We start from the raw sequence: 57671 nt of genomic DNA, 5'->3' as shown, positions 1-57671 counted from the left end.
TGATAACGCGACCAGATATCCGTCTGGATGTATTCCAGCATGTGACCTAAATGAATCGGTCCGTTCGCGTAGGGAAGTGCGCTGGTCACGAGAATTTTACGTTGTGAAGTTGCCATCTTGTCTCAAATATCGTGGTGGGCCAAAAATAATGGTAGAGATACTAACCGATTACAGGATGATTTTCATCAAAACCTGAGTCGATTGGGTTAAATCTGCGCTAATGTTTTTGTCATTATCTGGTACACTTGGGCAAATTTATTGGTGGGGGTAATTCTTTTGTCTTCAACTCAAACTGATTATCGTTTAAGTGACGATCTTCTCGGGCCCGTTCTGGCCATTCTCGATGCATATATCGACCCGTATTTAGCGAAGGGGTTAGTGAGCGCAGGATGCGTGAATAAATTGGCGATTGAAGGTAAGCGTTTGCAGCTTGGCTTAGTCTATCCATACCCTTGTATGACCCAATACCGTGATACTGTTATGGCACTCACCAACAAACTCGCGGTGCTGGATGCCATCGACGAAGTTGAGTGCGAAATCGATTTCCAACCAAAAGTGTATTCGGCGATTGCCTCTATCGCACCGATTGCCAATGTGAAGCAAGTGATTGCCGTCGCATCAGGCAAAGGCGGTGTGGGTAAATCGACCACGGCGGTTAACCTTGCCTTAGCACTGGCAGCAGAAGGTGCCCAGGTCGGGATTTTAGATGCCGATATTTATGGCCCATCAGTCCCATTAATGCTCGGGATCCCTAACTTCAGACCCGTTTCCCTCGATGGTAAACACATGAGCGCCGCCAGTGCCCATGGCATTGCCGCTCAATCGATTGGTTTTATGTTAAGTGGTGATGAAGCCGCAGTATGGCGTGGCCCTATGGCGGCGGGCGCGCTTGCGCAGCTGCTCAATGAAACCCAGTGGCCTGAATTGGATTATTTGGTGGTCGACATGCCGCCGGGGACTGGTGATATTCAATTGACCCTGTCACAAAAAGTGCCAGTAAGTGGCGCTGTGATTGTGACCACCCCTCAGGACATCGCGCTGGCCGATGCCAAGAAAGGCATCACCATGTTCCAGAAGGTGAATATCCCCGTCCTCGGGATTGTTGAGAATATGAGTTTCCATTTATGTCCCGAGTGCGGTCATAAAGAACACCCATTTGGTACGCACGGTGGCAGTAAAATGGCCGAGCGTTATCAAGTTCCACTCTTAGGTGCCTTACCGCTGCACATCAACATCCGTGAAGCCATGGATGTGGGTGCGCCGACGGTTGTGGCCGAGCCTGACAGTGAAGTGGCGGCACTTTATCGGGAAATTGCCCGTAAAGTGGGCGCCGAATTGGCTCTCAAACAGAGTCAAAAAACAGTTTCTATTAGCGTATCAGATGACGAGTAAGGTTTAAGGGTATGAATTCTCAGCAGTGTGTCATTATTGCAATTGCTGGCGCGTCAGCATCGGGCAAGAGTTTAATTGCCAAGACGATTTTTGACGAACTTCGCCGCGATTTAGGCACAGATCAGATTGGGGTAATTAACGAAGACGCGTACTACCGCGATCAGAGTCATTTATCCATGGATGAACGTGTGTTAACCAACTACGACCATCCCAAGGCGTTAGACCATCAGCTGCTATGCACGCACTTGCAGTTGCTAAAGTCTGGCGAAGCTGTTGATATTCCTTGCTATAGCTATACCGAACATACGCGTATGGCCGAAACCGTGAAAATGACACCGAAGAAAGTGATCATTTTAGAAGGCATCCTGCTGTTAACAGACCCTAAATTGCGTGAATTGATGGATGCGAGCGTATTTATGGATACGCCGCTGGACATTTGCTTCCTGCGCCGTTTAACCCGCGACGTGGCAGAGCGTGGTCGTACGATGGAATCGGTGATTTCACAGTACAAGAAGACAGTGCGTCCTATGTTCCTGCAATTTATTGAACCTTCAAAACAATACGCTGATATTATCGTGCCTCGCGGCGGTAAAAACCGTATCGCGACCGATATTTTAAAGACTCGTATTCAACATCTACTGGCAAAATAACGACTAAAACTCAGGGAGTAAAAGGCAAGATGCGCTTAACCGATATCGAAATTGAACAGGCCCTTGATAACGGCTCGATTGTGATTGAACCTCGCCCAAGCAACGATGCGATTTCTGGTGTGAGTGTCGATGTGCGATTAGGGGGGCAATTTCGCGTCTTTAAAGACCATACCGCGCCTTTTATTGACCTGAGTGGTCCGAGTACGGAAGTGCAGGCGGCGCTTGATCGGGTGATGAGCGAAATCATCGAAATCCCTGACGGCGAAGCCTTCTTCCTGCATCCCGGTGAATTGGCGCTCGCCGTGACCTATGAGAGCGTGACGCTGCCTGCCGATATCGTCGGTTGGCTCGATGGCCGCTCTTCACTGGCGCGTTTAGGCCTGATGGTGCACGTCACTGCGCACCGGATTGATCCGGGTTGGCAGGGCAAAATTGTGCTTGAGTTTTATAACAGTGGTAAGTTGCCTTTAGCGCTGCGTCCACGGATGACCATTGGCGCGTTAAACTTTGAACGTTTAAGCGGCCCAGTGGCGCGTCCTTATAACAAACGTAAAAACGCGAAATATAAAGATCAGCAAGATGCGGTCGCCAGCCGTATCAGTCAGGACTAATACCCTTGATTTGGGTTAATGGGGTATCACAGGCAAGCATTGCTCCCATGGACAGAGGGCTTGCCTATGGTGATGGCCTATTTGCCACGATGCGAACTGACGCACATGGCATTTTGTTTTTTGAGCAGCACCAAGCCCGTCTTTCGGCAGGCGCTGCGCGGCTAGGGTTTGACTGGCAAATGAGTCAAGCCCTAAGCCAACAACTCGATACTCTCGCCAAGCAATACCCACAGCACTGTATTAAATTGATGCTCACGCGGGGCGTGGGTGGCCGTGGTTATGCGCCGCCAGAGCAGGTTCAAGTCACTGAAGTGGTCTCAGTTCATCCTATTCCTGCCCAATATGCCTTATGGCAGCAACAGGGCATTCGCCTTGCGACGTCAGCGGTCCAATTAGGTCACCAACCTTTATTGGCGGGAATAAAGCACCTTAATCGCCTCGAGCAAGTGTTGATCAAATCCCAGCCCTTACCACAGGGTTTTGATGATTGGTTGGTGTTGGATTGCACTGGACAGGTGATAGAGTCTTCTATGGCGAATATCTTTTTTGTCAAAGGCAATCAAGTGATTACCCCATCGTTGGCGCGCTGCGGCGTCGCGGGTGTGATGCGCGAGCAAGTTATGTTAGCCTTACTTGCACAGCAGATGAATATCGATTGTTTGCCGTTTGGCGCCGAGCGTTTAGTGGAGTTTGACTCGGCATTTATCACTAACAGCGTCTTAGGTGTAGTGGATGTGCTGGCGATTGATTCGCACACTTTTACTCCTTCTCCTTTGACAGCAGATCTTAGACAAACACTTTCACTCTCACTATGAAGAAAATCATTCTGATCGCAAGTTCTACTTTGTTGACCTTGCTGACCTTAGCTTGTTTGGTTGGTTATTGGGGCTATCGAACGATTATTGATTACAGCCAAACCCCCTTAGTGTTAACCGAAGCCAAAGAATTAACCATTGCCCGTGGCACCAGTGTGCACCAATTAGCGCAGCAGTTAGAAACCGATGGTGTAATCCAAGACAAATGGAAACTCAAATGGTTACTGAAATTGCGCCCAGAGCTGGCGAAGATCCGTACCGGTCTTTACGAGATGTCTCCTTCGCAGTCGATTGCCGACTTACTCAACGATTTAGTTAATGGCAAGGTGAAAACCTTTAGCCTGACCTTAGTCGAAGGCAAAACCATTGCCGAGTGGGAACAACAGCTTGCGAGTGCGCCGCACTTACAGTTGTCCCCTGAGGTCTTTAGTGCGGTATTGATGGAGCAGGGCGACGATTCGGCGCTGCCCGAAGGTAAATTCTTCCCCGATACTTACCATTACACCGCCGATAGCGATGCTAAGACGCTACTGACCCAAAGTTATAAGATGATGGAGCAGGAGCTGGCCAAAGCATGGGCGGAGCGTGTGCCCGGTTTACCACTTAAATCGCCCTACCAGATGCTGATCTTGGCATCGATTGTTGAGAAAGAAACAGGCCAAGCCTTCGAGCGCGATCAAATCGCCGGTGTCTTTATCAATCGACTCAATTTAGGGATGAAGCTGCAAACCGATCCAACGGTTATTTATGGCATGGGAGACAGATTTAAAGGCAATATCACCCGTAAAGATCTCGTCGAAGAGACCCCCTTTAACACCTATCGGATTTTCGGTTTACCGCCAACGCCGATAGCTGCGCCGAGTAAGGCGTCATTGCAGGCGGTGTCTAAACCTGCCAAGGTCAGTTATTTGTATTTTGTGTCGCGCAACGATGGCACCCATGTGTTTTCGACCACATTGGAAGAGCATAACCGCGCCGTCGATATTTATCAGAGAAAGAAAAAATGACCCAAGCATCCGCCAAATTCATTGTTGTTGAAGGACTGGAAGGCGCAGGCAAATCGAGTGCGATTGCCCTTATTCGCGATTTTATTGAAAAACATACCGGCCTCGCACCCGTGTGCACCCGCGAGCCAGGCGGTACGCCGCTGGCCGAGCGCATTCGTGATTTAGTGAAAATTGCCGACCCAAGCGATCCTCTGTGTGATGAGTCCGAATGTTTATTGATCTACGCCGCCAGAGCTCAGCTCGTCGCCAATGTGATCAAACCCGCGCTGGCAGAAGGTAAGTGGGTGTTAGGTGATAGACATAATCTTTCATCCTTAGCGTACCAAGGCGGTGGACGCGGCTTAATGCCCTTAGTGGAAGCCGTGAGTAACGCGACGCTCAAAGGCTTTAAACCCGATTTAACCCTCTATCTTGACCTTGATCCTAAGCTTGGGCTGCAGCGCGCAGCAAAGCGGGGTGAGCTAGATAGGATCGAGCAACAAGCCATCGACTTTTTTGAACGGGCGCGCGCAACTTATCTCAAGCTTGCTAGCGAAGATGAGCGGATTGTCGTTATCGATGCCAGCCAAACCATGGCTGAAGTGCATAAAGATATTCTGGCCGTGTTACAGGCGATGGCATGGTAACGCAAAGCGGATTTGATGTATTAACCCTGCCTTGGCTTGATACGCCAAGACAGGCGTTTTTGACCCAGTTACAAACCCAAAAAGTCCCCCATGCGCAACTAGTGGGTATCGATTCCGCCTATGGCGGTGAACTTTTGAGTGTGTTTATGGCGCGCGCCGCCATGTGTTCGCAACCTACTCCTGCGGGTGGATGCGGTTTTTGTAAGTCCTGCCAGTTATTTGATGCGGGTAATCACCCTGATTTTTACCAAATTGAGGCCGATGGCCATCAAATTAAAGTCGACCAAATCCGTGAGCTGTGTAACCGCCTGAGTGCAACCGCCCAGCAGAGTGGACGGCGTGTCGCCATCATTCACCACAGCGAGCGCTTAAACTCAGCCTCCGCCAATGCGTTACTCAAGACGCTTGAAGAGCCGGGCAAAGACACCTTACTGCTATTACATTCCGATACGCCTGCGCGTTTAATGGCAACGATCAGCAGCCGTTGCCAGCGGCTTCCCTTTGTGGCGCCGTCTAAGATGTTGATCAAAAACTGGTTAATTCAGCACTGTCAGATCCAAGAGGATGTGACTTGGTGTTTAAGTGTGGTCGGCGGCCCATTAAAGTTGGCCGAAAGTTTGCAAACAGATGGAACACAACCGAGTCGCTATCAAACTTTGTTAGGTTTTCGCAAAGATTGGGCGCAAAGTTTGTCGTCAGGCCATCTGTGTGCTAGTTTGTTAACGATAAGTGAACAACAAATCATTGATGCTCTTAAGGTTTTATACTTACTCCTGAGACAAATTTTACTGAAATACGGCGGCCAAGATGCGTTTGTGCAAGCGCAAATAGGGAACTTGGCGGCAAAAATCATGGGAATGTGTCATAGCTTAAGTGCAATGCCGAGTGTCAATTATTTAGGCTTGTGTCAAAGTTATGTCTTAGAATATAGAGAAATAACAAATAAGTAACACGCCATGGTCGATCTTGTCGTCAATTTTGATACCTTACATCAGCTTTACCGCGCCTATATGCCGTTTATTAAACCGGCAGGGCTGTTTGTCGCCACCGGGGAAACCCATTACCTCGGTGAGACCTTAACCATTGCCTATCGTTTACCCGGCGCGACCACCTCAAACGAGTTTCGTGGCGTGGTTGTGTGGATTAATCCGCTGGGTGCATCGGGCGGCCGCCCCGTGGGGATTGGGATTAAAATCGTTTCTGATCCCGATAGCCATAAACACCATATCGAAAAACTGTTATCCCGAGAGCTCGCTTCGGGCGACTTAACCTGCACTATGTAACTTTTATCGTGGTCTGCTAGGGCCTACACTGAGTATTTAGGGCTGAGAGCCTTAGCGGAATTTGACCTCGATCCCATCGCTGAGTATCCTTGTGCTCCTTTTTTGTTTCTCTGTGTGGAAATTGCTGTGCTTATCGATTCACATTGCCATCTCGATCGCCTGAAAGCGGCGCCCGATCAACAAACCTTAGAACTCATCCTCGCCAACGCTAAGGCGCGCGGTGTCGACTATATGCTCTGTGTCAATGTGCGCCAGCAGGGATTCGAGTCGATGCGTGACAAGGTTGCTGCTTTCGAGCAAGTGTTTTTGTCTTCGGGCGTGCATCCGCTGGATGTGAAAGACGGCCTCGATGTTGAGCAAATTCGTCGTTTTGCGATGGATCCGAAAGTGGTGGCCATTGGTGAAACTGGCTTAGATTATTTTTATGCCGATGAAACCAAAGCCCTGCAACAACAGTGTTTTGAGCAACAAATTACCTTGGCGGTTGAAGTCAATAAGCCGTTGATTGTACACACCCGTGATGCCCGTGAAGATACCATCAACATGCTTAAAGCGGGGCAGGCGGACAAAGTCGGTGGCGTGTTACATTGCTTTACGGAAAACTGGGAAATGGCCAAGGCGGCGATTGACTTAGGTTTTTATATTTCCGTTTCAGGCATTGTGACATTTAAAAATGCCGGTGAGTTAAGAACCGTGATCCGCAAAGTGCCGAAAGAGCGTTTATTGGTGGAAACCGATTCGCCTTATCTTGCGCCTATTCCACACCGTGGACAGGAGAATCAACCCGCCTATGTGCGTGATGTGGCTGAGTTTGTGGCAGAGCTGCGCGGAGAGTATTACGAAGATCTTGCCGAGTATACCAGTGAGAACTTCTTTAACTTGTTTAAGGATGCGGCCCGTTTAATCGGCCGTTAATGTGTGCAATTCTTGCTTAAGTCCGCAAAGGCTAAGCTTTTACTTACCCCTTGTGAGTAAAATGGTCGTCGGTAAAGCTCGCTCCATAAAGCTAAAACCCAAAAGCTTAACTCGGTAAGACGTAAACCCATAAAAAAAGGCCCAAAACGATTCAAACTGTTTGGGCCTAGGGGAATGGCTCGTTGAAGAGCCGTGCGCTACAGATGAAAGCGACATGCAGTGCGCTTTACAATAGACTCAGTGTAGTTGAGTTTAGTGTGAGTGACACTTTCTCCGTCCCCTTTTTTAGGTTATTTCTCGCTAAAAAAATGCCGATTTATAACCATTATGTCTGCGGTGGTAGCAATAACACTTTATCTTTCACTAAGTCTCTGGGCAGGTTGTTTTTTAGTTTATTGCCTAAATGTTTAGCTATGCCTAAAGGCGCGCCGCCATAACAGACAATCACTTCGCCTTGAGCTTTGCTAGCGGTATCGAGGGGAATATCTCGTCCCATCAAATACTCTTTCGCCTGCTCATCGCTCACTTCGACGGCTTTCGCGCCATTTTTTGCCCCGGCTTTAAGCGCTTTACCCGCAAGTGCGATAATGGCTTCATGGCGGACTTTAAAGCCATGCTTACTGTGGTCGGCAAGCTTAACCCCTATCCGCTGAAAGCGCATTTTGCCAATAAAGTCTCTAAATTCATGGGGGAAGAGCCAAAACTCATCGTCGCGCACCATAATGAGATCATCGGGCAGTTCGATACCTAGATCATCGGCAAAATAGGCTTGAATGGCTTTGGCTTGTTTGGCATTCGCCTCCGTAAAGGGGAAATTCTTTTGTAATTTAGGCTCGGGTTGCAGGCGGGACACGGAGCGGGTTTTAGTCAACTTAGCGACAAAAAAGCCTTCACTGTCGTAAATTTGCGGCCAAACGTGCAAAAAGCCTTCTGGCGTAGTGGCTTTTTCAGCGCCATCAAACAATTGGCTTAAGGATTCAAATTGCACCGCATCGCCATAGGTTTGCTGTAAATATTCGCACACGCCTTGGTTTTCATGCCGATTAAGGGTGCAAGTGGAATACACTAAACTGCCACCCGGTTTTAAGGCTAAAAATGCGGATTCGATTAACGCTTTTTGGGTTTCGCTAATTTCTAGCACCTCATCGAGGGACCAAGATTTTAACGCGTCCGCATCTTTACGGACTGTGCCTTCACCGCCGCAGGGGGCATCAATCAATACCGCATCAAAACTTTCATACAGATACTCGCCAAATACCCGTCCATCAAAGTGGGTCAGGGCGCAGTGACTCGCGCCCATGCGCAGCACATTGGCATGGAGCACTTTGACGCGGCTGGCGGAATATTCATTGGCGACTAATAAGCCTTGATTATTCATCAATGCCGCCATTTGAGTGGTCTTAGAGCCAGGCGCAGAGGCTAAATCTAATACACATTGCCAATCCGCATTTGGGGTAAATAGCGCTGTGGGGGGCAACATGGAGCTGGCTTCTTGGATGTAGAACAGTCCCTGAATATGCTCTAGGGCGTTGCCGAGCTGCTCTTCTTCATCGTAGCTTATCCAGAAACCATCCTCACACCAGGGAATAGGCTCAAAGGTCCATCCCTTAGGCTGCATTAATTGCTTAAAGTCTTCACTGCTGATCTTTAAGGTGTTGACGCGAATCGAGCGACGTAGTGGTCTCGAACAGGCCGCGATAAAGTCATCCATTGAGAGATGGGCGGGCAGTTCTTGGGCAATAGTATTGATAAAATTTTGATTTAATTGAACCATAACGGGATTAGGCTGTGTATCAACTGCGGCAAGTATATCATAATCCCTTATCGGGCTGGGATTTTCTCCCTTGGCTTTTGCCATCCAAAACCAGTCATTAAAGCAACATAAAGACAAAGCATGAATAAAAATAAGGAAGGGGCTGAGTGCTAAATCGGGTGTGGTTAGTGTTTTTCCTCACGTCGCTGCTGGCGATGGCGGTACAGCTGTTTAATGGCCATATCGAGGTGCTTGCCAACGCGGTAGAGGCCCTGTTTGCCAGCGCTAAACTCGCCGCTGAAATCGCTTTAGGCTTAGTGGGCGTTTTGTCCCTGTGGATGGGATTAATGCGAATTGGTGAAAAGGCAGGGGTTGTTGGGGCAATTGCTTTTGTGTTTGAGCCGCTGCTGCGCCGCTTAATGCCCGAAGTGCCCAAGGGACACCCCGCATTTGGCAGTATGACGATGAACTTAACGGCCAACGTATTTGGGCTAGATAATGCTGCAACGCCATTGGGATTAAAGGCAATGCAGGATTTGCAGAGTCTTAATCCGGTCAAAAGCGTCGCGACCAATGCGCAAATTCTATTTTTAGTGCTCAATACCTCCTCGGTGACCTTAGTCCCTGTTACTGTGTTCTTGTACCGTGCCCAACAGGGCGCTGCCGCACCTGCGGACATTTTTTTACCCATTCTGCTCGCAACCTCTGCCTCGACATTAGCTGGGCTTCTGATTGTTGCCTTTGTTCAGCGGCTTTCACTACTCAATGCCGTGGTACTAGGTTATGGCGCAGTTATCCTCTCAGCATTAGTTGCCAGTGGCTTTTATTTGATGACCTTAACGGCAGACGCGATTGGCACAGTATCGACCGCCTTGGGCAACGGGGTATTGCTACTGTTAGTCTTCAGTTTTGTGCTGGTGGCGGGCGTGAGAAAAGTAGCAATTTATGATGAGTTTATTGAAGGTGCCAAGGCGGGGTTTAACCAATCGATTCAACTTATTCCGTATCTGTTAGCCATGCTGCTGGCGATTGGTTTACTGAGGACATCGGGCGCGTTGGATTATTTGCTGCAATTGATTGCCAGTGGGGTGAGTCTTTTCGGATTTGATACTCGCTTTGTCGATGCGATGCCAACCGCATTAATGAAACCTTTTAGCGGTTCGGGCGCGCGGGCCATGATGCTCGAAACCATGGCGCACCATGGTGTTGACTCCTTTGCGGGGCGCTTGGCGGCGATTTTCCAAGGGAGTACTGAAACGACTTTCTATGTGCTGGCCGTTTATTTTGGCTCCGTTGGGATCCGTCACGGGCGTCATGCGCTCGCCTGTGGTTTAACGGCCGACTTTGCAGGGATCTGCGCCGCGATTGCGGTTTGTTATTGGTTTTATGGCTGAGGATGTGAAGCGAAATGCTGATTGATGGCGATGGTAAAGACCTTCGCTGTAGCAGATAAAAATCAGGCGCATTAGAGTTTATCTAATGCGCCGGATTTTTAAGTGACATCGAATTCGCTAGGCTTATTATCAAGCTGGCCAAACTACAGATAAGGCTTGATTTTATTGGGCTGGAGCCCATTCATGCCATTCGCTCTGGGCCTTATGTTGCAACTTAATCACAGCACCTTGGCTTAAGCGATTACCTGCTTGTGTCGTTTCCTTGGTGGCGACATTAATGCCGCCCGCCAATAGGGTTTCGAGCGAGCCGGCTTCAATTTGCGCACCAGAGAAAATCCCCACATCGACTTTGATGCCTGAAGCGTCCCAGAACTGGCTGCTCTGATTCACTAAGTGACTGTACTGCGGCTCAATATGTGCTTGCATTAGCACGCTGTTGCCTTGAGACGACAGGCTATAACCATCGATTTGGCCGATTTTTATGCCACGGAAGAAGATAGGCGTGCCGACTTTCATCGAGCCAAGGTTGCTATCCTCTAAGGTAAACTTAAGCGCATCTTCGGCCACGTTGGCATAGCTGCTCTCAACCAATTTGACTTGGAAGTGGTTGGCTTTTTGGTTGCTCTTGCCCGGTAACACGCCAATATAAGGCCCAGTAATTAAGGTTTCTGGCGCTTTAATCCCCGCTAAGGAGATTTGCGCGTCAACCATATGGTATTCAGTATCACTGTGGCTGAAGTGCTCAGCATATTCACCATAGAGATAAGCCGTTGCAGTGAGGGTAGTTAAGTCGGCATTGAGCTTAACTTGCGTTACTTCACCCACTTGATGACCTTGATAACGAATGGCGGCTTTGGCAGCCAATTTCGCCGAGGCGGGTAAGGTGAGTTTGATGGCTTGAGCCTGGGCTAAGGCGAGCTGTTTGCTTTCGTATAGTTTAAGTGCCGCATTAGGCTCAGTCGTTGAACTATCCAACAAACCTAAGCTGATGCTGCCTTTTAATGCGCCCTGTAGTGGCGCAACGGCGACATCAATACCCGCAAGACTGGCGCTGACATCCACGGCACTGTTGCGCCAAAACACTTTAGGTTTTTGCACTAAGGGTTGGAATTGCTTATCGATAGCGATTTTAATGGCAAAGTCTTCGGTTTTACTCTGCCAGTTGACTGATTCCACGCTACCGATTTGCATTTTTTTATAGTAAATCGGAGAGCCTTGGCTGACATCGGCGCCATCGACACTGGTGAGGGTAAAGTACAGACGTTGCTGCCGAGCAAAAAACTGTTTTGCTTCATCTATTGAGCTAAAGAGTGACAGGCGGGTATTCGCCGCAAGTGGTGTGTCGCTCGTTCCTGGGATAAGACTTACAGCCCCTTTGGTGAGGGTAGCCATATCACGGGTTTTCACCGACACGCCATCGAGTGAGGCATCGATGCTTAGCGCCGACTCGGGGATAAAATAGCTATCACTGCGAACTAAGCTAGCAAACTCAGGTTGCAGCTCGAGTTGATATTCAACGGCCGACAGATCTTTGGTTAATCTCACCGCCAGCACCTCACCGATAGGCAGCTGCTTGTAACGCACTTCAGCACCAGCGGTGAGGCCCATATTTTCAGTTGAGGTGATAGTGAGCTGGCGCTTCTTGGCCTTTAATAGGTCGGGCGCCGACTCTTGCAGGACAAAACTACTCGGCAGCGCCGTATTGGCATTGGTGCCGGGTAAAAAATTAATCACGCTGCCCGTGAGTAAGCGTTCGGGATTTTTGATCCCAGAGAGCGAAATATCGGCGCCTTCAAGCCAAAACAGTCCGTCACTGGTTAATAGGTTAGCGTATTCTGGCTCAAACTTTGCCACTGCAGTCACGCCTGTTGCGGTGAGTTGTTTGCTCTGCAGGGTGCCAATGGTGATGCCGCGATACACAATGCGAGTGCCCTTATCAATCGCATTGCCATCGCTCATGGTCAGGCTGACTTCAATCCCGCCATGGGCGCTGGTTTCGGAATCATAGAGGGCAAAACTGTCACCATTTTGTGCCACAGGCGCTTTATCATCGGAGCTAAAGCTCACTCCACCCGCCAGAATCGAAGCAAGGCTTTCTGTGTTGACTTTAATACCCGCTAAACTGGCGTCGACTTTCACGCCGGATACGTTCCAAAAGTGCGAGTTTTTCTTCACTAAACGCGCATATTGCTCTTGGATAAAGGCGCTGATAATCACTCTGGCGTTGCCATCTAAACGGTAGCTGACCACGCTGCCGACAGGGATCTGACGAAAGAACACTGGCGAGCCTACGTCCAACGAGCCGAGTTTATCGGCCGTCAGTTCAATCATTACCCCTTCAGTACCGATTTGCATCGGGGGTGGTTGACGCTCAGCCTCGAAGAAAGTGGCGGCATTGCCTTTACCGGGCTGAATCGCGATATAGTTGCCCGAAAACAGCGCATCTAAGCCTTCAACACCCGTGATGCTGGCTTTTGGGGTGACTAACCAAAAGAGGGTCTCTTTATTTAAGAAAGGCTTAGCGCGATAGTCCATCATGACTTTGACGTTTACGCCCTTAAGATCCTCATCGATACCAATGTCTTTAACCTTACCCACGGTAAGACCTTGGTATTTGACTAAGGTTTTACCCACGTCGATCCCCGTGGCACTGGGGAAGTGGATCTGAATTTCAATGCCCGATTCTTTGATGCTCTTAATGCCCAGCCATGCGCCGAGTGCGAGCGCCACAATTGGGAGCAGCCAAATCGGCGAAAAGAGTTTTTTCTTCACAACTTTTGGCGATTCAATTTGTGTCATCTTGAGGTTCCAATCGATCCCAGAGTAAACGAGTGTCTAAAACTTTTGCGGCAAGTTGCGTCAGTAAAATCACCAATGCAAACGCCGTGGCCGCAGGTGCAGGCTTTGCATCGAGTAGTTGCCCCATATTTACGAGGGCAACAGTTAAGGAGATCACAAATAAATCAAGCATCGACCAACGGCCGATCCACTCGATGATATGAAATCCCACCATAAGTTTCTTCTTTGAAATCGGCAGATTGAAGCTGATGGCACACAGGTAAGTTGCCAAACCAATAATCTTCACCCAAGGGACTAGAATACTGGCAATAAACACAATAATCGCGATGGGTAGCATATCCGAATGCACTAAATGGATAATGCCTGAGAAAATGGTGTCGTGACGAACCTTTCCCTGATTAGTCAAAACGGTAATCGGGTAGAGATTGGCCGGAATCAATAAAATAGCCGCGGTTATAAGCAGTGCCCAACTTTTTTGTAAGCTACTGTAATCGCGAACCTGTAACTCGGCTTCACAGCGGCTGCAATGAGTGTTTTCACTGCTATTGAGCTGTCTGCACACTCGGCAGAGACACAGGCCTAAATCTTTCCCCTGCTGCTTCATCTTAGCGGTGCCCCTGCATCAGTAGACTCCACATATGCTCAATATCGTATTCCCGCTGTAAGAACAGGGTGACTAAAAAAAGCATGGTGAAGCAAAAAGTGCCCATCCCGAAGTAAATGTCCGAAAAATCAGATAATTGAAATGAAGAAACTAGAAAGCTAATCACATAAATCTCAAGCATGGTGAGCTGAGATAGCAGCCCTTGCAGCTTTAATAGCTGTTTGAGGCTATGGCGCCAAAAGGGGCTGCCAAGTCCCCATTTGACAACCAAAATCTGGCTGAGGATCGATAGGATCAACAAACCCGGTCCAATCACGGCGGCCGCGAGCACGGCTAACCCCACGACCCAATAACCTTGGTCGAACACCGCAAAGGCGCCTTGAAATACTGTGGTGGTGCGAATGCTGCCCAAAAAGTGGATTTCGAGCACAGGGAAAAAATTGGCGGGGAAGTAAAACACCAGTGCGGTAATACACAGTGCCAACATGCCGTTTACAGAGCAGTATGGTGTGTCATAAAGCGCAGTATTGCAGCGCGGACATAACGCCCTAACCCCCGTAGGCAAGGCGCGCTTTCGAATGGCTAAGTCGCAGGAACGACAAAGGGTTACAGAGTTTTCTGCTGTATTTTTATGCATATAAAGATATTAATTTAGCCCCAAAGCTATAAAGAGAGCAAATAGTCCGCAATAAAACCAAATTATAGGGTGAGACAGCACATTGCTTGACCCATCTCAATAATGCAAAACTCTCACATAATATCAGAATAATCAGAACACTTGCATCACTAGTTCACTTTATGTCATTCTGGTTACTGTATATAAAAACAGTGCGAGGACAGTCATGGCAGTTATTACACAGTTTGTCGTGGTAAGAGAAGGGGTGGAAAAGATGACATTCACATCGAAAAAGGAGGCTGATGCCTACGATAAGATGCTCGATATCGCTGACAACCTCATTCCATTTATTCAAAAAGCGCAGCTTGGGATTGATGAAACAGTGAGCGAACAGCTGGCATTCTATTTTGCTAACAATAAAGATGAGCTGACAAACTTGCTTAAAGGCGTCGTTCAAGTTAATAGTACGCCATCAAAACAAACTGCAGCGAAAAAAACGTCTAAAAAGGACGATGCTGTCGAATAACACGTTAGGAAGTTTATGAAACCGCAATTTTATGAGTCACTGAATCGTCAAGCATTGGCCTTACTCGAGGGTGAGGATGATTTAGTGGCTGCCATGGCTAACTTTTCTGCCTTGCTAAACGATAATTTGACCGAACTGAACTGGGTCGGTTTTTACGTAATGCGTGGCGAACAGCTGGTACTGGGTCCTTTCCAAGGTAAAGTTGCCTGTACCCGTATTCCAATGGGGAAGGGCGTGTGCGGTACCGCCGCGCAAACCAATCTGACACAACGTGTCGCCGATGTGCATCAATTCGATGGTCACATTGCCTGCGATTCGGCCAGTAATTCTGAAATTGTTATCCCAGTCCGGGCCGACGGTAAGGTTGTGGCCGTGCTGGATATCGATAGTCCTATTTTTGACCGCTTCGATGAAGAGGACCAAAAGGGCTTGGAATTATTGGTAAAAAGCTTCGAAAACTGCCTATTTGCTTAATTTGCGTACAATAACGCATAATTCATAGTCGCAATCGGTGGCGTGCGCCTTATAATAGCGCATGCACTGATAAGGCTTATGTTGAGCACAGCCAAAATAAGCCTTATAGGTTCTGCCGTAAAAAATTGTTAACTTATATTTTTTAACTTTAGTTAACTCGGCGAGAATGCTAATTTGTACTTTGGCTCGTAAGTGGGCTTAACCAAGATAAACGACTCGTAACAAGCTGATTTTTATCACCTCGGATTCGATGTCCCTTTTAAACTGTGGAAGTAATGATGGAATCAACAGATAAGTTGACCGACACCAACGCAATTTTGGCGTATTTGTATGAAACATTTCCTTTGTGCTTTATTGCTGAAGGTGAAACTAAGCCATTAAAAATCGGATTGTTTCAAGATTTGGCTGAAAGGTTGGCTGATGATTCTAAAGTCAGTAAAACTCAACTGAGAGTTGCCTTAAGACGTTACACCAGCAGCTGGCGCTACCTGAAATCGGTAAAAGCCGGTGCACAGCGTGTCGATCTTGATGGTCAGCCTTGTGGTGAGTTAGAGCAAGAGCATATTGATCATGCTCAAGCCATGTTGAAAGAAAGCCAAGAAAAAGCCAAAGCTAAGCGTGCTGCTCAAGCACCGAAAGCGGCACCTGCTGGCAAAGCGCCTGCGAAAAAAGCCCCTAAAAAAGTCGCTGTGCCAGCGCGTAAAACAGGACGTCCTGTCAAAGCTGCTCCTAAGATCGAGTCGGCTCCAACAGTTAACTTGGTGCAAGCGCAATTGACTGACTTGGCGAAGAAGCAACGTGTCAATGTTAAGTTAGGTATGACGCCAGTAGCCGGCGTGATCACCGACATTAACAAAGAGGATATACACGTTCAGCTCGATAGCGGCTTAACTGTGAAAGTGAAAGCGGAACATATCCTGCTGTAACCATTTAATCAAACGGAGTAACTTGTTGATGCGAAAACTCACTTTGGCTACATCTATTGCCACTGTTTTTGTCGGATTCTCGGCTTGGGCTGTTTCCCCTACTATTCAAATCAGCGAGTTACCCACTCTCAAGCAGGAAGCGCAGCATAAAGTGGCCAGTAAGCGAGTAACAGATTTATACACTCGTTCCCACTACCATAGATTTACATTAGATGATGCGTTTTCTGCTCAGATTTTTGATCGTTACCTGCAGCAACTCGACTACCGTCGTAATGTGTTGACGCAAGCTGATGTCGACAGCTTTAAACCCTATATCAATCAGTTTGACGACATGCTGAGCTCGGGTGAACTCGAGCCTGCTTATAAGATGTTTGATTTGGTTCAGAAACGTCGCTACGAAGGTTTTGTGTATGCACTCTCCCTACTCGACAAAGAGATGGATTTCACCGTGCCGGGTGATGCCTACGAATACGATAGGGAAGATGTTGCTTGGCCAAAAGATCAAGCCGAGATCAACGAATTATGGCGTCAACGTGTTAAATACGATGCGCTGAATCTGAAACTCACTGGCAAGAAATGGCCTGAAATCGTTGATATTCTGCAAAAGCGCTATAACAACGCCATCAAGCGTCTGACTCAGACCAATAGCGAAGATGTGTTCCAAGCGGTGATGAATGCGTTTTCTCGCAGTATCGAGCCACACACTAGCTATTTATCGCCCCGTAATGCTGAGCGTTTCCAAATGGAAATGAACTTAAGCCTCGAAGGGATTGGTGCGCAGTTACAGCTCGAGGACGATTACACTGTCATCAAGAGTTTGATTGCAGGTGGTCCTGCGGCCAGCAGTGAAAAACTATCACCAGAAGATAAGATCGTCGGCGTCGGCCAAGAAGGCGGTGAGATTGTTGATGTGATCGGCTGGCGATTAGACGATGTGGTCGATCTGATTAAAGGCCCTAAGGGCAGTAAAGTCGTATTACAGATTTTACCTAAGAAGGGCGGTTCTAACGCTAAGCCGTTTAATCTGACCTTAGTGCGCGACAAAATCCGTTTAGAAGACCGTGCGGCGACCTCAAAGATCATCGAACCGAAAGACGGTGAATACGCCAACCGTAAGGTGGGTGTGATTCAAATTCCTGGTTTCTATATGAACTTATCCCAGGACGTCGAAAAAGAATTGGTGAAGTTAAACGAAGCCAAGGTTGAAGGTGTCGTTATCGATTTGCGTGGTAATGGCGGCGGTGCGTTAACTGAAGCCGTGTTACTGACCGGACTCTTTATCGATATGGGCCCTGTAGTGCAAGTGCGTGACGCCGATGGTCGAGTGTCTGCCCACCGTGATAACGATGGCAAGACGACCTACGCAGGCCCGTTAACCATTATGGTTGACCGTTACAGTGCATCAGCTTCTGAAATTTTTGCCGCTGCCTTGCAAGATTACGACCGTGCGCTGATTGTCGGTGAGTCAAGCTTTGGTAAAGGTACAGTGCAGCAGCATAAGAGCCTAGGTCGTATTTACGATATGTACGAGAAGCCGATTGGCCACGTACAGTACACGATCCAAAAGTTCTACCGTATCAACGGTGGCAGCACTCAGCTCAAGGGCGTAACCCCGAACATTGCTTACCCAAGTGCGTTAGAGCCGGGTGAATACGGTGAAGCGGAAGAGAAGAATGCTCTACCTTGGGACAAAGTGCCGATGGCGCAATACGGTACTCTCAACGACATTACTCCAGAATTAGTGGCCAGTTTAGAGAAGAAACACCTTGCCCGTATTCAAAACGATGTTGAGTTTAACTATATCAACCAAGATATTGCCGACTTTAAAAAGCATCATAAAGAGAAAACTGTCTCCTTAGTTGAAAGTGAGCGCATTGCCTCGCGTGAAGCCGATGAGAAGAAAGTCCTCGATAGAACCAACGAGCGTCGTGTTGCCCATGGTTTAGCCGCGGTTAAATCGATGGAAGACATTAAAGATAAAGACGACGTTGAAGCACCGGATGCCTTCTTAGATGAAACGGCCTATATCACCTTAGATATGGCGGATGCAAAAAAGCTGGCTAACGCTGGCACTAAATAGGCGGTTATCACGTCTGTTTACCTTATCTTAAAACGCGCTTATGGCGCGTTTTTCTTATTTAGAACAGTGTTAAAGGGAACGACATGACACAAGCTCAAGCAAAATACCTTAAAGATTATCAAGCTCCCCAGTTCACGATTGAAACTATTGATTTAGATTTTAATCTCGATGGTAAAAACACCCTAGTTAAAGCCATTAGCAAAGTTAAACGTACATCTTCCCATACCAATCCCTTAGTGCTCGATGGTGAAAGTTTGACCTTGGTGAGTGTGGCTATTAATGGACAAGCGGCGACGTATCGCGAGAGTGAAGGGCAGTTGTTAATCGAGACAACCCTGAATGAGTTTGAGCTGACTATCGTTACTCAACTGGATCCCGAGGCCAACTCAAGCCTCGAAGGGCTTTATATGTCCGACGGCGCCTACTGTACTCAGTGCGAAGCCGAAGGCTTTAGACGTATCACGTATTTTCTCGACCGCCCAGATGTATTAGCTAAATACACAGTGCGAATCGAGGCCGACAAACTGGCGTTTCCTTTCCTGCTTAGCAACGGTAACTTGATTGAAAATGGCGAGCTCGATGGGGGGCGCCATTACGTGCGTTGGCAAGATCCCTTCCCAAAACCTGCTTACCTGTTTGCCTTAGTCGCTGGCGATTTCGATCTGCTACAGGATGAGTTTATCACTCGCAGTCATCGTAAAGTGGTACTGCAGGTGTTTGTCGATAAAGGTAATTTACACAAAGCGCACCATGCGATGGCGTCCCTGAAAAAGTCGATGGCTTGGGATGAATCTCGTTTTGACTTAGAATACGACTTAGATATCTACATGATAGTCGCGGTCGACTTTTTCAATATGGGGGCGATGGAAAACAAAGGCTTAAACATCTTTAATACCAAGTATGTGTTGGCCGATACCTTGACCGCAACCGATGAGGATTACCACGGCATTGAATCTGTGGTCGGCCATGAGTACTTCCACAACTGGACGGGGAACCGCGTGACTTGCCGTGACTGGTTCCAATTAAGCCTCAAGGAAGGCCTAACAGTGTTCCGCGATCAGGAATTTAGTTCGGATCTAGGCTCACGTGCAGTGAACCGAATTCACGCAATTAAAGTCATCAAAAACCAGCAGTTTGCTGAAGACTCAGGCCCAATGGCGCATCCGATCCGCCCCGAGTCTGTGATTGAGATGAATAATTTTTATACCGTCACTGTGTATAACAAGGGCGCCGAAGTCATTCGCATGATGCACACCCTGTTGGGTGAAGCCCATTTCCAAGCGGGGATGAAGTTATACTTCAAGCGTCACGATGGACAAGCCGTGACCTGCGATGATTTTGTGGCGGCGATGGAAGATGCCAGTGGAATCGATTTAACTCAATTTCGCCTCTGGTATAGCCAAGCGGGCACGCCAATTGTTACCGCAAGCGACAGTTTTAATGCTGACACAGGGACTTATCAGTTAACACTCAAGCAAACCTTAGCTGGCTGTGCTTCACCCTTGCATATTCCCTTTAGCTTAGAGCTGTTAGATGAGAAAGGGCAATCGCTGGTAAACCAAGTGCTCGATTTTACTCAAGCAGAGCAAGTGTTTAGCTTTGAAGGATTAAACCATAAACCCGTTGCCTCCTTACTACAGGATTTCTCTGCACCGGTTAAATTGCACTATCCCTTTGAAATCGATCAACTCGTGCATCTGATGCGCTTTGCTTCGAGTGAAGTGGCGCGTTGGGAAGCGTCGGTGGCGCTCGTGAGCCAAGCGATTTGGCAAAATGTGGCGCATTTACAGCAACATCACACTATGACATTAGATGAGCGAGTGAAAGATAGCTTTAAAGGTGCCTTACTTGATGAGCAGTTAGATCAAGCGCTGATGGCGGAGATTTTAGCCATACCATCGGCTTCTGCTTTGATTGAGCAAACCGATACCGTTGATTTAGATGCCTTAGCCTTAGCCCGTGAATTTGTGCTCATAGAGCTTGCCGCCTATTGTGAAGATGAGTTAACGGCGCTGTATCGCTCATTGGTAAACCGTGATTGCACTAAAGCGCGCGCGTTAAAGAATCAATGCCTTAACTGGTTGAGCCGAGTCAGTAGCGATGCCGAAAGCTTTGTGGTTGAGCAGTTTGAAAAGGCTGCCAATATGACCGACTCACTCGGTGCATTAAGTGCGGCAAATGTAGGCTCGTTACCTTGCCGTGCACATTTGATGGCAATGTTTGAAGCACGCTGGCGCGATACGCCGCTGGTGATGGACAAATGGTTTATGTTGCAGGCGACCCATGATGTTGAAGGGGTGATTGATAGCTTGCGTCAATTACAGCAACACGCGAGCTTTAGCATGAGCAATCCTAACCGCGTGCGTTCACTGATTGGCAGCTTTGCTACGGGGAATATTTACCAGTTCCACCGCGCCGATGGTAAAGGTTACGAGTTTTTAACTGAATGCCTTATCAGCTTAAATAAACTCAACCCGCAGGTTGCAGCGCGTATGGTGACGCCACTTATCCAATTCAGTAAGTTTGATGAGGAGCGTCAAGCCAAGATCAAGGCTTGTTTAACACGATTACTGGTGTTACCAGAGCTTTCAAAGGACTTATTCGAGAAAGTATCTAAAGCCTTGGCGCAATAAGAGTTGGGCGAGGGCAGCGTTTTGCTGCCCTTATCCTTTAAGCCGTTTTCCGCGAAAATTTGCAAACTGCTGGATATTTTGTGGCTTGATGTCGTGCGTCTTAAAGTGAGTGTCTTTGATTTAGATGCTAAACACATAGAGGTTTGAACGTTGAGCTCAAGGAAAAAAAGCCTTAGAAGTAAGGGGCTATCAATGCGTACTCTATGTATTAGTACCTTGGAATAAGCACCTTTACTCCTTTTTAAACCCTGTGAAATTGCGCTCTTTTGGATGAATGCACGATAAGTGGCATACCTTAGTTATACTCTTTTGCTCGTTAAGTTAAACCTAAGGAAAGCCGCGTTATACTGTGGAATCTAAGGTTCCGTAGTGATACAGCGCTGTAGCAGTTAGATTATGAGTTACTGTAAGTCCTTATAGTTTATTTACTTTTTGGCGAGTCGAATAACGTCACGCATTTTCGCCATAAAGCCTGCTTGGTTCAGCAGGCGCAGATTATTTTGAGTATCAATATGGAATTGTATTTTAAGTTAACGCTAAGTTATCAAGATTTTTTGCCTTATTATCAAGGTCTTGCTGATAAAGTCGAAGTGCGTGAGCGTCAAGGGCGAATACTCTGGATTAATGGTCGACATTTTAGGCGTTTTTTGACCGAAAATGGTATCCATGGTCAGTTTAAACTTGTGCTCGATGACAAAGGACAGTTTGTGTCCCTTGAGCAGTTATAGTAACAAATTGTTGATTTTTGGTTAGAGTAATTACTTTAAACGGTCGACTAATTACAAACATGAAAACATGATATTTTCTTTGTGATTATGTTAATGAAATATATGGTTTTTTATTTTATTCCCCGCCTGCATTCCTATCTACTACTTTGCTAATTTAAATCCGATCTTTACTCAAGATGACATAAATGTGTCTACGTGCTTAATTCTTCGGAAAATTTTCTCTAACTGTGCCTTGCTCATAGGGATTAATTGCTGTAATAATGATGTTACCTGTGAGCTAACAAGATGTTGGTTGTAATTCCAAGAACAAAGAATCCAGCAGGGTACGGAGAGCTAAAATGAAAATTGTTAAAAAAAGTTTTAACAAGTCGGCGCTTGCTTTGGGGGTGGCGTCGGCATTGAGTTTATTGATGGTGTCGAATGTTAATGCGGTTGCGTTCGATTGGGGAGACGTTCAAGGTACTTTTGACTCCACTTGGACCGCGGGTGCCAGTTGGCGTGTGGGAGAGCGCGATTGGGATGGGCAAATCGGTAAGGTTAATCAACCACAGTTTGATTGGTCTAATTACACCGCATTTGGTAACACAAAGTACACTTCTGCTGAGATTTGGGCACAACCTGGTTCTTACTCTAGCAACAACGATTTGAGTAATTTACTTTATTCTCAAGGTGATACTACATCTGAAATCGTTAAAGGATTGCACGAGTTATCCCTTAAGTACGAGAACTATGGCCTGTTCGTTCGTGGTATGTATTTCTACGATCGTAAGCTAAACGATGGTAATTACGACTTCAATGACCCGTTAACCGGGAAAGAATACGATCCTTGCCGCGATAGCAAAGCTTCTGAAGTGCAATGTAAGGACATCCGTCTGCTGGATGCCTTCGTATACGCGAATTTTGATTTAAACGATGGTGCCAACCCGCTTTCTATCCGCGTAGGTAACCAAGTGGTTTCTTGGGGTGAAAGTACGCTGATCGCCCACGGTATTGGTGAAATCAACCCTGTCGATTTGAACATCCTGAACGCGCCTGGCGCGGAACTTAAAGAAGCTTTCCGTCCTCAGGGTATGGTGTGGGCCTCATTGGGGATTACCGAAAACCTATCGGTAGAAGGTTTCTATCAATATGACTGGGAACCCGTTTGGATCCCAACGCCTGGTTCGATTTTTGCGACTAACGATTTCGCCGGTTACGGTGGTTATAACCAGAACGCGCAATTAGGCTTTAACGCCAACCCAGATATCAATTTAGACTTCTTGACGCAGGAATATCAGAAACTCGCTGGCATGATCGCAAGTGGTCAAACGATTCCTACACAGCAATTGGTGGCGATGGCACTGGCTTATCCAACGAAAGTGACGTTAGTGCAAGATGAGCAAGCCCCAAGCAACGGTGGCCAGTATGGTATCAAGCTAGGTTATTATGCGCCTGAATTGGGCGATACCGAGTTTGGTTTCTACTTTATGAACTACCACAGCCGCCGTCCGCTGATCAGCGGTACCGCCGCCGATTTTAGCACTGGCGCACTGTTGTCAGACCTTGCAGTTCTCGGTCAAAACGCGGGTGATATTAACCGTGAATTGCTGCTCAGCTTAAAGAGCTTCTCTAAGGCGCAAATTGTTTATCCTGAAGACATCAAGCTTTATGGTTTCAGTTTTAACACTTCATTGGGCGATACCTCAGTCGGGGCTGAAATTGCTCACCGTCAAGACGAACCGCTGCAAATCGATGACGTTGAACTGCTATTTGCGGGTATGCCACAACAGTTAGCCAATGCGGGTATTCGCCCCGATTTCGATGGCATTTCACAGATTGATGGTGTACAGCCTGGCGAAACCGTTGACGGTTTTATCCGCCTCGATACCACTCAAGCGCAAGTCACCTTCACGCATTTATTCGGTCCTACCTTGGGATTAGATAACTTGACGATGTTGGCTGAAGTCGGTGGGGTATGGATCCACGATATGCCAGGTTTTGATGAACTACGTCTTAATGGCCCAGGTACCGCACGTTCTGGCGGTAATCCCGATATGCCTGGCATCATCCAAGCCCTGCACAATGGTCCAGAAACTAACCCATTCCCAACAGATTTCGCGTGGGGATACCGTCTGGTGGCGAAAGCAGAGTTTAACAACTTGTTTGCGGGCGTGAACATGTCACCACGGTTGATTTTCTCACACGATGTTGACGGTATTACGCCAGATCCAATGTTCCTCTTTACCGAAGGACGTAAGTCAGTGGCCTTAGGTCTGAATTTTGAATACCAAAACCGTTGGGGTGCGGACTTATCCTACAACAACTTCTTTGGCGGAGTGGGAACAACCAACGCGATGTCAGATCGTGATTATATTTCTTTCAATATCAAGTATTCGATCTAAAGGACTATAACAATGAAGAAACTGTCGATATTGGCAAGTGCTGTCGTAATGGCGCTTGTAGCACCAGCAGCGATGGCAAAAGTCTCCGAAGCAGAAGCAGCCAAGCTGGGTAACGAATTGACGCCATTAGGCGCAGAAAAGGCTGGCAATGCTGATGGCTCTATTCCGGCTTGGGATGGCGGTATTACTAAGCCTGTCGCTGGTTATACTAAGGGTATGCATCACCCTGATCCTTTCCCAGAGGATAAAATTGAATTTACCATTACCAATGCTAACAAAGCCCAATACAAGGATTTTTTGACTCCTGGTCAAATGAAATTGTTCGAGCTTTACCCAGATACTTACAAGATGAATGTGTATAAAACGCGCCGCAGCGCGTCAGTACCGCAATTTGTCTATGATGCGACCAAAGCCAACGCCACTCGCGCTGAACTGGTTGCACAGGGTAACGGTATTGCGGGCGCATCGATTGGTATTCCATTCCCGATCCCTGCCAATGGTTTAGAAGCGATTTGGAACCATATTCTGCGCTTCCGTGGTGTGGATGTGGAAACTTCACGTAGCCAAGCGGCACCAACGGCCGATGGCAGCTACACCTTAGTGGAAACCGCTGAGGAAATTCGCTTCGAATATTCCCGCCCTGAAATCACCCTTGATCAATTAAAGGCCAGCAACACGCTGTTCTACTTTAAGCAAGTGGTGACTCAGCCAGCTCGTTTAGCAGGTACGGCACTGTTAGTGAAAGAAACCATGGACCAAGAGGCGCTGCCGCGCCAAGCATGGACTTATAACACGGGTCAACGCCGCGTGCGTAAGGCACCCAACGTTGCGTTTGATACACCGGGTACCGTATCCGATGGTCTGCGCACCACAGACGATTTCGACATGTTTAACGGCTCTCCCGTGCGCTATAACTGGGAGCTTGTGGGCAAGAAAGAAATCTATATTCCTTACAACGACTACAAATTGCACTCAGACAAGTTGAAATATGATCAGATTTTAAAACCCGGTCATATTAATCCTGAGTATGTCCGTTGGGAAAAACACCGCGTATGGGAAGTAAAGGCGACACTGAAAGACGGTATGCGCCACATCTACAAAACCCGTGTGATGTATCTTGACGAAGATTCATGGCAAGTGTCGATTGCTGATCTGTATGACAACCGTGATGAACTCTACCGTGTGGCGGTTGCCCACGGCTTGAACTACTATGAAGTCCCAACACAGTGGGATACCTTAGAAGTGTTCCACGATCTGCAGTCCCGTCGTTATTTGGCCATGGGGTTAGACAACCAAAGTGGAATGTATAACTTCGATGCCAAACTGAGTGAAGCGAACTTCACGCCTGATGCACTGCGTCGTGAAGGTATTCGTTAATCAGCCACGGTATAAGGGGCGCTAAGCGCCCCTCATTAGTTTAAGGAAGTTTGTATGTCGTTTCGCATCCTTCAATGCGCCGCTGCAATCAGTGTTGGTTGTTTCTTTTCTTCCCCTTCATTTTCAGCCGTGTCTGAGACTTTCTCGCAAATTCAGCCCTTAGCGGCATCTTCTCTCGTGTTAGATATTGCCCATGCTGGACAACGTTTAGTTGCCGTGGGTGAGCGTGGCCATGTGCTCGTGCTGAAAGACACCTGGCAACAAGTGTCGACACCGACCTCGGCGCAGCTGACAAAAGTGTTCTTTTTAAATGAAAAACTCGGCTGGGCTGTCGGGCACGATGCTACTATTTTGCACACTCAAGATGGCGGCCAGACATGGTCGTTACAAATGCAGTCAACTGAAATTGAAAAACCCTTCCTCGATGTGCTGTTTCTCAATGAGCAGGACGGCATGGCCATTGGGGCTTATGGATTGTTTTATCGAACCCATGATGGTGGCAAGACTTGGGCAGAAGAATTCCACGAAGAGTTGCTGGCCGAAGAAGACGTGTCCTATTTGGCTGAGTTAAAAAATAGCGACCAAGCCGCTTATCTGACCGAACGCGCCTCGTTACTGCCACATTTTAACCGGATGATCGTGCTCAATGATGGTCGTTTGTTACTGTTAGGGGAATTGGGGCTTGTGGCTGTGTCGGCCGATAAGGGCAAAACCTTTACCCGTACTGGGTTTGATTACGACGGCTCTATGTTCAATGCCATTCAATTGCAGGATGCTGTCTACGTGATGGGATTGAGGGGACACGTATTTAAGGCGGATTTGAGCCTTGGCCAATGGGATGAGATTGAAATGCCCGTGCAGTCATCCATCAATGGCGCCTTGGTGAACTCAGATACTAGCTTGTATCTTGTGGGGAATGCTGGCGCCGTTATTCAGTTAAATCAGGATGATAGTGCGAGTATTGTCACGCGTCGCCAGGGGGAAAACTTAGTTTCGATTGCTAAAGATAACCAAGGGAATGTGTGGTTATCGGGTAGCCAAGGGCTACTCACTCTGAAGCCATAAATGATAAAACAACAATAACAGGGCCGATAAGATGTTAGAAAAACTGGTCAACGGATTTGAGTCATTTTTATTCCGCAACCGTGCTTGGGTGGTGAGCATTTTTATTTTGCTGACGGTTTTTTTGGGATACCAAGCTAGTCAATTAAAAATGGATGCGGCATTCATTAAAAATATTCCGCTTAATCATAGCTATATGCAAACCTACCTCAAACATCAAAAAGATTTTGGGGGCGCGAATAGCATTATGGTGGCGGTGGAAGACACCAGCGGTAATATTTTTAACCCTAACTTTTTCGACACCCTTAAAAACGTTCACGATCAGCTGTTTTTTATTCCCGGTGTTGACCGATCACAGGTGAAATCCTTATTTTCACCTTCGACCCGTTTTACTGAAGTGGTGGAAGATGGTTTCGCGGGCGGCCCTGTGATCCCCGCCGATTTTACGACCACCGAAGCGGGCTTGAATACGGTGCGCGATAACATTGAAAAAGCGAGCATTGTCGGACGCTTGATCGCCAATGATTATAGTGCCGCCATGGTGTCGGCCCAGTTGATGGACTTTGATCCACAAACGGGTAAGCCCTTAGATACTATCGCCTTTGCCGCTCAGCTGGAGAAGGAACTTCGCGGCAAGTATGAAACCGATAAGGTGAAAATCCATATTATCGGTTTTGCCAAGATGGCGGGTGATGTAGCCGATGGCGCCAAAGGCGTATTACTGTTCTTCGTGATTGCCATTTTGATCACGACCGTAATGGTTTATCTGTTTTCCAAGTCACTCATCCTGACACTCTTACCGTTAGTCTGTAGCTTAACGGCGGTGATCTGGCAGCTCGGTTTACTGACGGTGATTGGTTTTGGCTTAGATCCTATGTCAATTCTGGTGCCATTCCTCGTCTTTGCCATCGGGGTGAGTCACGGGGTACAGATGATCAACGCGGTCAGACGCCGAGTCATTGATGGACAAACCACCAAGGCGGCTTCAGCTTCTGCATTTCGTAGCTTATTGGTGCCTGGTGGGGTAGCGCTGCTCTCTGATACGGTCGGTTTTATCACGCTTTTATCCATTGATATCGGAATCATTCGTGAGCTGGCGATTTCGGCTTCCCTCGGGGTGGGCGTGATTATTTTCACTAACCTGATCCTGTTGCCCTTAGTGATTTCCTTCACTGAGCTTAACGTGTCGTCAAAGTGCGAGCCGACGGCAGATGAAGTGCGTGCCGAGGCGGTTTGGCGTTATCTTGCTAAATTTGCCACGCCTAAATACGCGGTAGTAGTGATTGTGGCAACCATTGCCTTGTATTTTGCGGGTCTGCAACAGGCTAATCAGATGAAAATTGGCGATCTACAGGGCGGTGCGCCAGCTCTGCACCAGGATTCTCGCTATAACTTGGATACTTTCTTCATCACAGATCATTTCTCAATCACCACCGATGTGATGACAGTGATTGTGGAAGCGAGCCCTGAGGCCTGTACTTACCACGATGTATTAAGCCAAATCGACGAGTTTGAATGGTTAGTGCGTAATACCCCAGGGGTTGAATCAACCGTGAGCTTGGCTTCTGTAGCCAAAAAAGTGAATGCGGGCTTTAACGAAGGTAACCCAAGATGGGAAGTGCTGCCCCGTACTACCGCCAGTTTAGTGCAAGCGATTGGCCAGATCCCAACAACATCGGGCTTGTTAAATGGTGATTGCTCTGTGATGCCTGTGTATCTATTTATGCAGGATCACAAGGCAGAAACTATTGAGACAGTGGTTGCCAAGGTGAAAGCGGTCGCGGCCAAAATGGACAATGATAAGCTGCAATTTAAGCTGGCATCAGGCCCAGTTGGGGTGATGGCGGCGACCAACGAAGCGGTGGCGGAAGCGCAATTGCCTATGATGATTTATGTGTATGGCGCGGTATTTGTGCTTTGTCTTATCAGCTTTAAGTCATTTAAGGCGACTGTGGCGGTAATTATTCCACTCTACGTGGTCTCTACGTTGGCGCAGGCGCTGATGACACAGCTCAATATTGGCTTAGCAGTCAGTACCTTACCCGTAATTGCGCTGGGTGTGGGGATTGGGGTTGACTATGGTATTTATATCCTGTCGACTATGTCGTCTAAGTTGTCGAATGGGATGCCAGTACAGCAAGCCTACTATGAAGCGTTAGTCGAGCGGGGCAGTGCGGTGATATTCACTGGCCTGACATTAGCGATTGGGGTGAGCACTTGGTTTTTCTCGGCGCTTAAGTTCCAAATGGACATGGGGATCCTGCTTACCTTCATGTTTGTGGTAAATATGTTAGGTGCCATAATTATCCTACCCGCATTAGCGGCTGTATTCTGGCGCCAACCTAAGTAGGTAATACGCATGGGGAGTTTAGACTCCCCATTGTGTTTGAATATAAACGCTGTTTTTTTGATTTTTTGCTCAACTGTTGTGCCATCTTTACGCCAATACTGGATTTACAGAGGATGTACCACTAAAATTTTCCTCGAAATACAGAGGATTTAGTAATAAACTTCGCGCGACGATCTGGATCACACTAATTTTCTAAGATCGTTAAGCCGAAGCATCCAAATAATGAAAAAAAGCGCTGCCATAGACGCTTAAGGAAACAGCAACATGGCCTTGAAAGATGCAATGCCTTCAGTACTACTTGAAAATGTAGTCAGTTTAATTCACGCTAAAGTCCCTAATTCACAAGCCAAGCAAGTTGAACAGTTCGCGACCTGCCTTTATGCCCACATGTCGAAAGACGACCTTAATGCGCGTAACGACAGCGATCTGTACGGTGCGGTTCTCAGTTTATGGAATGCACTAAACAAAACTCCTAAGGGGGAAACTCACCTCAGAGTCTTCAACCCAAGTCAGTCTAAACACGGCTGGCAATCAACCCATTCCATCATTGAAGTCATCCAGCCTGACATGCCATTCTTGGTAGACTCAGTTGGTATGGCCTTGAATCGTATGGGTATTACGGCTCATATGATGCTACACACTCCGCTGGCAATTGAGCGTTCAGCGCAAGAAGTGACTAAAGTAACCTACTTGAAGCAAAGCCCTGATAGCACTGAGCAGGTAGCGGTTTTCCTGATTGAAATCGATCGTCAAAACAGCAGCGCGGATATCAAAGCCCTAGAGCGTGAAATCCAATCAGTACTTGCTGATGTTGCCGCATCGGTAAACGACTGGGAAGCCATGTCAGCTAAGCTGAGTGAAACCATTAAAGATCTGCCTAAACGTCCTTTCCCCGGTGAGAAGCAAGAGTTAGAAGAAGCGATTAACTTCCTAACTTATCTTAATAATCATCACTTTACCTTACTGGGTTACCGTCAATACGATTTAAAACGCGTTGAAGGCGACGTCGAGCTAGTGCCGAATATGGCCTCTAGCTTAGGTTTAATGAATAAGCAGCATAAGACACAACCTGAGCAAGGTTTGTTATTATCAAGCTTCTCTGACAGCGCCCGTAAAGAAGCCTTAGACCACAGTTTACTGATCCTCACCAAGAGTAGCGCTAAGAGTCGCGTGCACCGTCCAGCCTATGTCGACTATATCGGTATCAAACGCTTCGACAAGAAAGGCAATGTGGTCGGTGAAGACAGATTCATCGGCTTGTACGCTTCAAACGTGTATAACCGCAGCCCACGTGAGATCCCGCTGCTGAACGAAAAAGTCCAGCGCGTATTAGACCGTTCAGGTTTAACACCGCGTTCTCACGATTATAAAGCCCTGCTGAATATCCTCGAAAACCTGCCGCGCGATGAGCTAATCCAAGCCAATGTGGATGATTTAGCACACACGGCGCATGGTGTGCTCGAGATGCAAGACAGGGATAAACTGAAACTCTTTGTTCGCAAAGATGGTTTCGGTCGTTTCTTATCCTGTTTAGTGTACGTTTCAAAAGATCGTTATAACACTAAACTTCGCCAAGATACCCAGCGTATTCTGGCTCAGCATTTCAACAGCAAAGAAGATGTAGAGTTTACGACGTATTTCTCCGAGTCAACCCTGGCCCGTACTCACTACATTGTCAAAGTTGATAACAATAATATGGATGTAGATGTGGCTGCCATTGAAAACAATTTAATTGAAGCGGCACGCTCGTGGGAAGATAAGTTAAATACTGCGCTAAACACTGCCTTAGGTGAAGAAGCCGGTACTCATCTGATGAAGCGTTACGCTAACGCCTTCGAACAAAGCTATAAAGAAGACGTATTACCAAGCTCGGCTGTTGTGGATATGCAACAACTAGAAGCGCTGGATGACGAACACAAGTTAGGCATGTTGTTCTATCAACCGCAGGAAACTGCACTGAACGACAATAAAGTGCGTTTAAAACTGTTCCATAAAGATGAACCAATCCATCTTTCTGACGTACTGCCAATGCTGGAAAACTTTGGTCTGCGCGTGATCAACGAGCGCCCTTATGAAGTGACGACCTCAGACGGTTCTACCTTCTGGATCTTAGACTTCTTAATGACAGTTAAAGTCGCCAATACCGACAACATCGCTGACAGCCAAGACAGATTCCAAACTGCACTTTCTCAAGTGTGGCAAAAGAAATTAGAAGATGACGGTTTTAACCGCATCATTCTGGCGTCAGGCTTAACGGGCCGTGAAGTCTCTGTACTGCGTGCTTACGCTAAATACATGCGTCAAATCGATGCGACATTCAGCCAAGCCTACATCGAAGAAACCTTCGGCCGTTATCCACAAATCGCTGATTTGTTGGTAAAAATGTTTATCCGTAAGTTCAATCCAAAACTCAAGACCCGCACATTGGGCAAGTTTATGGAACAGATCAACCTACGTTTAGACGAAGTATCGAGCTTAGATGATGACCGTATTATCCGTCGTTACCTCGATCTGATTAATGCGACGCTGCGGACAAACTTCTATCAATTAGATGCTAAAGGTGAACCGAAGAGCTATATCTCCTTCAAGTTCATGCCTTCAATGATCCCTGAAATGCCGCGTCCGCTGCCGAAATTCGAAATCTTCGTTTATTCGCCACGGGTTGAAGGTGTGCATTTACGCGGCGGTAAAGTGGCTCGTGGTGGTTTGCGCTGGTCTGATCGTCGTGAAGACTTCCGTACCGAAGTGCTTGGCTTAGTAAAAGCACAACAAGTGAAAAACACTGTCATTGTGCCTGTGGGCGCAAAAGGTGGTTTCGTTTGTAAACAACTGCCAACAGAAGGTGGTCGTGAAGCCTTCTTCACCGAAGGTCAAGAATGTTACCGCATCTTTATCCGTGCGCTGCTCGATATCACAGATAACATTGTTAACGGTGAAATCGTTCACCCAGTGGATGTAGTCCGTCACGATGAAGACGATCCGTATTTAGTGGTCGCGGCGGATAAAGGCACCGCAACCTTCTCGGATATCGCTAACGCGATTTCTCTCGAATATGGCTTCTGGTTAGGTGATGCCTTCGCCTCGGGCGGTAGTAACGGTTACGACCATAAGAAAATGGGTATCACGGCCAGAGGTGGTTGGGAATCTGTTAAGCGTCACTTCCGCGAAGTGGGTATCGATTGTCAAACTACCGACTTTACCTGTTTAGGTATTGGTGACATGGCGGGTGACGTATTCGGTAACGGTATGTTGTTGTCTAAGCACACAAAACTTGTGGCTGCATTCAACCATATGCATATCTTTATCGATCCTAATCCAGATGCTGCGGCCAGTTATGAAGAGCGTGCCCGTTTGTTCGCGCTGCCACGTTCAAGCTGGGAAGACTACAATAGCAAGCTGATCTCTAAAGGTGGCGGTATCTTCCTGCGTTCATCTAAGTCAATTCCATTGTCTGCTGAAATGAAGCAAATGCTGGAAACGGAAAAGGCCTCGATGACACCAACTGAACTGATGAAAGAGCTGCTGAAAATGCCAGTGGATCTGATTTGGAACGGTGGTATCGGTACTTATGTTAAGTCATCACGCGAAACGAATGCTGAAGTGGGCGACCGCGCGAACGATGCTCTGCGCGTCAATGGTCGTGAACTACGCGCCAAGATCGTGGGTGAGGGTGGTAACTTAGGTTGTACTCAGTTAGGTCGTATCGAATACGCGGCTAACGGAGGCCGTATCAACACTGACTTCGTGGATAACGTGGGTGGTGTGGACTGTTCAGACAACGAAGTTAACATCAAGATCCTATTAAACGCGTTAGTCGCTGAGGGTGAACTGACACTCAAGCAACGTAACCGTTTATTGGAAGAGATGACCGAAGAAGTTGGCCAAATCGTACTTCAGGATTGTAAAGATCAAACCCGTACTATTTCGGTGACTCAAGTTCGTGGTGCCGAGCAGTTAAAAGAGCAAATTCGCTTTATCCAATATCTGGAAAAAGAAGGCAAGCTAGACCGCGCCTTGGAATTCTTACCATCGGAAGAAGAGCTGGCCGAACGTCTAGCCAATGGTCGTGCATTAACACGTCCTGAGCTATCAGTGCTAGTGGCTTACGCTAAGATGGTACTGAAAGAACAACTGTTAACACCTGAAATTACCGAAGACACGCTATTGAGTCAGTTGCTCATTGCCTACTTCCCGAAAAAACTTCAGGAACTGTACAGCCACAGAATGGTAACGCATCCACTACGTGGTGAAATTATCGCGACGTCATTGGCCAACGAATTGGTTAATGACATGGGGCTGAACTTCGTTCAACGTATGCAAGATGAGACTGGAGCCTCAGTTGCCGACGCTGCGATTTGCTACACTATGGCTCGCGAAGTATTTGGTTTAGCTGAACTAACTAAATCGATCACTGACTTAAACGGTATTGTACCTGCTGTGGTCCAGGGCGAAATGTTGCACCAGTTACGCCGCAATATGCGTCGTGCATGCCGCTGGTTCCTACGTCATCGCAATCGTAGCTGGAGCATTGAGCAAACTGTTGCCTTCTTCAAACCTGTGTTTGAACAACTGAAAGCCAATGTTCATGCCTACTTAGCAGAAGATGAAGCTGCAGGTATCCAAGCTGAGATCAACGCTCTTGTGAAAGAGAATGTTCCTCAGGATGTTGCGACTACCGTTGCAAATATGAGCACTCTTTTCTCTACACTCGATATCGCGCAAATTGCGCAGGCAGAAGAGAAGACTGTGGCACTTGTTGCTGAGACTTATTTCAAACTCGGTGCTCGTGTTGAGCTACACTGGTTCCTTGAACAGATCAGTGCACAGCCAGTGGCCAACCATTGGCAAGCGCTTGCTCGTGCAGCCTTTAGGGAAGAGTTGGATTGGCAACAACGTGCGTTGACGTCAGTGGTCTTAAGAACGTGCACTGCAACCTGTGACGCTCAGAGCGTTATTTCCCAGTGGATTGATACTAATCAAGCCCTGCTGGAAAGATGGTTCCATATGCTAGCTGACTTCAAAACATCGCAAAGCCATGAGTTTGCTAAGTTCTCTGTCGCCCTACGTGAACTGAACCTTCTGATCCTTCATTGTGAAGGCCAAAAGTAAACTTTTATAACAATCAGAAGCCCTGGCGATCGCCGGGGCTTTTTTTAGGTCGAGGAAAGTACATGTTTTATAAAATCGCACAGAAAGTCATGTTTCAGATGGATCCTGAGCGAGCGCATAATTTGGCCATAGGCAGCTTGAGAATGACCGGCAATAGCCCACTCAATGCATTTTATGCCCAGAATATCGCACCAGCGCCCGTCAGCTTTATGGGACTGACTTTTCCAAACCCAGTGGGATTAGCCGCGGGTATGGATAAAGATGGTGAATCTATCGATGCCTTTCATGCGATGGGATTTGGTCATGTGGAAGTCGGAACAGTGACTCCAAGACCACAACCCGGTAATGATTTACCCCGTTTGTTTAGATTAAAACCCGCAAAAGCGATCATTAATCGCATGGGTTTTAATAACAAAGGTGTCGATAATCTGGTCAAAAATTTGATCGCTAAGAAAACCGATATTATGGTCGGGGTCAATATTGGTAAAAATAAAGACACGCCAGTAGAGCAGGGAAAAGACGATTATTTGATCTGCATGGACAAAGTTTATCCTTATGCAGCCTATATTGCGGTGAACATTTCATCACCGAATACCCCTGGATTACGATCGCTGCAATATGGCGATCTATTAGATGAATTATTAAGCGCATTAAAAACAAAGCAACTTGAGTTGGCCGAAAAGCATAAAAAGTATGTGCCAATTGCCCTTAAAATTGCGCCAGATTTAACCACGGAAGAAATCGAGAATATTGCGCAATCCTTGATTAAAAACAAGTTTGATGGTGCGATTGCGACTAACACAACGTTAACTCGCGACGGTGTAAGTGGCCTTGCCAATGCCAATGAAAGTGGGGGGTTAAGTGGTAAGCCATTAACTGAGCTCTCGACAAAAGTGATCAAACAATTATCGATTTATTTAAATGGACAGATCCCGATCATTGGTGTGGGCGGTATTAACAGTGCCGAAGATGCGTTAGCTAAATTTGATGCGGGTGCAACTATGGTGCAGATTTACTCAGGTTTTATTTATCAAGGTCCGAAATTAATTAAAGAGATTGTTGAAGCTTACCGCTTAAAATAATGATCTATTGATCTAAGCTAAGATCTCTTTTAAAAGACTGCGATCTAAAATGATCGTTAGATCGCAGTATGGATCTTGAAATAGATCCAATAAGTAATTGTTAACTAAATTGTATTTTATTATTTTTATTTTGATATTGAATAAAATATCTACTATGATGTGCCAGTGTTCAAATAGTAGGTAAACGTTATGTTATTATTGCCACAAAAGGATTGGCACTGGAAATATAACGATTCGTATGGTGTCTTAGGCGTTTCGTTAGGTTCCGAGATCGAATTTCTGACGGCTTATAAAGCAAAATCATTAATTCCTGATGCCTTATCAAGCATGGAATTTAATATTGCGCACGCCAAATTCTATATGAGCTTACTCGATAAGTTGCCCAAAACCTTATCACTTACCGATGCTGCGATAGTGCAAATAGCGCTTAACGCTACTGCGGCCCATTTCATGTTAACGCCCCAAATGCCAAAATCATGGTTTTTTGATACTAGCGATGTGTGCGTATATAGCGATGTGGGTAAAATATTCGAGCTTAAATGCCAAAAGCAACGTGCGTTAGTGCTAGTCGTTGAAAATACCCTGCAATCGGCTTTAGTGATGTTATTATCGCCAGAGTGTGTTTTATCCGGCGCAAAAACTATGGTGCAGTTTGAAACTATTAAAGTGATGCATAACCGCTTACACCCACTACGTGTACAGCGCCATGTTGTTGCAGCATAGTTTTGTTCCCATAGTCTCTTTATTTGATGTGAGCTGATTGCAATGGGTCGTCATTTATTGATAGTGATATCAATAGCGGTACTATTGCTCAAATATGATGAATTTCTGTCCTATTAAAGTGCTTGGTTAAAGTACTATCAGTACTTGGATAGATTCTTTGAGTGTTTTTTCTTTATTTCTACATGTTGTTGCTTCAGTGGCGAGTGAGTCAGTCATGATTCATTATCAATGTTAATCCTAAAATTGCCTCCCTTAGCGTTATCATTTTGTAGTGTGCGGTAGCGACTTAGCATTATCACAGCTTCAATATATTGGCCTTAATCATTTCAGTCTCAATTTTTCGTCGTAGTGTTATTCAGACCTGATTTAGTTTGGATCCACATAGATATTATACTGGCACAAGGGATAGAGGGAGAATGCAATGTATTTTGGCTTCTTTGTAAAGTACTAATCATGAACTTTGATAAAAACGCCTGCAAATGCAGGCGTTTTGTTTATATCTATCCGTTTTGTTTTTACGCGCTAGAGCGTTAGAAAGCGGATTACTTTTTAACCCATTTTCCTTGGGCGTTTTGCACATAGTTGCCTTTATCTGTGGCGGCAATGGCTTTTTCACCGGCAAGTTTGGCCACATCGGCGGCGGAGATATTGTTCTTTTTAGCGATGGTTTCGTAATGGGCGCGGCGTTTGTTATTCACATCGTCCATCACGGCCTTGGCCTCGCTATTATTTTGCACTAGGCCTAAATAGCCATTGAGCTGTTCACCTAAGTAACCTTGGGCTTTGGCTTCCTGCAATGACATGGCAAAGGCATTTAAGCTGAATAAACTCAGGCCGAGCAACAGCAGTAATGTGGGCTTTTGTAGCAGGGTTTTGAGTGGTATTGATTTCATTGTATATTCCTCAATTCTTTGTGATTAGAACAACTTATCATCTGATAGAAGCTGATCTAGCTCCTTATCCACTTTGATTTTTATCTCGTGTTCAATTTTCACATTGAGATTAATCACAATCGGTTTGTCAGGCGGCTCAATCTTTACTGTTGGCGCACAGCCTTGCAATGCCGCCAGTAGCAGCAATGTACCTAAACTCACTTGCTGTAATTGAATGATCTTCACTGAGGTTTCCTTGTTACTTCACGGATTTTTCGATTCTGTCCTGCAGATCGTTACCAATCTGAAGACTCCTGAATAATTGCAGCATGTTCTCTTCATGAGAGTAATTCAAGTGGATGGGGCGTTCAATCCCTCGGCTGCGGCCTTTGACTTCCACTAATAAGTTGGCATCGCCGGTTTGATCCATATCGAAACTACTGGATAACTGGCTGTATTCTAAATGTTCTAGCGCCGAAAATACAAAATCGAGATAAGGCTGCGATTGGCGCATTTGATCGACCGCAGGATTACCCGAAATGGCGATGAGACCGCCGGGCGCACGGGCCGCCAGTTGGCCACCGCTGATCGAGACTTTGCCATCGACCAAATCCACGGGTAATACACCATCGAAAATACCATCGGCATAGATACCAATTTGCGGCTGAATGCGCAGCACTTCCTCAAGGCTCATGCCCTGCAATAATAGATAGGCGTGGGATTTGTCCTGCAATTTTAAATTAAAATCAGGCAGTAAGAACTGGCCGCTCAATACTTTGCCCTTAGCAGTCATCGACACGTCGGTATCACTCAAGCCCGTGAGTTGTTGCAGCCAATTGTCGGGAAGCTTTTCGGCATCCTTGGCGAGGACAATATCGGCCTCTACTTCGATATCGGTCAAGGGGAAGCCGGGATCGAACAAGTTAAAAGTCATCATGGTCTGCGGGCAGTTCAGCCGACTTAAACTGCTGAAATAGCCTGGCGCTTGCGGCGCCTTATAGGATTGTCCCCAGGTGAACTCGCATTGGGCCTGTAATTTCCCGCCTTCAAAGGTCGTGTCTTGATAAAAACCTTCCAGCTCTGTCATCGACTGGGTAATTTGCATGGCAAATTGGGTCTGCTCTGGCTCATGTGTCAGCTTAAATTGTGCCTGTAATTGGTTATGACCAGTCACATTTAACTCAGCGGGCAAGGGCTGGGTTTGATTCAGCAAAGACAAAGCCTCTGTCATGCTGGTATCGACAACCCACTGGCCCGTTAACAGCAGAGGCTTGTGAGGCGTGGCGAACTGTAATTGATGGTCACTTTGCAGCTCAACCGTGCCGACTTGCCACTGTTCATGACCGTTAATACGCTGGTTTTGCCAGTTTAACGTCTGCGCGAGTGCCAAATTATCCAGTTTAAGGACAGTCTGCTTACGTGTTCGGCCTTTGGCGCTGAGCTGCTTTTCAATCAAGAGTTGCTGTGCTTGCCAGTTAACTTGATTAGTCAAATGACTCGATTGAATAGTATTTGCAATGGATTGCAATGACGAGTAATCGAGGAGCATCGGCTTTGATGTCTCAAGGGTGAACGCCTTGAGGCTAATATCGTTGCGACTGCTCTGTATTGCGGTCGCGGCGGTGCCCGCAAGATTCTCTACCGTTTGGCTCACGCGCAGCTGCGACAAGGCAAGTGAGAGCGGCGGCAGCTTGAAGGCAAACTCGGTCGATTGTGCGCCAGTCGTATCCTTAGCCGCTAAGGGAGTTGCGCTTGCGGCCATGGGGGCCTTGGCGTTGAGCTGAATACTGCCAAGGCTTAACTGCGTCTGTTTCGTTTGATGCTCGGCGGCTTGCGCCGTTTGCTGTAGCTGCACATCTTCCAGCGCAAATTGCAGAGTGTCGCTTGAGTCACTTGAGTCACTCGTCACTGGCGCAGTGCTGATTTGCCAATTCAGTCCTTGAGCCGATTGAGCAACACTGACATGACCCGCCGTTTGCAACATTCCCGCGCCCCAACTGAGATCCTGCGGGGCTGCGCGCCAGAGCTCCCGCAGCGACAGTGGGGTCGTTTGTTTAAGCGCCAGTTGCCAGCGGCTCGCGACATTCCAAGCATCTGGCGTGGGCGTTAACTGGATATCTTGTAAGTGAATACGCGTCTCAAGCTTACTGCCTAGGGTGGTTAACTCTATTGCGGGCAGCGCTATTGGTTTATGGGGGCTCGTTTGAGATATCAGCGCATAGTGCAGCGGCGCCGTCATCGAAAGGCCAAGACCCACGGGTGCCTCGGTGCTTTTCAGCCCCGAGAGCAGGGTAAGGAGCGCTTGAGAGTTTTCATCGCTCAATTGCAGAGACTGATTAAGTGCCGCTAATAGCTGGGTGTGCTGTGCCGCATTCGGCGTAAGCGCAAGGCTAAAGGGCTCAAGGGTGAGATTGAGTGAGGCAAGTGATCCACTAAGCTCAAACCCTAAAGCCGGCTGCGGCGCGAGCGTTAAGTCGGCAAAATGGCTTAAGCTGATGCTGGGTTGCTGAATGCGGTGGCGGCTTGTAATTTCGCCGCTGGCGAGTGTCATTGCACTCTCAGAACTTAATTGCCCACTTAATCCTATCCCAAGTTGCTGCCACTGTTGATCCCACAGGGTTAATTGGCTGAGGATGCTCCCTTGGGTTTGGCGCAGGCCAATTTGATGCAGGTTTTCCAGTAGCGGTGCGATATTAAGCTCACTCTTTAGGCGCCATTGTTCGTTGCCAAGCGTGGCGGCAAGCTCGGCTAACGGCTCACCCTCTGGGCTACTAAAGGCTGTGGTTAATTCACCTTGATGATTCAGGCTGAGTTTATCCATCACCAGCTGATAGGCGGGAAGCTCTGACTGCGGTGCTAATCTGAGTGTGGTTTTACCTATATCAATTAAGGGCAACGATTTGATATTTAACGCCAGCGCCGGTGTTTGTTCATCGGCGATGGTGGGGCTTCGCTCCAGCAGCGATGCGCCGAGTTCAACGTCTATCTCGCCTGTGCTAATGCGCTTGATTTTTTGAGTCAAACTCTCAACTTGGACAAGTTGCTTCAGTTCTTCAAGGCTTTTGGGCCAGTTGAGTTCAAGCTGAATATCAAGATTATTAATCACTAAATGCGAGTCATGTACGCGTAGACTCGCAGAGCGAATTTGCCAATGTTCTAAACCCATGGGGCCTAAACGAATATCGCTAAGCTCACTGTCCATACCGCTTAATGCGTAATTTGCGACACGAAGGATCAGGGCTTCGGTTTGGCTGTTGACTATCCAAATGGTTAGCGCCGCGCTAGCTAACAGGCCCGTCACAGTGGTGGCAATCAGGCTTTGTTTTAGGCGCTTTTTGAGTGTAGAACCGCGACGGTGCGTCGCCGAATATGGCGCTGCGGCCGCAGTCGTCTCTTGAGGCATCGCCTGATGCGCGTGCTCGGCAGTCTCCTGATTTGGCGATGTCGGCGTGTTAACCATGGGGTTCGAATATCATCCTTATCATCAGCGCCTGGGCACGGTTCCCCGTGGGAGCGCGAGGCGATTTGGGCTGCCGATGCTCAGCGGCAAGCGGGATTAGCGGCAGTTTAACACTCAAGCCGCTGGCTGACTAATAAAGAACTTGGCAAATTTGCGCGAAGCTAGATTGAGTGCCTGTCATTATTCATCTTGATTTTACAGGCACTTATACGGCTTAAAGTAAAATAGTGTTATCGCGATTGTTTATCCGCGCAGCTTATCCCAAAAGCTGAGCGCCAATCACGGCCACTCCACAGAGCATAGCTAACAGTAAACCGATCTTCCCCCCCGCGACGCGGTAACCCTGAGGCAGGTTTGCCTTATCGCGCGTTTGTCTTTGTACCCACACCATGGTTACGGGTAAAAAAATCGCGAGGATCACGAGGGCGATCGCCGCATAGCCTAGGGCGGTAATAAATCCCTGCGGGTAAAAGAGGGCAAAACACAGAGGAGGCACGAAGGTAATAGCGGCGGTGATACTGCGACCCGCGGCATTATCCTGCTGCCTTAAGTTTGCCGCCATAAAGTCAAACAGACCTAGGCTCACCCCTAAAAAGGAGGTTGCCAGCGCCAGATCGGCAAACACACTGATGGCAGAACTTAAGTATTGGCTGTGCAGAACGCTGGCTAACTGATTGATAAAGCCTGAAAGACTCTGATTGGTCATCAGTTGGCTTTGGCTGAGCACACCTTGGCTGCCCAATTGCCACAGCAGGTAAATCAGTAGCGGTAATGCCGAGCCGAGCAGCATGATTTTACGCAGGCTTTTTACCTCAACGCCTAAGTAGCGCACCACGGATGGAATCGAACCATGGAAACCAAAGGAGGTAAAAATCACTGGAATGGCGGACACGATAAGCCCTTGCTCTAGTGGCAACTCGAGTAAATGTGTGCCTTCGACCTGCGGCAGTAATAGGGCCAGCATTAGAATTAACGCAATGATTTTTAAACTAAAGAGCACGCGATTAATCAAATCGACACAATGGGTGCCTAAGCCGACAATGGTGCCGATTAACAGGGTAAATAACACGGCGCCCGCCTGCGGTGGCAGATCTAACCCTAACCAAGGATTGAGCTTTTGATTAACTTGCTCGCCGCCACCTGCGATATAGGCGGCGCACAGGGCGTAAAGTAAAAACATTAACGCAACACTGGCAATCACTTGGCCCTTGGCGCCCAAAAGCGTGCGGGCTAATTGGTTCAGGCTCGTATCGCTCGGGGCAAATTGATGGATTTCAACCATCAGCAGAGCGGTGTAGGCCATCAGCCCCCAGAGGAGCAACATAATCAGGCTCGATACACCAAAACCGAGTCCTGCAGAGGCGATAGGAAGTGCGAGCATACCCGCGCCAATGGTGGTGCCTGCAATTAGTAGCAAACTGCCGAAAAATTTATTCTGTGTCATAACTTTACGCTCAAACGTCTTTATTAATGGCTCAACTGTCTCAGATGAGTGCTTTATTGAGGAGCTGTGCAGAATGGCGCGTGATACTGGGATCTAAAGGGTACGAGGGCATACCTGTATTGGGATCGTGGCGCAATCTGCGGATCGTTGGGGATATGGCCACAATGGAAGGTCAGGCGAGTATGCCTATCTATGCCATTGCGGCTACAGATAGGGATAATAAGCTGTGGTAATACGCATAAAACTCGCCTTTGCTTGGGGTTAATTCGGCACTTAATGACATCGAGTGACTTGACCACATCTAATGGCTTGGTCACATCACATAACAAAGACAATTTGCCCTGTTTTTTAAATTTATCTTAAATGTTAATAAGTTGCGACAATGCCTCGGTGTTGGTTCGAGGACGCTGGCTACGATAGGCAGTTAAGGTGTACTTGTCAACCATTACAACAGTATTTTGCTGATTTTTTGTCAGGGGCCAGGTGTACAATTTGCGTGACGTCGTGCCGTTTTTAGCAGAGGTTAAGAGTAGCAAGGTGGATTATGGAGGCTGAACTTTTGTTGGTTACGGCAAGTGAATAGGCCGTAACTGAATGCAAAATCAAGAGTACTCTGCCGTAGACCAAAAGGAATGCGGCAGAGAGATACCGTGATGTTTGAAAGCGGACTACTTTTGCTGCGCCTTTTGATGGCGGGCGAGCAAATTGGCGTTGATATCACTTAAGCTTAGTGATTGATCTTCAAGTAAGACTAATAAGTGATACACCAGATCCGATGCCTCGTTAATCAGCTCTTCTTTATCGTGAGTCGCAGCGGCCAAGGCGGTTTCGAGCCCTTCTTCACCGACTTTTTGGGCGATGCGCTTAGTGCCACGGGCAAAAAGGGAAGCGGTGTAGCTCGACTCTGGGTTTTGCCCCTTACGCGAGGCGATAAGCTCGGCCAGATTGTTTAAAAACGGGTGAGCATTGCCATCGAGCCAGCAGCTTTCGGTGCCTTTATGGCAGGTTGGGCCATTGGGTAACACCTGTACCAGCAAGCTGTCGTTATCACAGTCTTTATCGATGGCGACCAATTTTAGGGTATGGCCTGAGGTTTCGCCCTTGGTCCATAAACGTTGTTTAGAGCGGCTAAAAAACGTCACATCACCGGTCGCCAGCGTGTGCTGTAGCGCGGCTTTATCCATAAATCCGAGCATTAATACCTTGCCCGATAGGTGATTTTGGATAACCGCAGGGATAAGCCCCTGTTGTTTTTCCCAGTCGAGGCTATTAACCAGTTCTGCGCTTGCTGGGCCTTGGCAACAGCTTGAAGTGGTTCCAGTTGTCATATCTGCATACCTTATTATTTGTATCAATCGCTACTGATGTTGAGTTACTGGCGAATGGCGATGCCTTCGGCCGCTAAATACTGTTTTAACTCGCCGATATTGATAATGGCCTTATGGAACACGCTGGCTGCCAGCGCCGCATCGACCTTCGCATCAATAAACACATCGCGAAAATGCGCCATAGTGCCAGCGCCGCCCGAGGCGATTAAGGGCACATCGCACAACTGGCGTACTAGGCTTAACTGCTTGATATCATAGCCGCCGCGTACGCCATCTTGGTTCATCACGTTGAGCACGATTTCGCCGCAGCCGCGTTTTTGCACTTCTTCAACCCAGTCTTGGGTGTACCAAGCGGTTTCTTTGGTGGCGGCTTCATCGCCGGTAAATTGCTTCACTTTATAACTGTCGCTTGCCGCATCATAAAATGAGTCGATGCCAATCACGATACATTGGCGGCCAAACTCATCCTGCAGGCGTGAGATTAAACTCGGGTCGCTCAGGGCAGGCGAGTTGACTGAAATTTTATCCGCGCCAAAGGCGAGTAGCTCGCGGGCTTGGCCGATGGTTTTAATTCCACCCGCCACGCAAAAGGGGATATCGATTTGCTCAGCCACTCGGCTCACCCAAGACTTATCGACTACACGATCGTGGGCACTGGCAGTGATATCGTAAAACACCAGTTCGTCGGCGCCCTCTGCGGCGTAACGCGCCGCGAGTGGTACTATGTCGCCAACAATTTCATGGTTGCGAAACTGTACGCCTTTGACCACGCAGCCATCTTTCACATCTAAACAGGGGACTATTCGTTTGGCCAGCATTGGATTGCCTCCGCCACATTAAACTGATTGATAAGTAAAGCTTTACCGATAATGATGCCCGCGGCGCCACTGTCTCTGACGGCGGCAACATCCTCAAGGGTGGCAATGCCACCCGAGGCTTGCCAAGCGATATTGGGATAGTGGCTGGATAGCTCGCGGTAGAGTGCGGTATTGGCGCCAGTGAGGGTGCCATCGCGACTGATGTCCGTCACCAGTGCATGTTTTAGTCCCACTTGGCTAAAGTCTTCGACAATAGATTCTAGACTCTTACCGCCACCGCTTTGCCAGCCAGAAACCGCGACGATTTTCTCACCGTTCTGATTGATATTGACATCCAGTGCCAGGCAAATTGCCTCGCTGCCAAACTTGTTAAACCAGCCTTTGACTAACTCGGGCTCTTTGACGGCGAGCGAGCCTATCACCACACGTTTAACCCCAAGGGATAATAACTCGGCGACTTGCTCTTCAGTGCGGATCCCGCCGCCCACTTGAATATTGGCGCTTAGCCCCGCTGTCAGCTTAGCAATCAAAGCCGTTTGGCGTTTTGTAGGATCTTTCGCGCCAGTTAAATCTACAATATGCAGCCAGCTTGCCCCTTGGTCTTGGTAGGATTGCAACTGGGCCAGCGGACTTAAATCGAAGGTGGTCTGCTGCCCATAATCCCCTTGGTAGAGCCTAACTACCTTGCCATCAATTAAATCAATTGCAGGAATGATCATCTGTTGTCCTTAAATTCTTTTGGTGCATTTGCTACCGCGCTTTATTGCTGAATGTTGTGGCTGAAAAATGCTGGTTCATCCCAAACACAATAAGCGATTGCATTTACTGCATTTTTAAAAAGTTACCTAGGATTTGTGCACCCACGGCGGCGCTCTTCTCGGGGTGAAATTGCACGCCCATAAAGTTGTCTTTACCGATGGCGGCGCTAAAGTCCTCACCATAACGGCATTGTGCCAAGGTGTAGTCGCTTAATGGCGCGCGGTAGCTGTGAACAAAATACACGTAACTGCTGGCCGGAACACCGGCAAACAGCGGGTGAACCTGAGACGGATTGCTAAAGGTCAGTTGGTTCCAGCCCATGTGCGGCAGAGGTAAACCTTCGGCCTTAAGTGCTTGACGGTCTAGCTCGTCAATCTCGGTTGGAATAATGCCTAGGCATTGGCAATCCAGCGCTTGGCCGCCGCGTTCTTTAGAGAGCAGGGTGAGCATTTGCATCCCTAAGCAGACCCCCAGCACGGGTTGAGTTAACCCTTGGATTAATTCGACTAAGGCTTTTTCAGTTAATGAAGCCATTGCGGCGCCAGCGCTGCCAACACCTGGCAGTACCACTCGTTTGGCGGCTTTAATGCTGGCTTTGTCATCGGTGACTAACACCTTAGCGCCGAGGCGCTCAAAGGCGAAACGGACCGAACTTAAGTTAGCGCAACCTGTGTCTATGATGACAACATCAAATTCATCTATGTTTGCTGACATTGGGTTTTCCTATTGATGGGTCAGTGGGGGAAGTGGTTTGTCGCCGCATTCTCGAAACTGCCCCTCGTTAAAATCATCAGGCTTTGTATTATTCGCTAATCAATCTGCATAAGGTTATTACACACCTAACTCAGGTTGAGTGCGCTGTTAGAGCACGCCTTTACTCGATGGCAACACATCGCCTTCAACTTTGACGGCCTGACGCAGCGCGCGGCCAAGTACTTTAAAGAGCGCTTCGACCTTGTGGTGGTCGTTGTCTCCTTCGGCGGCCACATGCAGGGTGCAGCGTAGGCCATCGGCAAAGGATCGGAAAAAGTGCGGCACCATTTCAGTCGCCATTTCACCGACTTTTTCCCGTTCAAATTGGGCGGAGAATTTAATAAAAGGCCTGCCGGAGAGATCCAGTAAGCATTCGCCCTTGGCTTCATCCATCGGCAAGCTAAAACCAAAACGGGCAATACCACGTTTATCACCCAGCGCTTGGCGCAGCGCATCTCCAATTGCCAATGCGGTGTCTTCAACGCTGTGGTGATCGTCTATCTCAAGATCGCCATCGACATTCACCTCCATTTTGAAATTCCCGTGGGTGGCGATTTGATCCAGCATATGGTCGAAGAAACCAATACCAGTGTTAATGGCGCCTTTGCTGGGATTGTCGAGATCGACAGTCACGCGAATATCGGTTTCCTTGGTGGTGCGTACCACAGTTGCGGTGCGGCCCTTGTTGAGTAAGGCATCGGCAATCGCGTCCCAGCCTAGGCTGCCACGCTGATATTGGAAGCTTTTTATCCCCATGGCATTGCCCAGTTCCACATCTGTGTGTCTGTCACCAATCACGGCGGACTGGGTGAAATCGATGGTGCCTTGGGTCAAAAAGTCTTTCACCAGCCCTAGTTTTGGTTTGCGGCAGCTGCAGTTTTCATCGTTAAAGTGTGGGCAGATGAGTACATCTTCAAACTTTACCCCTTGGCTGGAGAGGATTTGCATCATCATATTGTGCGGCGCATCGAAATCTTCCTGCGGGAAGGAAGGGGTACCGAGTCCGTCTTGATTGCTAACCATCACCAAGCGAAACCCAGCTTTTTGTAGGCGCAGTAAGGCGGGGATCACTTGGGGCTCGAATACCAGTTTGGCGAGGCTATCGACCTGTTTGTCGGTGATAGGCTCTTCAATCAAGGTGCCATCACGGTCGATAAAGAGTATTTTCTGGGCGACATTAGGGGTAAATACTGGGTTCATGCTGCTACCTTTCAATTCAGTTTGTTATCTAAAATCAGTTTATTAGGCCAATGCTGCGACAAGAGTTACGCTAAATACTCATAGCTTTTGCGATTCAAAGAGTGACACTAAGCGGTCGGTGTCAGCCTGAGAGCTGAAGCTAAAACGAATGGCTTTAGCCAATCTAGGGTCCTTATAGGCCCGCGCGACAATGCCATTATCGATAAGCAGCTTTGCCACTTTTGCGACGTCGTCAAATTCGGCGAGCACATAGTTGCCATTGGGTGTTAGCACGGCGCCGCCCCATTGCTCGCAGTACAAATTCAGTGCCACCGCGAGTCGCTCGCCCTGAGTATTGAGCGCTTTGACTTGGGTTTTCATCCGCGCAATCCCAGTCGGTGATAGCGCTTGCACGGCCACTTCACTCACGGGCAGTGGCACTGGATAGGGCGCAATCACCCGCATGATGATTTCGATAATCTCTTCATTGGCGAGCAAAAAGCCGCAGCGGGCGCCCGCTAAGGCAAAGGCCTTTGAAAGGGTTCGTAACACCACAAGGTTTGGGTAAGACTGGAGTAAATCTGCGACACTATATTCTGGGCAAAACTCGATATAAGCCTCATCGACGATAACAATGGCATCGGGCAGGGCTTGGATGGCTTGTTCTATGCGCGCCTTGTCAATCACAGTGCCAGTTGGGTTATTGGGATTGCAGATAAACACTAACTTAGCGCCGCGTGCGGCTGTCGCAAAGTCGGCTGGGAGACCGTACTCAGCCGTTAAGCTTAATGCCTTAACGCCTACATTAAAGGTTTGTGCGCTAATGGCGTACATGCCGTAAGTGGGCCCAAAGGTCGCAATGGAGTCGATGCCTGGGATGCAAAAGGCACGAATAAGCAATTCGATGGCCTCATCGGCGCCGCGACTGGCGACAATTTTGCTCTCTGCAACACCACTATATTGGCTATAGGCATTGATCAACGCGGGCGGTTGGCACTCGGGGTAACGATTTAATTTAGATAAATCGAGTTCAGTAACGGCTACATTATTGAAGGGCGATTCGTTAGCGTTGATCCAAATATCACCTCGACCACCCAGCCTGCGAGCACTTTGGTAGGGCGTTAACTCGAGCAGTTCGGGCCGCGCAAGACGTGCTGCAAGGTTTGTTGGCTCGATGTTTACGTTATCGAGAGTATTGTTATCGAGAGTATTTCTGGCGCAATTGGTGCTCGGAATGTTTGTCACAGGCACATTGCTCATTGGTGCTGGGCTCGTTGGTGCTTGGCTCATCCTATTCATCCTAAGTCTTGCTATGGCATTAATTAAGCGTACTGTTGATTGTGTTACTTATTTCCATCAGTCCTTAAGACTGGCTAAGCGTATCGCGACCGCATTTTTATGGGCATCGAGTAACTCATTACTGGCAAGGGTCATCACCGCTTGTCCGAGTCCGAGTAGGCCCTTAGCACTGCTCTCTTGCACCGTAAAGCGGCGGCTAAAGTCTGCCAAGGAGAGGCTAGATACCGCGCGGCTGTAACCGTAAGTCGGCAACACATGGTTAGTCCCACTGGCGTAATCCCCAACCGATTCGGGTGTATAGGCGCCTAAAAACACTGAGCCTGCGGCGCGAATATGTTTTAGTACGTCCCGTGGGAAGCGGGTTTGAATAATTAAGTGTTCGGGTCCATAGCGATTCGAAACGAGCGCCGCTTCTTGCATATCTTTGACCAAAATGGTGCGGCTGCCTTTTAGGGCGGTCGCGGCAATCTCTTGGCGCGGCAGGGCGGCCAGTTGTGACGCGAGCGCTTGATTGACTGCCTGTGCTAATGGCTCCGAATCCGTGACTAAAATGACCTGCGAATCAGGGCCATGCTCCGCTTGCGAGAGTAAATCCGCGGCAATAAACTGCGCATTGGCATCACTATCTGCAATCACCAACACCTCGGAAGGCCCCGCTGGCATATCGATAGACACAGTGCAGCGTCCATCTTGGGAGACTAAGCGTTTGGCCTCGGTGACATAACGATTACCCGGGCCGAAAATCTTATCGACGCTAGGAATCGTTTCAGTACCAAAAGCGAGTGCGGCAATGGCTTGCGCACCGCCCACTTGATAAATTTCGGTGATCCCACAGGCGCTTGCCGCATACACAATCGCATCGTTAATCGGCGGCGGACTCACCAATACGCGTTTTTCGCAGCCGGCAATTTTTGCTGGCAGGGCCAACATCATCACGGTCGAAATGAGGGGCGCGCTGCCGCCGGGAATATATAAACCCACTTTTTCAATCGGTTCGCTACGAAGCTCGCAGCGAACACCCGCTTGGGTTTCAATCTCTATGGGGCGAAATTGCTGCGCGCTGTGGAACACATCAATATTGGCCATCGCTTGGGCAATGGCGGCTTTAAGTTCTGCCGAGACTCGTGCGCTGGCGGCGCTAATCTCGCTTTCACTTAAGCGCAGACTGTCGATATTGGCGCTACTGATATTTACAAGCTTGGCGCCATCAAACTTTTGATTAAACTCTTTCAACGCCGCATCGCCACGGCTAGCCACGGCATCGACAATCGCCCGAACACTTTGTTCTAAGCCGCTGTCACCGATTAAAGGTGAGCGTTGGAGCGCGGCTTTTTGTTCATCGGCGGATAACGCTGCCCAAGTCAAAATATCCATAGATCACCCCATCATTTTTTCAATTGGCATTACGAGGATAGAGCTGGCGCCGAGCGCGGTGAGCTCTTCCATAGTGTCCCAGAATAAATCTTCGGTACTGACAGCGTGGATGGCCACTCGATTAGTATCGTCGTTTAATGGCAGCACCGTGGGGTTTTCGGCGCCGGGCAGCAGGGCGACAATTTGATCTAAGGTTTCTGTGGGGGCGTGCAGCAAAATATATTTACTTTCACGGGCGCGGATCACGCCGTTTACGCGGGATAAAATTCTGTCGATTAGCGCTTGTTTGCTCGGTGTTTGGGTTTGGGTTGATTGAATAATGCAGGCCATGGAGCGGTAGATGACTTCGGTCTCGTATAAACCGTTGGCCTCAAGGGTGGCTCCGGTGGAGACTAAGTCACAAATACCATCGGCAAGCCCTGCACGGGGTGCGACTTCAACCGAGCCTTTCAACATACAGTCGCGATAACTTATGCCTTTTTGTTGCATAAAACGACGCAGTAGGTTGGGGTAGGAGGTGGCAATTCTTAAGCCTTCCAAGGATGAGGCATCGGCATAGCTAAATTCGGTTGGTACGGCTAATGACAGGCGACAGGCACCAAAATCCAGTTGGCGTAACTTCACAAACTCGGCGGGTTTATTTAAGGTTTGGCGCTCAATTTGCTCTTCTTCAAGCACGTTCTCACCAATAATGCCTAAATCGACCACGCCATCCATCACCAGCCCTGGAATATCATCGTCACGCACTCTGAGTAAATCGATAGGCATGTTGTCTGCGTGTGCGATAAGACGTTGTTCATTAATGGAAAATTTAACGCCGCAGCTCTTGAGTAATTGCTGAGAATCGGTCGATAGGCGACCCGATTTTTGAATGGCGATACGTAAACGGTTTGATTCAGTCATAATTTTATCTCGCTCAAAGTTAACAAATTCAAAATGATATTCTTTCGTTTCACGCTTTAACTGGTTTATCGGCACCGCCAGTAAATGTGGCGGTTAACATATTGAAATTAATTACTAATTAGCTGTTAAATCGTTAGTTAAAAAGCCTAAAAGCAAAAACCCCCGGAATTCCTTCCAGGGGTTAGTGATCATCTTTGAATCAGTCCGCCAGAAGGATACAGTCCTCCGGCAGTGAGCGTCCGAAGGCTACCGCATATGGTGGTGATGATGGTGGATAGCGTTCAGTAACGGGCTCATATGACTCTCTATACTCTGTTAAATTCGGTGTTGATGGATACTTATCCATAAAACGTTTTTTTAAGCTAACCGCTTTCTGTGCCGTTTGCAACAGCTAATTTTAACTAAATAAGAATATTTATGCGTTTTGTGAAAAAGTTTCATCTTGGTGGTCGCAGGACGATAATCTGCTTATCGCAAGGAGGGGCGAATACTTGAGGTTTCCTAGGGGATGGGCACAAAGCCGACGCTGCGCTTAGACAAATTCGGCTGGCGGTAAGTATGGTAAATCTTGTCTAACAGCGTTCAATCTAGACTGTTGATTGAGACTAAGTGTCAGTCACAGCGCTAATGTTGGATTAGCGCGTGACATCCTTTTTATTGTGCTAAATATTTTCCAAACAGGCGATCAACTGTTTGTTGGCAATATTTGTCTTCACCACGCCAATATTCGGCAAATACCCAGTCATTTTTGCCTTGGCGTTGTCTATCGAAACAACGAGGTTTTAATATTCCCAGACTGGCTAATATTTCGATTAAAATTTGTCGCTCAGCTTTACTCGATTTAATTACACTCGCTAATCTTTTCTCTAGTGTGCTGGGATAATCGCTCGGCTCAGACGTTTCGATAGTCGTTAATATTGCTCTAAAACAGGCAATATCATCTGACGTTGGCTCTGGAATATCGGCATTAATAAATTGGCTTAAATCAAAATAGGTATACAAAATATCCCCATGGCGCACGCCGCCCCATTTTATACGCTCGAAATTGAATACGTTAATATCCATCTCGATATAGGATTCGCTTCCTCGGATGCCATATTGACTATCTCGGCAAATGCCACAGGTATAGGAGTGTGCCGTTGGTTTGCCATTCGTGTAGGAAGTGCCTGAAATAACAGGTGTATATTGATTTGATGGGATTTTTTTGGCGATCGCATAGGATGCAAGGGATGAGCGCCAATCCAATCGCCTAGAGGTTAGACTACTTAAAAATCCTTTTGTTACTTGTGCTGGCGATATGCCTTTAACTAGCGATGCGATGGCAAGGATGCATTCATCATGTGAGATAGTTAAAGGATCAAACATTAATCCTTTCGATTTGGCATAGCTAAAATCGGGTTCGGAGAGACTTCTGTTTTTTACATCAATCCAACCATTCTTCCAATAGGTGGAGAATAAAATCCTTTTTGCTTTTTTATCCATAGCTGATTCTATTTCAACCTTTAACAATTGTTTAATTTATCTTATAAAACTTAATTAAAGCGGTTAGCTCTCTAAATTCATATAAGCATCGTTTTGATAGTAATAACTGACTGCATGAATTATGTCATGTAAGCTGGCATTAGGCAGCTGTTGCACTAAATTAGCCTTGATGCTTTGCAAATCCGCAATACTTAAAAAGTATTGATAACCTTGAGTTTGCGGGTAGAGAGGCTCATCGTGTAGGTCGCGCTCCTCTTCAAGTTCATCGTCAATGATTAACATCGTCATTGTGGGGTTCAATGCTTGCTCTAAGGTTTTATACACATCCAAGTGCCACGAAAAAGAATCGAGTTGGGATAATAGGGTTTCCAAGGTTAATGTTAATCGCATGACATATCCTTTTGTGCGAGCATCATTTACATCATTATGGCGAGTTAATTAAACCGACAGAATTAGGCTTAAGGCCTCAACAGACTCAGCATTAATTCGGTTAACGCAAACGATGAGAAAATAAACAGTAAATTAATCAAGGCCCGCATAATCCAAGACAATGCACCGTAGGACAGATCATATTTATTTGAGGCAATTACGATAACTCCCATGATGCCAAACCAAGGTGTAAAAAAGAACATGGCTTGCCATTTAACCAGAGCAACGGCGAGATCATGCAGCGCACCACTGACTAAAAAGGTGAGCAAGACGGCGAGCCACATGGGTAGAAACTGACTGAGAGGGCGCATGACATTACGAGATAAATAATAACCCCAAATCGGATTCCAGTAATGCCAAAAAATAGCGAATGACTTAGCGCCAAGGGCGCGTGATAGCATATTCCTCATCGAGTGACTGGCACCCAGTGGTACACCATTTCGCTTTTTCGCATATTGTGACAGTGATAATGTCGTTTGCATGGTTAATCTCTGCTTCACGCTGACCTATATGAGAAGAGGCTCGCAATCATTCTTGCTGTCTGTTATTTCAGACGTCGCTGGTTATCAATATTCATTACAGCACTGCATCTGGCAAGCAGTAAGTTAGGTTTTTATCTGCCATAGCATAACAGGTTTGACCGGTTTTCTCGGGGGACGGCCTAATGAAGATACCTGGGTTGCCATTAACACGAATCAGCTGCGATTGGTTATCCTGTCTCATAAAAATCGTACCACCATTTTCTAGCGCAACATCCACTATATACTCGTTCATATTGGCGCAAATCGCGATTTCACAGGATTCAGAATGCTCTTTACCCCCATTTATGACGAGGCATTGCGACGTTACTTCATCGCAACCTGCCCAAGTAACGTGGCTAAAAGCCAACAATAGTAAAAAACCAGAAGGGTATTTCATCGAATCATCCTGTCGCGTTATAAACCGTGCTCTGTGGCTGATGAGCGCCAACCTTTTAAAGTGCATTAACGACTGGCCACCAACTCCGCAATATTCTCGCATAAAATTATGCTCATGTTGAATTCGGCGCAGGACTGAAACTATTGGTATTATTAGGCGGGCTTAATTACACTGCGGCCTGACGGAATCAGGCTCTTTAACGCTTGCTGACTAATTTACCCAGATTTAGCCATCTCTGAACCGTATTTTTTAACCCTATGAAAGGACCTTGCTCGCCCTTGAATCACACCCGACGCCCAGCTATGCGGCAAGCCAAACCTCAGCAATCCAATCAGCAGTCGATCGACGCTCAACGTCCGATGAGCCGATTGGCGAGTGAAGTGCTGCGCGCTTTTGCCAGAGATGGGGTACTCGCCAAGCATATTCAAGGGTTTAGTGCGCGTCAGAGTCAGGTTGAAATGGCGCAAATCATCAGTGAAGCGATTGCCAGCAAGGGCAATGCACTGATCGAAGCGGGCACAGGGGTCGGTAAAACCTTCGCATATTTAATTCCTGCCATCTTAAGTGGCAAGCAAGTGATCGTGAGCACGGGCAGTAAAAACCTGCAAGAGCAATTGTTTCTAAAGGATTTACCCGCATTGACCTCTATGCTTGGGATAGCACCCAAGCTTGCGCTATTAAAAGGCCGCAATAACTATTTATGTCAGCATCGGATCGATAAGCAGATGCAGGAGGCCAGCCATATTGAGGCGCGCTTATTGGATGATTTACTCAAAATCAACCAATGGGCGGGCATGAGCAAGGATGGCGATATCGGTGGCTTAACTTCAGTTGCCGAAAACTCTCCCGCGCTTCCCTTAGTGGTCAGTACCAAAGAGACCTGTCTTGGGCAGCGCTGCGAATTTTATGATGCTTGTTTTACCCGTAAGGCCCGCGGCCGCGCCATGGACGCCAAAATCATCGTGGTGAATCATCACTTATTCTTTGCCGACAGCGTGTTAAAGGATACGGGCTTTGCCGAGCTATTACCCGATCCCGATGTCGTGATCTTCGATGAAGCGCATTTGCTGCCGGATATCTGCGTCAGTTACTTTGGCCAGCAATCCTCGAGTCGCACTATTGATGACTATTTGCAAAAGTTATTGCAGATTTATCAAACTGAGCTCAGCGATACAGGGCAGATTGCTCAATTCTGCCAGCGCTGTTTAACCAAGTTAAGTGAGTGGCATAATGCATTATTTTCGAGCGGCGAGTCGGATTGGCGGCTGCAACTTGGCAATAAATCCATCGCCTTAGCCTCTTGGGATTTATTGGCAGAATTAACCGCATTGCAAAAGCTGTTACTTGTGCACGTGGGGCGCAGTGAATTATTGGATGATATTGCGGTAAAGCTGACTGAGCTTAATCATAAACTGAATCAATTTTTTAATTGTGATAACCCGCAGGCGGCGTACAGCGTTGAGTTTGGTAGCCGCTTTGTCATGCTACGTATGTCGCCCATCAATATTGCCCGCGAGTGTCAGCAGCTATTTGTGGCCAATACTAGCTGGATCTTTACTTCGGCGACCCTGCAAGTGAACCGTAGCCTAGACCATTTTGCTCAGGAGCTTGGGATCAGTAATGCCAAGGCACATATTTTAGACAGTCCCTTCGATTATCCGCGTCAGGCCTTATTTTGTGTGCCGAGGCAACTGGGGAATGTGGCGAATCAGCAGCAGGCACTTAAACAGTTAGTCGATGTGTGTGTCAAAGCGATTGAGGCGGCGCAGGGGCGAACCTTTATTCTGTTTACCAGCCATAAAATGCTCGAGCAAACCGCGCTGGCTTTGCGAAGTCGCACTCAATATCCGCTATTGGTGCAAGGGCAGGCGGGCAAGCAGAGTCTGCTGACCAAGTTTCGCCAACTGGGGAATGCGGTATTACTCGGCACCAGCAGTTTTTGGGAAGGTGTGGACGTACGCGGTAAGTTATTAAGCTGCGTGATTATCGATAAGTTGCCCTTTGTCTCACCCGATGAGCCACTTTACCGTGCTCGCGCCGACAATATCAGCCGTCAGGGGGGCGATCCTTTTACTCAAGTGTCGTTACCGCAGGCGATTATTGCGCTCAAACAAGGGGTTGGACGTTTGATCCGTGACGAAAAGGACTGTGGTGTACTCATTCTCTGTGATAATCGGATTGTGAATCGCGCCTACGGGCAGGCCTTTTTAAACTCTCTGCCGCCGATGTCCCGTACCCGAGATTTAGATCAAGCGTTAGCCTTTTTAAGGCAAATACCTTGATAGAAAAATAATCGTTGGGGCAGGCAAGCTTTATCTGGAAATATCCTTTTCGGGAGAATAGATGTGTTTACTTGGCTAAAAGGGTTAATTTCTAAAGACTTATTAATTGAGTTAAGTGAAGCTAAAATTACGATAAACGCTTTTGGCGATAAGGCCAGTATCGAGTATGAACCCATACTCGCACTTGTTACTGAGCACAACAAGACAATGATCAAAGCTATCGGCCATGGGGCTAAAACATTGGACGGTGAGGGAATTCGCATTGTTAATCCGTTTTCACACCCTCGAATGTTTGTAGCAAGCTTTGAACTCGCTGAAAAACTGCTCCAATATGGCATTTCGCATCTTCATACATCTGGATTTCGCGCGGCGCCGCGGGTGATTGTACACCAGTTAGAAAAGACCGAAGGTGGCCTCACCGATATTGAGGATAGGGTACTGCGTGAACTTGCTTTGGGCGCTGGGGCAAGAGAGGTCGTGATATATCTTGGTCCAAGGATTAATACTCAATTTGAGCATTATGACGACATTAAACGTGCGCAATGTAAAGCTAAGAAGGAATAAAACTATCCCTTCCTAGCTAAACTCAGACTTTTTAAGAATTAGACTTTTAATCCAACCATCAGTTGATCAAGTTGGCCTGCGGTGGCTTGTAATTCATCACAACCCGACACAGATTGGTTCGCCGATTGCTCGACATCGTGGGATTGATTGCGAATTTCCATCAAATTGGTGGCGATTTCGTTAGCCACGGCCGATTGTTCTTCCGCAGACGTGGCAATCAACACACTCATTTCGAACACGCGGCTGCTGTGGTGGGCAATGGATTCGAGATCTTTACCCGTTTGCAGCACATGTTGTTTGCCCTCACTCGCTTGGCTTACGGTGCGCGACATCACTTGAGTCAAATTGCGGGTACCCTGTTGCAGCGATTCGATCATCGACTTGATTTCAACCGTTGCCGCCTGGGTGCGGCCGGCAAGGGTTCTCACCTCATCGGCCACCACCGCAAAGCCGCGGCCTTGTTCGCCGGCGCGCGCCGCTTCAATCGCGGCGTTTAACGCGAGTAGGTTAGTTTGTTGCGAAATGGCATTAATGGTCGACACCACTTCATCGATTTTACTGGCGTTTTCGTTGAGTATATTGACCGCATCCGAGGCGGCAGAAATCTCATCCGACAGCACATCAATCGCGCTTACCGTGGTTTCAATATCCTTAGAGCCCGCATTGACCTGCTGATTCGCCTCTTGGGTTTCGGCGGAGGATTGCTCGGCGTTGCGCGCCACTTCTTTAACCGCAGCGGTCATTTCTTCCATCGCCGTGGCTAAGGAATCGAGGTGCTGACGTTGATTGACCGCAAGGGCTTGTCCTTGCTGTGCCGTGCTTCTAAAAGATGAAACCACTTCGCGGATTTTACTGGTGGATTCAGCAATTTGCTTCACCAAGTTGTGTTGACGCTCGACTAGAGTGTCGATGCTAATGGCTAAGATGCTGAATTCATCTTTCACTTCGAAGAAGTTTAATCGGCCAGTCAAATCTCCCGAGGCTGCGCGTTTCAGTGCCATCACTGTGGTGTAGAGCGCACCGCCCACAAAGGTGGAGATGTAGTAGCTAAACAGGAAGAGCACGAATAACAGCACCGCCATTAGGCTGTAGACTAAGATATTATCATCGGCTAAAAGGGCGTTCAGTTGACGATCGTCGACGGGAATGATGGTCAGCATATTTTGATCATTAACCGAGCTAACCGCCCGATTAGGTGAACTGCTGGTATCAATACCGCCCCCACTGCGTGCAAGGGTTTGTGCGCGGCTATCAGCCTCAGAAACTGTAACAATCTGAACATTCTGTAAGCCTTGGCTTAGCAGATGAGGTAAATTTTGTCTTTCTTGCTCGGGTAGCTTGCTAGAAACCTGGGCGGCGAGTTGATTGATTTTCTGGGAAGTGTCTAGCAGCCCATGCAAATGGCTTTCGAGCAGGGTATCCCTAAACTGAGTATTTAGAAATACCGCTAATCCCACAATCATAAACATGGGAACTAGGGCGAGAATTGCAAATTTGGTTTTTAAGGTCATATGGATAAGATATTGATCTATCCAGCGAAATTTTACTTCTTTCATTAGCGCCTCGATAAATTGGGCTGTGACCAAATGGATATCGGTCGGTTTGCCATAGACTTTATGATTTTCTGTCTTGTAAGCAGTTGCTTGTATTATTGTTGTCCAATTGCAGCCATTTTGGGTTTGTTTGCTGCAATTTTGGCAAGGTACAAACATAAGTTTACAGTTTAGCTACATATGTAGCTAGTGGTAGCAGGTAAGGAATCGTTTGCTGTAAAAATCAGCAATCGTGATTTGTTGTTCTCAAACTCGCGGCATTTGTTGGGGTAACACATGAATTTGCATGATAAAAACCCCGAATAAACCCTAGTAATATGCCGCTCGCTCGCGTAAAA

The 57671-nt window shown here is 47.6% G+C and carries 47 protein-coding genes (1 of these 47 only partly in view); 25 read left to right on the top strand and 22 right to left on the bottom strand.

Annotation, left to right across the window (positions count from 1 at the left end; translation table 11 throughout):
• Positions 1-116 carry the 5' portion of a methionine--tRNA ligase gene (gene metG / locus SHD_RS11920; protein ID WP_023267345.1) on the bottom strand. It extends 1915 nt beyond the left edge of the window, so 116 of the gene's 2031 nt are visible here — the first part of the coding sequence; it begins with the start codon at positions 114-116; the stop codon falls past the left edge of the window.
• A gap of 160 nt (positions 117-276) precedes the next feature.
• Here metG and apbC point away from each other — a divergent pair, with 160 nt between their 5' ends.
• From apbC to SHD_RS11875, 9 genes are all read left to right on the top strand, one after another.
• Positions 277-1392, top strand: a complete 1116-nt coding sequence (gene apbC / locus SHD_RS11915) for an iron-sulfur cluster carrier protein ApbC (protein ID WP_037419322.1) — start codon at positions 277-279, stop codon at positions 1390-1392.
• 11 nt (positions 1393-1403) lie between these two features.
• The gene (udk, locus tag SHD_RS11910; RefSeq protein WP_011072566.1) at positions 1404-2042 is read left to right on the top strand and encodes a uridine kinase; all 639 of its coding nucleotides are present in this window, start codon (positions 1404-1406) and stop codon (positions 2040-2042) included.
• Positions 2043-2071: 29 nt separating this feature from the next.
• Complete coding sequence (dcd, locus tag SHD_RS11905; RefSeq protein ID WP_011622434.1) at positions 2072-2653, top strand: dCTP deaminase; 582 nt, start codon at positions 2072-2074, stop codon at positions 2651-2653.
• A 5-nt stretch (positions 2654-2658) separates the two neighbouring features.
• On the top strand, positions 2659-3468 hold the full coding sequence (pabC, locus tag SHD_RS11900) for an aminodeoxychorismate lyase (RefSeq protein WP_039978226.1): 810 nt from the start codon (positions 2659-2661) through the stop codon (positions 3466-3468).
• Positions 3465-4475 carry an endolytic transglycosylase MltG gene (gene mltG, locus SHD_RS11895; protein ID WP_023267342.1) on the top strand — a complete coding sequence of 337 codons (1011 nt, stop codon included), beginning with the start codon at positions 3465-3467 and terminating at the stop codon, positions 4473-4475. The genes pabC and mltG overlap by 4 nt, the downstream gene beginning before the upstream one ends.
• Complete coding sequence (tmk, locus tag SHD_RS11890; protein WP_023267341.1) at positions 4472-5101, top strand: dTMP kinase; 630 nt, start codon at positions 4472-4474, stop codon at positions 5099-5101. Before mltG ends, tmk begins: the two co-directional genes overlap by 4 nt.
• Positions 5095-6051 (top strand): DNA polymerase III subunit delta', encoded by a 957-nt coding sequence (holB, locus tag SHD_RS11885; protein ID WP_023267340.1) that lies wholly within the window; start codon positions 5095-5097, stop codon positions 6049-6051. Before tmk ends, holB begins: the two co-directional genes overlap by 7 nt.
• Before the next feature lie 6 nt (positions 6052-6057).
• The gene (locus SHD_RS11880) at positions 6058-6384 is read left to right on the top strand and encodes a PilZ domain-containing protein (protein ID WP_011622439.1); all 327 of its coding nucleotides are present in this window, start codon (positions 6058-6060) and stop codon (positions 6382-6384) included.
• Between the two features lie 126 nt (positions 6385-6510).
• The gene (locus SHD_RS11875) at positions 6511-7299 is read left to right on the top strand and encodes a TatD family hydrolase (RefSeq protein WP_039978223.1); all 789 of its coding nucleotides are present in this window, start codon (positions 6511-6513) and stop codon (positions 7297-7299) included.
• Between the two features lie 325 nt (positions 7300-7624).
• Here SHD_RS11875 and rsmF read toward each other — a convergent pair whose 3' ends face one another.
• Positions 7625-9073 (bottom strand): 16S rRNA (cytosine(1407)-C(5))-methyltransferase RsmF, encoded by a 1449-nt coding sequence (rsmF, locus tag SHD_RS11870; RefSeq protein WP_039978251.1) that lies wholly within the window; start codon positions 9071-9073, stop codon positions 7625-7627.
• A gap of 146 nt (positions 9074-9219) precedes the next feature.
• Here rsmF and SHD_RS11865 point away from each other — a divergent pair, with 146 nt between their 5' ends.
• Complete coding sequence (locus tag SHD_RS11865; protein ID WP_039978222.1) at positions 9220-10446, top strand: nucleoside recognition domain-containing protein; 1227 nt, start codon at positions 9220-9222, stop codon at positions 10444-10446.
• A gap of 162 nt (positions 10447-10608) precedes the next feature.
• Here SHD_RS11865 and SHD_RS11860 read toward each other — a convergent pair whose 3' ends face one another.
• Genes SHD_RS11860 through SHD_RS11850 form a run of 3 tightly spaced genes read right to left on the bottom strand, consistent with a single transcriptional unit; the run spans position 10609 to position 14486 of the window.
• Positions 10609-13245, bottom strand: a complete 2637-nt coding sequence (locus SHD_RS11860; RefSeq protein ID WP_023267336.1) for a PqiB family protein — start codon at positions 13243-13245, stop codon at positions 10609-10611.
• The gene (locus SHD_RS11855) at positions 13232-13849 is read right to left on the bottom strand and encodes a paraquat-inducible protein A (protein WP_023267335.1); all 618 of its coding nucleotides are present in this window, start codon (positions 13847-13849) and stop codon (positions 13232-13234) included. The genes SHD_RS11860 and SHD_RS11855 overlap by 14 nt, the downstream gene beginning before the upstream one ends.
• A 1-nt stretch (position 13850) precedes the next feature.
• Entirely contained in the window at positions 13851-14486 is a 636-nt protein-coding gene (locus SHD_RS11850) for a paraquat-inducible protein A (protein ID WP_023267334.1), read from the bottom strand.
• Positions 14487-14691: 205 nt separating this feature from the next.
• On the opposite strand from SHD_RS11850, the gene SHD_RS11845 reads away from it, so the two are divergent.
• From SHD_RS11845 to SHD_RS11785, 13 genes are all read left to right on the top strand, one after another.
• Positions 14692-14991 carry a YebG family protein gene (locus SHD_RS11845; protein ID WP_023267333.1) on the top strand — a complete coding sequence of 100 codons (300 nt, stop codon included), beginning with the start codon at positions 14692-14694 and terminating at the stop codon, positions 14989-14991.
• A 15-nt stretch (positions 14992-15006) separates the two neighbouring features.
• Positions 15007-15465, top strand: a complete 459-nt coding sequence (locus SHD_RS11840; protein WP_023267332.1) for a GAF domain-containing protein — start codon at positions 15007-15009, stop codon at positions 15463-15465.
• 278 nt (positions 15466-15743) lie between these two features.
• Positions 15744-16391: an RNA chaperone ProQ gene (gene proQ, locus SHD_RS11835; protein ID WP_084294874.1), complete on the top strand. Its 648-nt coding sequence runs from the start codon at positions 15744-15746 to the stop codon at positions 16389-16391.
• A 28-nt stretch (positions 16392-16419) separates the two neighbouring features.
• The gene (gene prc, locus SHD_RS11830; RefSeq protein WP_023267330.1) at positions 16420-18471 is read left to right on the top strand and encodes a carboxy terminal-processing peptidase; all 2052 of its coding nucleotides are present in this window, start codon (positions 16420-16422) and stop codon (positions 18469-18471) included.
• Between the two features lie 83 nt (positions 18472-18554).
• A complete protein-coding gene (pepN, locus tag SHD_RS11825; protein ID WP_023267329.1) occupies positions 18555-21104 on the top strand; it encodes an aminopeptidase N in 2550 nt (849 codons plus the stop codon).
• Between the two features lie 512 nt (positions 21105-21616).
• Positions 21617-21832, top strand: coding sequence for a DUF2835 domain-containing protein (locus SHD_RS11820; protein WP_039978219.1), 216 nt, complete (start codon positions 21617-21619; stop codon positions 21830-21832).
• 338 nt (positions 21833-22170) lie between these two features.
• Complete coding sequence (locus SHD_RS11815; RefSeq protein ID WP_023267327.1) at positions 22171-24213, top strand: DUF1302 domain-containing protein; 2043 nt, start codon at positions 22171-22173, stop codon at positions 24211-24213.
• A 12-nt stretch (positions 24214-24225) separates the two neighbouring features.
• Positions 24226-25590: a DUF1329 domain-containing protein gene (locus tag SHD_RS11810; protein ID WP_023267326.1), complete on the top strand. Its 1365-nt coding sequence runs from the start codon at positions 24226-24228 to the stop codon at positions 25588-25590.
• 54 nt (positions 25591-25644) lie between these two features.
• Positions 25645-26655, top strand: coding sequence for a WD40/YVTN/BNR-like repeat-containing protein (locus tag SHD_RS11805; RefSeq protein ID WP_023267325.1), 1011 nt, complete (start codon positions 25645-25647; stop codon positions 26653-26655).
• Positions 26656-26686: 31 nt separating this feature from the next.
• Positions 26687-29002, top strand: coding sequence for an efflux RND transporter permease subunit (locus SHD_RS11800; protein ID WP_023267324.1), 2316 nt, complete (start codon positions 26687-26689; stop codon positions 29000-29002).
• A gap of 264 nt (positions 29003-29266) precedes the next feature.
• Entirely contained in the window at positions 29267-34111 is a 4845-nt protein-coding gene (locus tag SHD_RS11795; protein WP_023267323.1) for an NAD-glutamate dehydrogenase, read from the top strand.
• Between the two features lie 62 nt (positions 34112-34173).
• Positions 34174-35193 carry a quinone-dependent dihydroorotate dehydrogenase gene (gene pyrD / locus SHD_RS11790; RefSeq protein WP_023267322.1) on the top strand — a complete coding sequence of 340 codons (1020 nt, stop codon included), beginning with the start codon at positions 34174-34176 and terminating at the stop codon, positions 35191-35193.
• Between the two features lie 189 nt (positions 35194-35382).
• Positions 35383-35916: a cell division protein ZapC gene (locus tag SHD_RS11785; RefSeq protein WP_023267321.1), complete on the top strand. Its 534-nt coding sequence runs from the start codon at positions 35383-35385 to the stop codon at positions 35914-35916.
• Positions 35917-36458: 542 nt separating this feature from the next.
• Here the strand turns inward: SHD_RS11785 and SHD_RS11780 are convergent.
• The 16 genes from SHD_RS11780 to SHD_RS11700 form a co-directional block, all read right to left on the bottom strand.
• A complete protein-coding gene (locus SHD_RS11780) occupies positions 36459-36809 on the bottom strand; it encodes a YdbL family probable chaperone protein (RefSeq protein ID WP_023267320.1) in 351 nt (116 codons plus the stop codon).
• 24 nt (positions 36810-36833) lie between these two features.
• The gene (locus SHD_RS11775; RefSeq protein ID WP_011716849.1) at positions 36834-37034 is read right to left on the bottom strand and encodes a YnbE family lipoprotein; all 201 of its coding nucleotides are present in this window, start codon (positions 37032-37034) and stop codon (positions 36834-36836) included.
• Between the two features lie 13 nt (positions 37035-37047).
• Positions 37048-40248: a YdbH domain-containing protein gene (locus SHD_RS11770; protein ID WP_023267319.1), complete on the bottom strand. Its 3201-nt coding sequence runs from the start codon at positions 40246-40248 to the stop codon at positions 37048-37050.
• A gap of 256 nt (positions 40249-40504) precedes the next feature.
• Positions 40505-41692 (bottom strand): aromatic amino acid transport family protein, encoded by a 1188-nt coding sequence (locus SHD_RS11765; protein ID WP_023267318.1) that lies wholly within the window; start codon positions 41690-41692, stop codon positions 40505-40507.
• Between the two features lie 668 nt (positions 41693-42360).
• The gene (hisIE, locus tag SHD_RS11755; protein ID WP_023267317.1) at positions 42361-43020 is read right to left on the bottom strand and encodes a bifunctional phosphoribosyl-AMP cyclohydrolase/phosphoribosyl-ATP diphosphatase HisIE; all 660 of its coding nucleotides are present in this window, start codon (positions 43018-43020) and stop codon (positions 42361-42363) included.
• A gap of 44 nt (positions 43021-43064) precedes the next feature.
• Positions 43065-43838, bottom strand: a complete 774-nt coding sequence (hisF, locus tag SHD_RS11750) for an imidazole glycerol phosphate synthase subunit HisF (protein ID WP_023267316.1) — start codon at positions 43836-43838, stop codon at positions 43065-43067.
• Positions 43820-44557, bottom strand: coding sequence for a 1-(5-phosphoribosyl)-5-[(5-phosphoribosylamino)methylideneamino]imidazole-4-carboxamide isomerase (gene hisA, locus SHD_RS11745; RefSeq protein ID WP_023267315.1), 738 nt, complete (start codon positions 44555-44557; stop codon positions 43820-43822). Before hisA ends, hisF begins: the two co-directional genes overlap by 19 nt.
• A 103-nt stretch (positions 44558-44660) precedes the next feature.
• Positions 44661-45311: an imidazole glycerol phosphate synthase subunit HisH gene (gene hisH / locus SHD_RS11740; RefSeq protein WP_023267314.1), complete on the bottom strand. Its 651-nt coding sequence runs from the start codon at positions 45309-45311 to the stop codon at positions 44661-44663.
• A gap of 147 nt (positions 45312-45458) precedes the next feature.
• Complete coding sequence (hisB, locus tag SHD_RS11735) at positions 45459-46550, bottom strand: bifunctional histidinol-phosphatase/imidazoleglycerol-phosphate dehydratase HisB (RefSeq protein ID WP_023267313.1); 1092 nt, start codon at positions 46548-46550, stop codon at positions 45459-45461.
• A 78-nt stretch (positions 46551-46628) separates the two neighbouring features.
• Positions 46629-47819, bottom strand: coding sequence for a histidinol-phosphate transaminase (gene hisC / locus SHD_RS11730; protein WP_023267312.1), 1191 nt, complete (start codon positions 47817-47819; stop codon positions 46629-46631).
• A gap of 66 nt (positions 47820-47885) precedes the next feature.
• Positions 47886-49202 carry a histidinol dehydrogenase gene (hisD, locus tag SHD_RS11725; protein WP_023267311.1) on the bottom strand — a complete coding sequence of 439 codons (1317 nt, stop codon included), beginning with the start codon at positions 49200-49202 and terminating at the stop codon, positions 47886-47888.
• A 3-nt stretch (positions 49203-49205) separates the two neighbouring features.
• Complete coding sequence (gene hisG, locus SHD_RS11720; protein ID WP_039978247.1) at positions 49206-50105, bottom strand: ATP phosphoribosyltransferase; 900 nt, start codon at positions 50103-50105, stop codon at positions 49206-49208.
• A gap of 654 nt (positions 50106-50759) precedes the next feature.
• Positions 50760-51587, bottom strand: a complete 828-nt coding sequence (locus SHD_RS11715) for a hypothetical protein (protein WP_023267309.1) — start codon at positions 51585-51587, stop codon at positions 50760-50762.
• 63 nt (positions 51588-51650) lie between these two features.
• Complete coding sequence (locus SHD_RS11710) at positions 51651-51977, bottom strand: DUF7716 domain-containing protein (RefSeq protein ID WP_023267308.1); 327 nt, start codon at positions 51975-51977, stop codon at positions 51651-51653.
• A 68-nt stretch (positions 51978-52045) separates the two neighbouring features.
• Positions 52046-52498, bottom strand: coding sequence for an MBOAT family O-acyltransferase (locus SHD_RS11705; protein ID WP_023267307.1), 453 nt, complete (start codon positions 52496-52498; stop codon positions 52046-52048).
• A gap of 94 nt (positions 52499-52592) precedes the next feature.
• Positions 52593-52934 (bottom strand): hypothetical protein, encoded by a 342-nt coding sequence (locus tag SHD_RS11700; RefSeq protein ID WP_039978216.1) that lies wholly within the window; start codon positions 52932-52934, stop codon positions 52593-52595.
• A gap of 302 nt (positions 52935-53236) precedes the next feature.
• Between SHD_RS11700 and SHD_RS11695 the strand changes: the two genes are divergently transcribed.
• Both SHD_RS11695 and SHD_RS11690 read left to right on the top strand, forming a co-directional pair.
• Positions 53237-55216: an ATP-dependent DNA helicase gene (locus SHD_RS11695; protein ID WP_023267305.1), complete on the top strand. Its 1980-nt coding sequence runs from the start codon at positions 53237-53239 to the stop codon at positions 55214-55216.
• A 63-nt stretch (positions 55217-55279) separates the two neighbouring features.
• Positions 55280-55780, top strand: coding sequence for a rod shape-determining protein (locus tag SHD_RS11690; protein WP_023267304.1), 501 nt, complete (start codon positions 55280-55282; stop codon positions 55778-55780).
• Between the two features lie 38 nt (positions 55781-55818).
• Here SHD_RS11690 and SHD_RS11685 read toward each other — a convergent pair whose 3' ends face one another.
• Positions 55819-57336 carry a methyl-accepting chemotaxis protein gene (locus SHD_RS11685; RefSeq protein ID WP_039978244.1) on the bottom strand — a complete coding sequence of 506 codons (1518 nt, stop codon included), beginning with the start codon at positions 57334-57336 and terminating at the stop codon, positions 55819-55821.
• Positions 57337-57671 lie beyond the last annotated feature (335 nt).

This window comes from Shewanella decolorationis S12 (assembly GCF_000485795.1).
Taxonomy (GTDB): Bacteria; Pseudomonadota; Gammaproteobacteria; order Enterobacterales; family Shewanellaceae; genus Shewanella; species Shewanella decolorationis.
Note: the sequence above shows the minus strand (reverse complement) of the source record. Positions and strands in the feature narration are given on the sequence as shown.

What these genes read in the sequence shown, in the direction of transcription:
- udk (WP_011072566.1), top strand. Translation starts at nt 1,404, where the DNA reads ATGAATTCTCAGCAGTGTGTCATTATTGCAATTGCTGGCGCGTCAGCA.
- dcd (WP_011622434.1), top strand. Translation starts at nt 2,072, where the DNA reads ATGCGCTTAACCGATATCGAAATTGAACAGGCCCTTGATAACGGCTCG.
- mltG (WP_023267342.1), top strand. Translation starts at nt 3,465, where the DNA reads ATGAAGAAAATCATTCTGATCGCAAGTTCTACTTTGTTGACCTTGCTG.
- tmk (WP_023267341.1), top strand. Translation starts at nt 4,472, where the DNA reads ATGACCCAAGCATCCGCCAAATTCATTGTTGTTGAAGGACTGGAAGGC.
- holB (WP_023267340.1), top strand. Translation starts at nt 5,095, where the DNA reads ATGGTAACGCAAAGCGGATTTGATGTATTAACCCTGCCTTGGCTTGAT.
- SHD_RS11880 (WP_011622439.1), top strand. Translation starts at nt 6,058, where the DNA reads ATGGTCGATCTTGTCGTCAATTTTGATACCTTACATCAGCTTTACCGC.
- rsmF (WP_039978251.1), bottom strand. Translation starts at nt 9,073, where the DNA reads ATGGTTCAATTAAATCAAAATTTTATCAATACTATTGCCCAAGAACTG.
- SHD_RS11860 (WP_023267336.1), bottom strand. Translation starts at nt 13,245, where the DNA reads ATGACACAAATTGAATCGCCAAAAGTTGTGAAGAAAAAACTCTTTTCG.
- SHD_RS11855 (WP_023267335.1), bottom strand. Translation starts at nt 13,849, where the DNA reads ATGAAGCAGCAGGGGAAAGATTTAGGCCTGTGTCTCTGCCGAGTGTGC.
- SHD_RS11850 (WP_023267334.1), bottom strand. Translation starts at nt 14,486, where the DNA reads ATGCATAAAAATACAGCAGAAAACTCTGTAACCCTTTGTCGTTCCTGC.
- SHD_RS11845 (WP_023267333.1), top strand. Translation starts at nt 14,692, where the DNA reads ATGGCAGTTATTACACAGTTTGTCGTGGTAAGAGAAGGGGTGGAAAAG.
- SHD_RS11840 (WP_023267332.1), top strand. Translation starts at nt 15,007, where the DNA reads ATGAAACCGCAATTTTATGAGTCACTGAATCGTCAAGCATTGGCCTTA.
- proQ (WP_084294874.1), top strand. Translation starts at nt 15,744, where the DNA reads ATGGAATCAACAGATAAGTTGACCGACACCAACGCAATTTTGGCGTAT.
- prc (WP_023267330.1), top strand. Translation starts at nt 16,420, where the DNA reads ATGCGAAAACTCACTTTGGCTACATCTATTGCCACTGTTTTTGTCGGA.
- pepN (WP_023267329.1), top strand. Translation starts at nt 18,555, where the DNA reads ATGACACAAGCTCAAGCAAAATACCTTAAAGATTATCAAGCTCCCCAG.
- SHD_RS11820 (WP_039978219.1), top strand. Translation starts at nt 21,617, where the DNA reads ATGGAATTGTATTTTAAGTTAACGCTAAGTTATCAAGATTTTTTGCCT.
- SHD_RS11815 (WP_023267327.1), top strand. Translation starts at nt 22,171, where the DNA reads ATGAAAATTGTTAAAAAAAGTTTTAACAAGTCGGCGCTTGCTTTGGGG.
- SHD_RS11810 (WP_023267326.1), top strand. Translation starts at nt 24,226, where the DNA reads ATGAAGAAACTGTCGATATTGGCAAGTGCTGTCGTAATGGCGCTTGTA.
- SHD_RS11805 (WP_023267325.1), top strand. Translation starts at nt 25,645, where the DNA reads ATGTCGTTTCGCATCCTTCAATGCGCCGCTGCAATCAGTGTTGGTTGT.
- SHD_RS11800 (WP_023267324.1), top strand. Translation starts at nt 26,687, where the DNA reads ATGTTAGAAAAACTGGTCAACGGATTTGAGTCATTTTTATTCCGCAAC.
- SHD_RS11795 (WP_023267323.1), top strand. Translation starts at nt 29,267, where the DNA reads ATGGCCTTGAAAGATGCAATGCCTTCAGTACTACTTGAAAATGTAGTC.
- pyrD (WP_023267322.1), top strand. Translation starts at nt 34,174, where the DNA reads ATGTTTTATAAAATCGCACAGAAAGTCATGTTTCAGATGGATCCTGAG.
- SHD_RS11785 (WP_023267321.1), top strand. Translation starts at nt 35,383, where the DNA reads ATGTTATTATTGCCACAAAAGGATTGGCACTGGAAATATAACGATTCG.
- SHD_RS11780 (WP_023267320.1), bottom strand. Translation starts at nt 36,809, where the DNA reads ATGAAATCAATACCACTCAAAACCCTGCTACAAAAGCCCACATTACTG.
- SHD_RS11770 (WP_023267319.1), bottom strand. Translation starts at nt 40,248, where the DNA reads ATGGTTAACACGCCGACATCGCCAAATCAGGAGACTGCCGAGCACGCG.
- SHD_RS11765 (WP_023267318.1), bottom strand. Translation starts at nt 41,692, where the DNA reads ATGACACAGAATAAATTTTTCGGCAGTTTGCTACTAATTGCAGGCACC.
- hisIE (WP_023267317.1), bottom strand. Translation starts at nt 43,020, where the DNA reads ATGACAACTGGAACCACTTCAAGCTGTTGCCAAGGCCCAGCAAGCGCA.
- hisF (WP_023267316.1), bottom strand. Translation starts at nt 43,838, where the DNA reads ATGCTGGCCAAACGAATAGTCCCCTGTTTAGATGTGAAAGATGGCTGC.
- hisA (WP_023267315.1), bottom strand. Translation starts at nt 44,557, where the DNA reads ATGATCATTCCTGCAATTGATTTAATTGATGGCAAGGTAGTTAGGCTC.
- hisH (WP_023267314.1), bottom strand. Translation starts at nt 45,311, where the DNA reads ATGTCAGCAAACATAGATGAATTTGATGTTGTCATCATAGACACAGGT.
- hisB (WP_023267313.1), bottom strand. Translation starts at nt 46,550, where the DNA reads ATGAACCCAGTATTTACCCCTAATGTCGCCCAGAAAATACTCTTTATC.
- hisC (WP_023267312.1), bottom strand. Translation starts at nt 47,819, where the DNA reads ATGAGCCAAGCACCAACGAGCCCAGCACCAATGAGCAATGTGCCTGTG.
- hisD (WP_023267311.1), bottom strand. Translation starts at nt 49,202, where the DNA reads ATGGATATTTTGACTTGGGCAGCGTTATCCGCCGATGAACAAAAAGCC.
- hisG (WP_039978247.1), bottom strand. Translation starts at nt 50,105, where the DNA reads ATGACTGAATCAAACCGTTTACGTATCGCCATTCAAAAATCGGGTCGC.
- SHD_RS11715 (WP_023267309.1), bottom strand. Translation starts at nt 51,587, where the DNA reads ATGGATAAAAAAGCAAAAAGGATTTTATTCTCCACCTATTGGAAGAAT.
- SHD_RS11710 (WP_023267308.1), bottom strand. Translation starts at nt 51,977, where the DNA reads ATGCGATTAACATTAACCTTGGAAACCCTATTATCCCAACTCGATTCT.
- SHD_RS11705 (WP_023267307.1), bottom strand. Translation starts at nt 52,498, where the DNA reads ATGCAAACGACATTATCACTGTCACAATATGCGAAAAAGCGAAATGGT.
- SHD_RS11700 (WP_039978216.1), bottom strand. Translation starts at nt 52,934, where the DNA reads ATGAAATACCCTTCTGGTTTTTTACTATTGTTGGCTTTTAGCCACGTT.
- SHD_RS11695 (WP_023267305.1), top strand. Translation starts at nt 53,237, where the DNA reads ATGCGGCAAGCCAAACCTCAGCAATCCAATCAGCAGTCGATCGACGCT.
- SHD_RS11685 (WP_039978244.1), bottom strand. Translation starts at nt 57,336, where the DNA reads ATGAAAGAAGTAAAATTTCGCTGGATAGATCAATATCTTATCCATATG.